This window comes from Pseudomonas sp. LAM2023 (assembly GCF_016620375.1).
Lineage (GTDB): Bacteria > Pseudomonadota > Gammaproteobacteria > Pseudomonadales > Pseudomonadaceae > Aquipseudomonas > Aquipseudomonas anuradhapurensis.
Window position 1 is genome coordinate 398,821 of record NZ_JAENHV010000026.1, and the last position, 57,671, is coordinate 456,491.

Consider the following 57,671-nt stretch of genomic DNA (forward strand, 5'->3'; position numbering starts at 1 on the left):
CAGTAGCCGCGCACGGCTTCCAGCAACTGGAAGGTACCCACCACGTTGGTTTCTACGAACGCCTGCGGCCCATGGATGGAGCGGTCGACGTGAGACTCGGCGGCAAAATTGAGCACGGCGCGCGGGCGGTGTTCTGCCAGCAGCTTTTGTACCAACGCCCCATCACCGATATCCCCCTGCACGAACACGTGCTGCGGATTGCCTTGCAGGCTTGCCAGGCTCTGCAGATTGCCGGCGTAGGTCAACTTGTCCAGGTTGACGAGGGTTTCGCCTGACTGGCTTACCCAATCCAGCACGAAATTCGCACCGATGAAGCCGGCGCCGCCGGTTACCAGGATTGTCATAGGGTTGAACGCTTCTCGAGTGAGTGTCGGTTAGAAAATAGCTGGCGCAATTCTAGACGGGAATGTTGCAGGAGTGTTGTGGTAAGACGTCGCTCACGCTTTGAGCGTGGTACCTTCATTAGCGGCAAGGAACCCATGAAGCATTCCTGCATAAGCGCGTCCAGGCGCGCAGGCACGGTCTACACGCCTACTCCTCCGGTCGCTCTGCGGCCTTGTTTGCCTCCACGCCTGCCTGAACAGGTAGTCCTGCAGCTTGGTGACTGGATGCGCCCTCCCTATACATGGCCCATCCCCGGCATCACCGGGTAGCCATGACGGGCTGGCGCAAACCACAGCCACATTTAAAAACGATTTAATTGATCGATAACGCACATTGACATCGATTTTATAGGCATCATCCGCGTTCAGCTCGACCAAGGGGAGCACGCGCCCTTGGAGGTGTCTTTCCGATCGCCAGATGATAGATTTGGAGGGCCCGGAAGACTCGCCGCTCAGGAAGGAATCGAGGCGAGTGGTTTATCAGATTCAGCGCCTGGCACTGCGGTATTCCGTCTGCTACCAGCCAACTGCCATAGGGGCTCCACTCTGCGTATCTCGTTTTTGGCCCCATTGCGCCTGCCCTATCCACCTCAATCCATCGCATAGAAGACGTTGCCGTGTTACTCAAGACTCTTACCGTGTTTGGCACCCGCCCAGAGGCCATCAAAATGGCCCCCCTGGCTCTCAAACTTGCCCAGGACGACCGCTTCGAGTCGCGTGTATGCGTGACCGGCCAGCATCGCCAGATGCTTGACCAAGTGCTTGAACTGTTCGAGATCACTCCAGACTACGATCTGAACATCATGAAGCAGGGGCAGGATCTGACCGATGTGACCACTGCCATCCTGCAGGGTCTCAAGCCTGTGCTGACCGAGTTCAAGCCAGACGTGGTGCTGGTGCATGGCGACACCGCAACAACCCTGGCCACCAGCCTGGCCGCCTACTATCAGCAGATTCCTATTGCTCACGTAGAGGCCGGCCTGCGCACAGGCAACCTGTATTCGCCCTGGCCTGAAGAAGGCAACCGCCGCCTGACCGGCGCATTGGCCGCCCTGCATTTCGCGCCGACCTCCACTTCAGAGGACAACCTGTTGAAGGAAGGGATCGACGCCACGACCATCCATACCACCGGCAACACCGTGATCGACGCACTGCTAGAGGTGGTGCGCAAGCTGGAAAGCCCTCAGCTGAAAGGCCAGTTCGAAACCCAGTTCAGCTTCCTGAACCCGCAACGCCGCATGGTGCTGGTCACCGGTCACCGCCGCGAAAACTTCGGTGGCGGCTTCGAGCGCATTTGCCAGGCCTTGGTACAAACCGCGCGCCAGTTCCCTGACGTGGACATCGTTTACCCGGTGCACCTCAACCCCAACGTGCGCGAACCGGTCAACCGCCTGCTGGCCGACGTCAGCAACATTCATCTGATCGAGCCACTGGACTACCTGCCGTTTGTCTACCTGATGAGCCGCTCGTACCTGATCCTCACCGACTCCGGCGGCATCCAGGAAGAAGCCCCTGCCCTGGGCAAGCCGGTGCTGGTAATGCGAGACACTACGGAGCGCCCGGAAGCAGTTGCGGCCGGCACCGTGAAGCTGGTCGGCACCGACGTGGCTTCGATCACCGAACATCTGGCGCAACTGCTTACCGATGAAGCGACCTACACTGCCATGAGCTTCGCCCACAACCCTTACGGCGACGGCGAGGCATGCGCGCGGATATTGGACGTTCTTTCCAATTTCGCCAGCAGGAAAGAGTCAGCATGAGTTTCAAATAGACCGTCTACCTGGATAACTAGGGCCTTCTGATTACCACAGTCAGAAGGCTGCTTGTAAAGATGCGCTTCATTAAACGCTCCCAATAATAGAGCCGTTTATATCGATGACCGTATTGCTGCCAGCAGTACGACCATCAAGGGGAGCCGAAAAGTTGAGGAGTACTGTACTTTCTGGCTCGCTCCGTCATGCCGCATCGAAGCACAGCATTCAAGATACTGGGATCATCAACAACCAGTGCGATTTGGCGATCTGCGTTGGCAAGTCGTATCATCAGGACAATGCCTGGTCATCATGATCATCATTCCAAGGAAGCGCTCGAGTGCAAAACATTGGCATGCATGAACATGTAACTTGTACATAATAACATCCAATTGCTCTTACTATAATACGCCTTTAGGTAAGTATTGGTGAGACAGCCGTTGATGCTCTCATTACGGCCGCCACGAGCTATGCGTCTCGCAAAAGTGAATCGCCAAGCCGGTATATGGGTGAATTCGTCATGGTGCGCCATCTCTTGCCTTGGTCGTAGTTCTGCGTTTTACGCGCACTGCCTGGCATCTGATTCAAGGTAACGCTGAAGCCTTCGGCTACCGAGGCAGCCGTCGCGTCGTTCATCTGCACCAGCATCGGAATCCACACTACGCTCGACCAGCGCCCCACCGCAGAGGCTTTGGCCTGGCCTTAAGTAGCTGCCCCAGTGGTCGAGCATCTAGCGATCCGCCATGGCAGCTGGTCGGACATGAATTCCGACCGGCTCAGATCCTGACCACCATCAGGTCGTGACGAACTCGTTCACAGACGGCACTTAACCGCGCTGGCTCCCCGTTTACGTCCCAGCCAGTAAGCGGCCCGACAGCATCGCATGTGCTGACAAATCTGGCGCCACCACCTCAAGGGTGTCGCAGCGAAGCTCACGACCGCTGGTTGGCAGCATGGGTCAAGCCCACGCTCATCCCCTAGGGCCGGCCACGCTGAATTTTGATGCGTTCTTCGATACTGAGTAGAAATGAACACACCGTATCGGATTGGTCGGGTGTTACACTCGGATTTTACCGCCGCCCTAGAAATTACCTTGCCCGCAGGCTATGATCCCGGCCCATTTGTTAATCTAATCGGGCGTGACATGGCTTTAGTGCAAGACCGACACAGTCGTTCGGCCAAAAACGTGCTGCGCGGCCTGCATTTCGCAGAAGTGGAGCACTTCGCATGACAAACTTGCAAAAAACGATTGACCCCCACGCAGTCCAACCCACATCTCTTATGGCTCTTACCCGGAGTCTCTGGCGCAACCGCCAGCTCATCGTGCAGATGACCAAGCGCGAGGTTGTGGGCCGCTACAAAGGATCTGCCATAGGTCTGGCTTGGTCCTTCTTCAATCCAGTATTCATGCTGACCGTGTATACCTTTGTGTTTTCCGAGATTTTCAAAATTCGCTGGGGCGGGATTGGTGCTGATGATAGCAAAACGCAATTCGCCGTAGTGCTGTTTGTCGGCATGATTGTGCTGGGCCTGTTTAGCGAGGTACTCAACCGTGCCCCGAGCTTGATTCTTTCCAACGTCAATTACGTTAAGAAAGTGGTATTCCCGATTGAGATTCTGCCGGTCATTGCCATAGGCGCAGCGCTATTTCATAGCCTCATCAGCCTTGGGGTACTGCTGGCCGCCTTTGCACTCTTCAACGGATACTTGCACTGGACGGCTATTTTTACCCCATTAGTATTGCTTCCTCTGATTATTCTCACGACCGGCCTTGCCTGGATACTAGCATCCTTAGGTGTATTTTTGCGCGACGTTGGGCAAACCATTGGCATCGTTACCACTGTATTGATGTTCCTTTCCCCTGTCTTCTACCCGGTGACCGCAGTACCAGAAAGTTTCCGTCCATTCATAATGGCTAACCCGCTTACTTTCATCATCGAGCAGGCGCGGGAGGTATTGATCTGGGGGCATTTGCCGGACTGGATGGGCTTGGGCGGTTATACCCTGGCAGCTACCGTAATTGCTTGGGCAGGCTACGCCTGGTTCCAAAAAACCAAAAAGGGTTTCGCTGATGTCCTCTAATGACTTTGTAATCCGAGTTCGGGATTTAAGTAAACGCTATGAGATGTATGCACATCCCCGCGATCGACTTAAACAATTCATGCTGCCACGCATTCAAAAACTTGTTGGGAAAGCGCCATCCCAATACTTTGAAGAATTCAAATCCCTGAGCGAAGTTTCATTTGACATCAAAAGAGGGGAAACCGTCGGCATCATTGGACGGAACGGATCCGGAAAGTCCACATTGCTACAACTTATCTGCGGAACCTTAACCCCAACGAGTGGTAGTGTGCAAACAAATGGTCGCATTGCTGCCCTACTCGAGCTCGGATCTGGCTTCAACCCTGAATTTACCGGGCGTGAAAACATTTATCTAAATGCCGCCGTACTTGGATTGAGCAACTCGGAAGTAGACAAACGTTTTGAAGCGATAGCTGCATTCGCAGATATTGGTTCATTTATGGATCACCCCATTAAAACATACTCCAGTGGTATGGCGGTGCGATTAGCCTTTGCCACAGCCATCCATGTTGAGCCAGACATACTGGTTGTAGACGAAGCGCTCGCGGTAGGAGATACAGCATTCCAGCAAAAGTGCCTGAATCGAATACGCCAAATGCAACAAGAGGGTGTCTCGATACTCCTAGTCACTCATTCTAGCAATACTTTGATTGAGTACTGTGACCGTGGCATATTCCTCAAACATGGAGAACTCGTTCTTGATGGTCCTTGCCGTGACGTTGTAAAGGCATATGCTGACGATTTGGTGCAGGACGAAGGCGGCACCGTATTTACCCCAAAAGATTCGGCGACAATCAATGATGTTACTTCCGAGAAATGGCCCGAAGGGGACAGTTCGATCCCGTTAAATGTCATGAAGGAGCCGTTGACTGATAGCAAAACCACTATACAGTCAGTGCGCATCTTGAATGAAGATGGGAAGGAGACGACCAACTTTACTCACGGCAATGTTTTACGAGTCGAAGTAACGATCAACGTACATCGAGACAATGCCCACCCTTGTTTCGGCATCCAATTATTAAGCACTGATGGAATAGGCTTGTGGAGTGCGACCACGCAGAATATGAACGTCTCCCTACCTGCTTTACCGCAAGGGGTACACAAATTCTGCTGGAGATTGACGGCCAATTTTTCAGGTAATCGCTACATCATTTCACTCGGCGTTGGAGATATAACAAGTGGCGAATACAAGCGCCACCACCGATTGGAATATGCAGGCCATTTTGATGTGCTTCCACAACCAGCATGGGGAGCGGGATGGTTGGCGCCTCAGCCATCAGTTGATGAACTGGTCATTAACTCAATGTCTTTAGCCTTAAAGAAGGAGGCATAGTGCAGGAACAAAATACATTGACCTCATTTGAGTCAAAAAAAACGCCACCCCTTCGTATTATGGCCGTTGGTTACTATGGCGCCGGCAACATCGGTGACGACTTGCTCTTGTCCCTGCTTCACAACTGGTGCACTGAAGAGCATTGCCAGTTAACGGCAGTTAGCATAGACCCAGCAAAGACAAAGAGCCTGCTCGGCATAGAGGCAATTGATTTTTACGACCTTCCCGCATTAATACAAGCCATGCAGAATACCGACCTGCTCGTACTGGGCGGCGGGGGCTTATTTCAAGACCACCATCAATTTTCGATAAATGCGCTTTACAACTACCTGCCGGGAGATATCTCGGCATATGCACGCCCGTTTTTCATGGCTCGTCAACTAGGGGTAAAGACCTTGGTTTGGGCGCAAGGTGTCGGGCCTTTAGATAGTATGCAAAGCCGACAAATTGTTAGCCAAGTTTTCACTTTAGCCGACTGGGTTTCCGTGCGCGATGAAGGGTCAGCTGAATTATTGCGAGAGATTGGCGTAACCAGGCCCGTCAAAGTTGCGCCCGATCCAGTGTGGGCATGGCCAATTCATGACAACAAAAACAAGAGTCCCCTGTCAGAAGCCCTCCATCATACTCAAAAAAAACTAGTCATAGTGCTACGCCCCTGGTCCTTCATTGATGGATGGGAAGATTACTTAGTCACCGCGATTAAGGCTGTTGTACCTAGCACCTTCACACTAATCTGGGTGCCATTCCAATCACATCAGATTGACGGGCGGTCTACATCTGATTTTGCTTTCGTTGAATCCCTTATGGCTCGCCTGGCCGATACGCATCAGTGCGCGCTGTACGGCAACTTGACTATTCCAGAAACGATTGAAATCTTGAGAGATTGCAATGCCGTTTTTGCCATGCGTCTTCATGCTCAGATACTGGCGCTTGCGATGGGAAAGCCCACCCTGTGCTACGAATACGACCCCAAAATGACGGCAGCTTCAGTATGGGCTGAAGTGCCTGACAGTCTTCGCGTTCCTGTTTCAGGAACTGTAGAGCAATTAAGTTTCGCATTGAAAGCGCTGATACAGGCGTCAACTGATTCAACGACACATGCTGTAGGAATTCTCGCCGAAAAAGCCAAAGAACATCATCAGTTATTGCAACATGCAATTACAGAAACGCTGCGTGATTCAAGCCCACGAAAACAATGGGAAGCCACCAATTTCGATTGGATTTCAGCATGGCGTGATGGACAGATCGCCGATCTCCGTCAGGTTGTGATCACGCGCGATAAAAAAATCGAAATTCTGGCTCGCACGATTGCCGAACGCGAAGGGCAGATCGCCAGTCTCGACAAAGCATTAGGCGAACGCGATGAACAGATCGCTGCCCTTATTAAAGTCATTGCCCAATGTGAAGGGCAGATCGCGAGCCTTACAGACGTCACTGCCGAAAGTGAAGGACAGATCGCCAGCCTTAAGCAAACCTTGGGCGAGCGCGATGGACATATCACATCGCTCCTTTCCTCTCGCTCCTGGAGGATGACCCAGCCACTTCGCCTAGTTAACAGACTAGGGCGGTCAATGTTTTCACAAGAAAAACGCTATGCATTGCTGAAGGCTATTTATTGGCATCTACCTGAACAACTAAGGAATAAACTGAACCGACAGCGTCACGCCTATGTTGCAAGGCGACTAAATTACAACCTCGCTATAAATCAAGGTGGCGGTAACTCTTCACTCCCGTATGCCATAGAACATAGCGAATGGCTCGTAAGCGCCAATCAGGCAAAGCGCATTGCCATCATTCCGTGCGGCTTTGAATTTGACGAACTAGTTAACCAAAGACCGATCAACGCAGCAAAATATTTTGCTGCGCAAGGATACTTGGTGCTATTCATCGCCTGGCAATGGTCGCCGAAGGATACCTTGTCAAAAGGTAGCAATGAAGTATGGCCGAACGTCTACCAAGTTCAACTTTTTGATTTTATCTCCAAGGCTGAGATGCTGCGCCCACCCCAAGATTTATCGCTCTTCTTGGTTACCATGCCTGCCCCCATATTGGTCAATCTTATTCCATCTTTACGGCAACGTGGCTTGGCAATTGTTTATGACATTATGGATGAATGGGAGGCTTTCTTCCATGTTGGCCAAGCACCTTGGTTTAGAAAATCCACAGAGGACTCGCTGGTACTTCAATCGGACTATGTCTGCGCTGTATCTCCCTCGTTGCGAGACAAGTTCGCCAGCCTTCGCTCAGACATCAGCGTCATCGGCAACGGCTATACCCCTGAGGTAATTGGCATCGAGCAGAAGGGGATCGCGGGAACTCAACGAACCGATGAGCATATCATCGGTTATTTCGGCCACCTCACTGATGCATGGTTTGACTGGCGGCAGGTCTTCCACCTTGCGAGAAGTCGAACAGATATTACGTTTGAAATTATTGGTTACGGTGAACCTGACTGGGTCAGGCAAGAGTCGGCAACAGTGCCCAATCTCCGCCTATTGGGAAAAGTCTTTCCAGACGACTTGCATCGCTATACCTCCCGCTGGTCTGCCGGAATGATTCCATTTGTTGAAGGTATTCTGGCTGAGGCCGTCGACCCAATTAAGATTTACGAATATCTTTATTTTGGACTTCCCGTAATCGTGACCGGTATTCGGCACCTAAAAGACTACCCGATGACATACTTTGCCGAACGTAAGGATGCTCTTGACGCGCTTGAGCAGGCACTTCAATCCAAGTGCAACCTTGAGGAACTTGATGCGTTTCTAGAGCAAACCACATGGCATGCTCGCTTCGATACACTGGTGAGCGGAGTCAACAACAGCCAAAACATGCGGTGCCTCTATGCAAACTAGAGTATGCTTTATCTATCCCTGGGCTACGTTTGGTGGTGTCGAGCGAGTTCTCCTCAATCGCGCGCTAGCGTTCAAACATTACCTCCCAGAAATAAGGGTAGATTTTTATTTCTTACACGACTCTGGAGGGCTAGCTCCCTTAGCGGCAGCAATGACTCAGTATGAGCTCAACGCAAATTCATCAGTCTCAATCATGTCCTCGTTTGATCAGGACTATGATCTCGCATTTATCATTGACTGCCCTCAAGCTATCGACTTGTGCGTTAGACGATCACAGCGATATGTGGTGGAGTGCCACACTTCTTATGCAGAAAACCGGGGCTACCTTGCCAATTTGCCCAGTACTTGTGAGCGATTGATCACTCCATCTTCTGTTTTCAGCGATCTTATCCGTAATGAGTTTCCTGCCTTACCCGCACCAGTCGGTGAGCTGCGGAACTTCGTACCGTGGGACCTGCCAAGTCAAGGATCCTCCCTCGACAACTGCTTACCTCGCTGGACCAAAAAGCCCATACTCTTCTTTGGGCGTCTTGATCACCTGAAAGACCCGTTGTCTCTGTTAGATGCTTTCCAGTTACTGGAGCATCGTCGCAAAGGCGAATTTATGCTTTTATTCTGTGGGCCAACGTCGCCAGAAATTGACCTTAACAAAGAAATTTCAAAACGTTCACTAGAGGGTCTTTCTGTAGTGTTACCTCCTGTTGCGTTCGCTTCAGCAGGGCGTTTATTAAATTCAGTCGCTCATGCTGGCGGAATTTTTGTATCTCCGTCCAAAGGGGAGTCATTTGGATTATCTGCAGCAGAGGCTATTTCGTCACTTGTCCCCGTAGTGCTTTCCGATATCAAGGCACACGTCAATTTGGTCAGTGGCTATGAACAAATCTTCACCTATCCACTGGGAGATACAAAAAAACTCTCAGCTCGCATAGAATCGGTTTTTGATGACTATGCTAATGCTTGCGATGCTGTTGCGCGTGCCAGACTTACATTCTCTGCAGCCTCGTTTATCGAAGACTGGAAGCACCTTTTCAATGAACTGGATATTGCCTGATGAACAGAGACTTGTATTTAATTGGAACCCACCCCAAAGCCATCAGACTGCCTCCGGTGACTCGGGCATTGAAAAATGAACCTTGGGCAAAGATTCGTGAATTGGCAACAATCCAGCACAGCGAAATATGCGCCTCTCCCTCCGTTACTGCAATGAAGCGCTCACACATGAAACCCCATGGCCCTGAGCGGATCGTTAAAGTGCTCAAAGGGCATTTCGTCTGATGCATTTAGTATATTTCTCGCCTGTACCCTGGGCAAGTTTTGCGCAGCGCCCTCACAAGTTTGTGGAGTGGTTCCATGCCCGGCGTGGCGGCAATGTACTCTGGGTTGATCCCTACGCCACGCGATTCCCAGAGCTGGCAGATCTTCGGCGCTTGTGTAAAAAGGCTGCAGCAGGGAACGCGACAATGCAAACGGCAGTGAATAGTGCGCCCGCATGGCTAACTGTTCTTCATCCAAAGTCATTTCCGATTGAACCACTGCCAGGTGCTGGTGCGCTCAATCGTTGGATCTGGAACGATACACTGGCCGCAATTCAAGCGTTTATTGAGAAGGGGCAGTGCCAAATCGGTATTGGTAAACCCTCCGAGCTTGCTCTACAGGTGCTTGCCCAGCACCCCACAGTTTCGTCGATTTACGATGCAATGGATGATTTCCCGGCATTTTATCGGGGGCTATCGCGGATAGCGATGAGCCATCGGGAACAGAAGATTGCTGCCCAGGTTACGCGGATATCAGTATCCTCTACAGCATTAGCGGATCGGTTCGCTACTTATTATTCAAAACTTAGTCTTGCGCTTAATGCCTGCGCGATTGAAACCCTGCCGCCCCCCAGCACCACAACTAAAAACTCAGAGAAACCTGTTCTTGGCTATGTTGGCACGATCGGTCACTGGTTTGACTGGCCTTTGGTATTTAATCTGGCAGAGGCTAATCCATCCATGTGCATACGTTTGATTGGTCCTGTCTATACTCCTCCTCCTAGGCCTCTGCCTCGCAATATCGAGCTTTTGCCAGCTTGTGATCATGCGACTGCAATGAAGCACATGCAGGAATTTACTGTTGGATTAATTCCCTTTAAGCTGAACGAACTTACGACATCGGTTGACCCAATTAAATATTACGAATATCGTGCGTTGGGTTTACCGGTTCTCTCCACTAGTTTCGGAGAGATGACCCTGCGAGATGGGCTAGCGGGAGTTTTTCTTATGGACAAACACGCCGACCTGAGCAGCTTGGTCAAAACAGCCATAGTACACAATAGTAAAACAGATGAGATGCAAGAATTTCGGGAAGCCAACTCGTGGGAGGTACGCTTTGACACAAGTGGCATACTCTCTTGATTCTGATGTGATCATTGACAGTTAGAAACTGCTGACTGAATGATATTTCACTTTTTACGGTGGTTGCCGCACAAGCCACGCTGGTGAATAACACGAACAACTGCAAGAAACTCCGGGCGAACATCAAAGAGGCGCCCGCAGATTAGGCTCTACGTGATAAGTATTGTCTACACCGCCGCCAACAGGCCAATTCGACCATGGCGGCATAACTTTTCGAGAGCTTGCATTAACGCTCGATCGTGTCCCGGGAAGTGGCGTGACTGTACCAACCGAAAGCACCCGGCGGACAAAAAATCGCGCCATGCAATGGTCGACTATGACACCGGTTAGAATGCCTCGGTGCTATAACCGGGTATGTAGCAATTAGCATGCATGGCCTATACCCGTCGTTTCATCAAGGCGAAGTAAGTGCAGCCCAAGGGCAAGACCGAGCGGACCGATGTTGTGCAACAAAACTGATTCAAGGCTCCAGACGCCGGCGCTGATACAGCCAATCCACGATATCCCCGTCTGGCGTATAACCACTTACCGTATCCCGAAGCAGTTGCCGTACCGTGACAAAGTCATCGGCCGCGATCGCAACCCGTAGCGCATCCAGGCGCTGCTTCAGCACATCCCATGGCAGGTACTCTTCGTTCGCGCTCATGATCATGGGGTGGCGCGTGGCAATCACGTTATCGCCAATCAGCAGCTCTTCATACAGCTTTTCACCAGGGCGCAACCCGGTGAAATTAATGGCGATGTCGCCTTGTGGGTTGCGCTCGGAGCGGATTCTGAAGCCGGACAGGTGAATCATCTTTTCCGCCAGCTCCACAATCTTCACCGGCTCGCCCATGTCCAGCACGAACACATCACCGCCCTGTCCCATGGATCCGGCCTGGATGACCAATTGCGCTGCCTCGGGGATAGTCATGAAGTAGCGGGTGATTTTCGGGTGGGTCACGGTCAGGGGTCCACCTGCCTTGATCTGCTCGTAGAACAGCGGAATAACCGAGCCCGAAGAGCCAAGCACATTGCCGAAGCGGACCATGGTGAAGCGGGTCTTGTTCACCTGCGATACATTGCCTTTTTCGCCCATCAGTACCGGCGCCAGTTCATGGCTAAGGGCCTGCAGCACCATTTCGGCCAGGCGCTTGGTACTGCCCATCACATTGGTCGGCCGCACGGCCTTGTCGGTGGAAATCAGCACGAAGTTGGCGACACCAGCCTGCAGGGCCGACTGGGCGGTGTATAGGGTGCCGAACACATTGTTCAACACACCCTCGGCAATGTTGTGCTCTACGATGGGCACGTGCTTGTAGGCGGCGGCGTGGTAGACGGTATCGACCTGCCAGGCACGCATTACGTCCAGCATCTTCGCCTGGTCGCGAACCGAACCCAGTATCGGGATCAAGCGTACAGTCAGGCCCTCACGGACGATGCGTTGCTCCAGTTCGGCGGCGATGGTGTAGAGGTTGAATTCGCTATGCTCCAGAAGCAACAGGGTGCACGGCGCCCGCCCCAGGATCTGGCGGCAAAGCTCGGAGCCTATCGAACCACCGGCGCCGGTCACCATCACCGTCTGCTGGACGATGCAGTGATCCAGCAGGTCGTGCTGGGCGGGCACCGCATCGCGGCCCAACAGGTCGGCGACATCCACTTCCTGGATATCATCCACCTTGACCCGGCCGCTGGCCAGGTCCATGAAACCGGGCACACTGCGCACATGCAGCGGGTAGCCTTCGAGCAGGTTGAGGATTTCACGGCGGCGGCTCCTGCTGACGGATGGCAACGCCAGCAGGACTTCCTTGGCATCGGTGTCGTCGATCATCCGTTGCAGTTGTTCTGGCCGGTACACCTGCAGCCCGGCAATAACCCGGTCGGTGATGCTGGCATCGTCATCGATGAAAGCTACCGGGCGCATGGCCTTGCCCATGCGCAAGGCTGCCACCAGCTGGTTACCCGCCGAGCCGGCACCGTAGATGGCAACCCGCGGCAGGCCATCGGCGCGGTTGGCGAAGGGTACGTGCTGCACAGCAGTGCTGAACCAGTCACCCAAGAAGTACTGGCGCATGGCCAGGCGCAACCCGCCCACCATGATCAGGCTCAACCACCAGTAGTTGAAGGTAATGGAGCGCGGCACTACGTTCTGGTGGTTGCTCGCCCAATAGATGATGAAGCCCAGAATCAGCGCCGATAGGGTGACGGCCTTGATGATCGCGATCAGCGCGTCATTGCCAAAATAGCGCATCACGGCCCGGTACATCCCGAAGCGGATGAACAGCGGAATTGAAATGATCGGCGCGGTGGCGAACAACCAGGTGTGGTCCCGGACAGGGTTGGCTAGGTTATCAATGCCCAGGCGCACAACAAACGCCAGCCACAGCGCAAACCAGACCAGGATGACGTCTGCCGCCACCTGAATCAGCCGTTTGTGGTGCCGAGGCAGCCCAAGCAGCCTTGAGCGCAACCTATTCATAGAACCTCTGAAATCATTCCAAAGTGACATGGCTACAACCTTTCCCTATCACTTTAGCGAGTGCTCAAGTTCGCCAGCGCGCCAGCGCGCGGCCAGGAACGCCAATGGCAGATAGCCGATGATCACGCCCAACACGCCGTCCAGGCCCAGTAACAGTACACACAGAGCCACCGGCAACAGCCAGAATAGATTGAGTGCCACCACTGCCAAGGTCACCGGCAAGTGTTTACCGTAGTGGCGCGAGGCGAACTGATAGGCATGACTGCGGTGAGCTTCGTAAACCTTGTCACCACGCTGCAGACGGCGGAACAGAGTGAAGGTGGCGTCAACCACGAACACGCCCAGCAAGATCAGCCAGCACCAGAACAGCTGTGGTGCAGCCCAGGCGGTCTGCAGCGACATGCCTGCCAATACAATACCGAGGAACCCACTACCCGCGTCACCCATAAAGATCTTGGCTGGCGGGAAGTTCCAGAACAGAAAGCCCACGGTAGCGGCTGCCAACAGTAGCGGCAGAACCATCAGTTGCGGCGCGCCGACCAACGCCGCAAGCAGGACCATGCCCAAGCATACAGTGACCGCTTCGGCACTAGCAATGCCGTCGATGCCATCCATAAAGTTGTAGAGGTTGAGCATCCACACAGCGTAGAAGGCAGCCAGGATGTAGCCGAACCACTGCAGGTCGACGGTGAAACCGAATACCTGCAACGGCGCCAGGCCACCCAGCCAGTAAAGCATCCAGCCAGCTGCGGCGAGGTGACCGAGCAGCCGCCACCGGGCGGCAATGTGTGCGTGGTCATCCATGAAGCCGATCACCGCGATCAGCCCCCCCGCTCCACCAATGGCGACCAATGTCGACAATGGCACCGCATCGGACAGCGCAAGCACAGGCAGGCAGGCCAGAAAACTCAGCACGATCGCCACACCACCGCCCCGCGGAGTCGGCACGGTGTGCGAACTGCGCGCGTTGGGCACATCTATAATCTGCTTGTTCAAGGCGTAACGCCGCAATACCGCAGTCAAAAGCAGGGATGCCCCTGCAACGAGGGGGATGAGCCACCATGCCTTCATTTGTCTTGCTCTTTCAAAAAGTTGATCGCAGTGGCCCGCAGTGCCTGGTCGACATCGAGCGGGGGCTTCCAGCCTAGCATTTCACGTGTTTTGTCGATGTCCACCTGCAACGAACCGCACAGGCGCCTGGACAACGCGCCCTTGCCGGCCAGCATTGCCGCACTTTTGAGCCAGATGGCAGGCACCGGCAGAAGCCTGGCGGGCTTGCCCAATGCCTGGCCTAAGCGCTGCAACAGTTCGGTGGTGGATAGATCGTGACCATCGCTGGCCAGAAAGGTCTGATTGGCAGCGGCCGGGTGATCGATACAGGTCACCAGCAGGTCCACCAGGTTGTCCAGGGCTACCAGGCTGCGCTTATTGTGAATGGCGCCGAACGGCAGCGGCAGGCCCCTGTTCAACCAGTTCATCATACTTCGAAAGTTGGCTTTTACGCCTGGACCATAGACCAGCACAGGGCGAACAATTACCACTTCCAGCCCGGTTTGCGTCGCCAACTGGCGTAGGCCTTCTTCGGCCTCGCGCTTGGAGATGCCGTAAGGATCCAGAGGCGCCGGCACTTCATCGGCAGTGAATGGCGCACGGTCGTCGGTGCTCTCGCCATTCACTTTCACCGAGCTTACAAAAATGAAACGCCGCACGCCTGCCTGGGCTGCTGAGCGGGCCAGGCTCAGAGTGCCATCTACGTTGACTCGACGGAATTCGGCTAGTGGATCTGTTGCGGTCTCCTGCATCACATGCACCCGCGAAGCCAGGTGGATCACGGTGTCTACCAGCTCGAAATGCCCGCTGACGGCATCCACTGCCGCCAATTCGCCGAACAGGCGGTAATCGACTCCGGCAAGTTGTTGGGCGGGCCACTGCCTTACCAGCGCCCTTGGCGCCCAGGCTGGATTGGCGACAAGCTGCTCAAGCAGCGCACGACCGACAAATCCACTGCCGCCAGTTACCAGCAGGCCGCGACATTGCGCATTGCCTTGGCCAGCCATCACGCGCTCCCCACCCGGCTCGGCAGGCGCAAGACGCGTGGCCTGTCCAGATGTCCAAAACCGGTTCCACCGGCCACCAAAATAATCATCGAGCAATCCGTCCTCTTGGGCTCTTTGCTGCTGCCAGCCTGGACTTTGGGTTGCGCACCAGCTTCCAGTCCATTTTTAATCATAATATTCAGCACAGTTGAACGATTCGCCCTTCTGGCCTGGGAATGCAGGCTTATGAAAGCCTCTGTCCTGCCAGCCTGGCGCACACAAGAATGAGACACAACCCGAAGAAATAAACCTTGTCGCGATTTCGCCGACGACACTGCCGGGCATTAACCGCAAGCCGCAGCAGACTCTTGACGTCCGGTTCCGCCCATCCCGCAACCAATTCAGACTTTTCCATCCCGACAAGTGATGCAATATGCATGGATTGGTGTAACCACCACCCCGAAAGTACCTTGCTTAGTCGAGCCCTCATGGCCACGATACCGGCGTTGACCCCTACCTGGTTGCTGGCGTGTTGCCGGTAGCGCATGGACGCCTGGGGGTCAATGAACCACTTCATGTGTTGTGACCGCGCATAGGCATAGATCAGCCAGTCATGTAGCGCGACCTCCTGAACTTCCTGCCAGTTCGCCAGCAGAAACGCCTTGAACTGACTAGCAAGCGCCGAGGATAGTAGGTAGGTACAGCCCGGCCCGGCCGCTTCGAAAAGGTAATCGAATTTCACTTGGGGCTGATGTTTCTCAACCAGCACTTCACGGCCGTCAGGCCAGAATGCCACGACATTGCTCGAATACGCAGCATTACCCGACGCAATGTGTTGATAGCCGCGCGCCAGTTTATCCGGATACCAGATATCATCTTGGTCCGCCAGGGAAACCGCATCGAATGGCGATAGATCCACATCGCGGAACAAACGGAAGAAATTCTTGCCTGCCCCACCAAAGCGCTGGCCAAACGGTAAGACCTGTACAGCAGGGGTATTTTCCTGAATTGTTTCGCACCAGGCCTCGGTACCATCATCCGAACGGTCCACACTGATGAACAAAGTCACATCGACATCATCTTGCTCTAGGATGGACGCTACCTGTTCAGGCAACCACTGCATACCATTATAGGCAGCTAGAAGTACGGCAATCCTAGGGATTTTCATTATAGGTCCATCCAGTCAAGAAATAACTTCATAACACTCCAACCCCGAAATAGTCCGCGCCAGCGAAGACAACACGTTCATTGTTTCATCTGTTGTTTCGGCGTTAGAGGTCACTTATTTTGCCAAATCCGAAGGTCTTTTTCAGAGCCTCCTTGGAAGAGAGGGGCGCGAGCCTGTGCCTTCAGGTGAACCGAGCAATCTCGCTTTGGAGAGGAGGCTGAATGTACAGCTTCACCTCGCGAGCATAACGCAAGCCAAACGCAAGCCAATCAACGCGGCCTACCCACCCGATGGCCATCACGCAATAGTGACATCCACTTCATTACCGACTTGGGCAAGCGCCTCCCGCAGTGCCCGAGCGAGCACTTGCTTAGCCCTCGCCTCCCCATGCACCAGCACCACCCGCAGCGGCTCGCACCCTACCACAAACCGCACCAACCCCGCCTGATCCGCATGCCCCGAATACCCACCCAAGGTCATTACTTTGGCCCGCACCTCGTACATTCGCCCATCCAGATCAATCTGCACAAACCCTTCCGCCCCTTCGCTAGCCTGGATAACCGCCCCCGGCGTGCCCTTGGCCTGGTAACCGACAAACATCACCTCATGCCGCGGATCCCCCAACATGGCCTTGAGGTAGTTGACGATGCGCCCACCCGAACACATGCCATTGCCGGCAATGACAATCGCCGGCCGCCCGGTGCTCTTGAGGTAATTGACCACCTGCTGGTGGCGTGCATGGCTGTCGATGCTGATCAACTGGCTGAAATCCAGCGGATCGCGCCCTTCGGCAAGGCGCGCCCTGGCCTCGGCATTCCAGTAATCGTGCAGCTCTCGATACACGCCGGTTATGCGCTGGGCCAAGGGTGAGTCGAGAATGATCGGTAGTTGCGACCAGTCGACTGGTTCGCCAGCCGGGGACGGGCCGGATTTGCCGAGCAAGGCCTTGCGATGAAGAATACCTTCGAGGTCGTATAGCAGCTCCTGGGTGCGACCCAGGCTGAAGGCCGGAATCAATAGCGTGCCCTGGTCGGCCAAGGCGCGGTCGATGGCAGCTTCGAGGCGTTGCTCGCGATCACCCAGCAGCGGGTGCAGGCGATCGCCGTAGGTGCTTTCCAGAACCAGCAGATCGGCTCGCTCCGGGGACTGCACGGGGCGCAGCAAGGGGTTGCCGCAGGCGCCGAGATCACCAGAAAACACATAGCGGGTATTGATCCGTTCGTGCTGCATGTCGCATTCGACATACGCCGAACCCAACAGATGACCGGCGCGCTGCAGGCGAATGCGGCAGCTGAGACCAGGGCGCTCGACCAGCGTATGCCACTGCTCGAAAGGTAGCGGCACGATTAGCTGGCGGAGGAATTCAAGGTACCTTGCCACCTGGGCAGGCTCGCTGCTGATGCTGAGCTTGTAGGCATCCTCCAGCACCAGCGGCAGCAGCCGGGCAGAGGGTTCACTGCACAGGATGGGACCCCGGTAGCCCGCAGCCAACAGGGCCGGGATGCGCCCTACGTGATCAAGGTGAACATGCGTGATGACCAGGGCCTGAATGCCCTGCACATCGAAATCGAGCGGCGCGGATGCAGCGCCTGACGCGGCGTCGCCGCCCTGCTCCAGGCCACAGTCGATGAGCAGGCTGGTCGACGGATCAAGATGCAGCTGGTGGCAGGATCCGGTGACGCCCTGGGTGCCACCGTGATGGGAAAGGACGGGATATTCCATGCTGCACACACTCGCCTGGGCCGAAAATGAAGTGCGCTATTACTCCATGACAGCCGGTACAGACAAAGGTGAGGATTCCTAAGAAGCCGTAGGAAATGTCGTTAATTGCTGCTTAGTGCCGCCTGCCGTGCGGAAGCCCGGATCTTGCGTTTGCTGCGCTGTACGCTGTATGCCCCCAGCAAAGGCCCGATTGCCAGGCCAATCACCAGCGCGGCAAGTACCAGCACCGCAACTGGCATGGCTGGAGCTGCCCAGCCGAACAGGACCAACGAGACGGTTTGCTGGTTTTCCAGAACGAAGAACAGCACCACAGCCGCCAACAGCAGCACGAACACCGCCGCCAGGGCGCGCTTGAGGTTACGCATCAGATTGCTCCTTGTGGAATCAGGTGTGAGCCTCGTGCTCTTCTTCATTGACCCGGTCGCGCAATTCTTTGCCGGGCTTGAAGTGCGGCACGAACTTGCCTTCGAGGCTGACCGACTGGCCGGTCTTCGGGTTACGGCCGACACGCGGTGCGCGATAGTGCAGCGAGAAGCTGCCAAAACCGCGGATCTCGATGCGATCGCCGGTGGCAAGGCATTGTGACATCTGTTCAAGCATGGTCTTGATGGCCAACTCCACGTCCTTGGACGAGAGCAGCCCCTGATGGGTGACAATACGTTCGATCAGCTCCGACTTCGTCATATTTTTCCCTTCGTTATCAAGCAGCTAGATCATTGCTTAACCAGTTTGTAGCACGCTGGGAAGGATTTGAACAGGGTGGTTCTTGACTTAATAAAAAAATTCAAGATTGAAGTTTTGTCGGAATGGTCTAGCTGGCGGGGCTTGGCGGGGGTGGGGGTTTGGCTGGTTAGCGCTCGGCGCACGGGAGGTGGCGCCTGGGAGATCGCCTGCTGCGCGGGCGGCGTTCGGCCTCACAGGCACACCCCCTTACGAGGAACACCTCCTGCCCCCCTCCAAACCAGCCAATAGAAGCGCAAAAAAAAAGGGTGGCCCGAAGGCCACCCTTTTTTACCGATCAAACAGAACTCAGTTCTGCTTGGCCATTGCTTCGCGCAGCAGCGCAGCCATGGTGGTGTCGGCAGCCGCTTCCGGAGCGTTTTTCAGGCTCTGGATGGCTTCGCGCTCTTCAGCATCGTCCTTCGACTTGATGGACAGGCTGATAACGCGGGACTTGCGGTCAACGCTGATGATCTTGGCTTCGATCTCTTCGCCTTCCTTCAGGACGTTACGCGCGTCTTCAACGCGGTCACGGCTGATTTCGGAAGCTTTCAGAGTAGCTTCGATGTCGTCGGCCAGAGTGACGATGGCGCCCTTGGCGTCAACTTCCTTCACGATGCCCTTGACGATAGCGCCCTTGTCGTTGACAGCAACGAAGTTGGAGAACGGATCGTCTTCCAGCTGCTTGATGCCCAGGGAGATGCGCTCGCGCTCTGGGTCAACCGACAGGATGACGGTTTCCAGCTCGTCGCCCTTCTTGAAACGACGTACGGCTTCTTCGCCGGTTTCGTTCCAGGAGATGTCGGACAGGTGAACCAGGCCGTCGATGCCGCCGTCCAGGCCAATGAAGATACCGAAGTCGGTGATCGACTTGATGGTACCGGTGATCTTGTCACCCTTGTTGAACTGGCCGGAGAAGTCTTCCCATGGGTTGGACTTGCACTGCTTGATGCCCAGGGAGATACGACGACGCTCTTCGTCGATGTCCAGAACCATGACTTCCACTTCGTCGCCAACCTGAACGACTTTCGACGGGTGGATGTTCTTGTTGGTCCAGTCCATTTCGGAAACGTGTACCAGACCTTCAACGCCTTCTTCCAGCTCAGCGAAGCAGCCGTAGTCGGTCAGGTTGGTAACGCGAGCCTGTACGCGAGTACCTTCTGGGTAACGGGCAGTGATAGCTACCCACGGATCTTCGCCCATCTGCTTCAGACCCAGCGAAACGCGGTTGCGCTCACGGTCGAACTTCAGAACGCGTACGTCGACTTCGTCGCCAACGTTAACGATTTCCGACGGGTGCTTGATGCGCTTCCAGGCCATGTCGGTGATGTGCAGCAGGCCGTCGATGCCGCCCAGGTCCACGAATGCGCCGTAGTCGGTGAGGTTCTTGACGATACCTTTGACTTGCTGGCCTTCCTGCAGGGTTTCCAGCAGGGCTTCGCGCTCGGCGCTGTTCTCGGCTTCCAGCACGCTGCGACGGGAAACGACAACGTTGTTGCGCTTCTGGTCCAGCTTGATGACCTTGAATTCCAGCTCTTTGCCTTCCAGGTGGGTGGTGTCGCGCACAGGGCGGACATCAACCAGGGAGCCCGGCAGGAACGCACGGATGCCGTTAACGTCGACAGTGAAGCCGCCCTTAACCTTACCGTTGATAACGCCCTTGACCACTTCTTCGGCGGCGAAAGCTGCTTCCAGAACAATCCAGCACTCGGCGCGCTTGGCTTTTTCACGGGACAGCTTGGTTTCGCCAAAGCCGTCTTCGACCGCGTCCAGCGCAACGTGAACTTCGTCACCGACCTTGATGGTCAGCTCGCCAGCTTCGTTGTAGAACTGCTCGAGCGGGATGACGCCCTCGGACTTCAGGCCAGCGTGTACGGTAACCCAGTCGCCGTCGATGTCGACAACGATACCGGTGATGATGGCACCCGGCTGAAGATTGAGGGTTTTCAGGCTTTCTTCAAAGAGTTCTGCAAAGCTTTCGCTCATTTTAATTCCTGTAGATTCGGGCGAAACATACGCCCCTCGCCACATTCCAGACAATGTGGGTCTGTTTTAAGTAAAGGAAAACGGGCAGGACGTTGACTGGTGCCCCTGCCTGCTTTCCTGGCTATCAGAGCAGGTCGCGCAGGGCGAGCTCACTCTTGATACGTTGCAACACCTGCTCGATGGACAACTCGGTAGAGTCCAACTGAATGGCATCGGCCGCTGGCTTCAGCGGGGCCACTGCACGTTGGGTGTCACGTTCATCACGCGCACGAATCTCATCCAGCAGACTCGACAGACTAACATCTTCACCCTTGCCCTTCAACTGCAGATAGCGGCGGCGTGCGCGCTCCTCCGCACTGGCAGTGAGGAACACCTTCAACGGCGCATCCGGGAACACCACGGTGCCCATGTCACGGCCGTCGGCGATCAGGCCGGGCAGTTCACGGAACGCGCGCTGGCGCTCCAGCAGTGCTTCACGCACCGCAGGCAACGAGGCAACCATCGAAGCACCGGCACCGACGGTTTCGGTACGGATGACCTGGCTGACATCCTCACCTTCGAGGATGGTTTGTTGCAGCTTACCGGGCTGGGCGGCAATGAACTGCACATCCAGATGGGCGGCAAGCTTGGTCAGCAGCTCTTCGTTGGTCAGGTCGACGCCATGGTTGGTGGCATTGAACGCCAGCAAGCGGTACAGCGCGCCGGAGTCCAGCAGCTTCCAGCCCAGTTCGCGGGCCAGCAGGCCGGCAACGGTGCCCTTGCCGGAGCCGCTGGGCCCGTCGATGGTGATGACCGGCGCCAGGGTACTCACGACTTGCCCTCTTCCGCCACGCGGATGCCGACCTCGGCGCACAGCGCCAGGAAGTTGGGGAAGGAAGTGGCGACGTTGGCGCAGTCATGGATGCGGATCGGCGCGCTGGCGCGCAGCGAAGCCACGCTGAAGGCCATGGCGATGCGGTGGTCACCGTGGCCATGCACCTCACCACCGCCCAGCTGGCCGCCGTCGATGATGATGCCGTCCGGGGTCGGCTCGCATTTGATGCCCAGGGTGATCAAGCCATCGGCCATCACCTGGATACGGTCGGACTCCTTCACCCGCAGCTCTTCGGCCCCACGCAGCACGGTGCGCCCTTCGGCGCAGGCAGCGGCGACGAACAGCACCGGGAACTCGTCGATGGCCAGCGGCACCAGTTCCTCCGGGATGTCGATGCCCTTCAGGCGGGCGCCACGCACGCGCAGGTCGGCCACTGGCTCGCCGCCGACTTCACGCTGGTTTTCCAGGGTGATGTCGCCGCCCATCAGGCGCAGGATATCGATCACGCCGGTACGGGTCGGGTTGATACCGACGTGCTCCAGCACCAGCTCGGAGCCTTCGGCGATGGACGCGGCCACCAGGAAGAAGGCTGCCGAGGAAATATCGGCCGGCACTTCGATACGGGTAGCGGTGAGCTTGCCGCCGGACTGCAGCGAGGCCACCGGGCCGTTGCTTTCGACGCTGTAACCGAAGCCGCGCAGCATGCGCTCGGTGTGGTCACGGGTAGGCGCGGGCTCGGTGACGGTGGTCTTGCCTTCGGCATACAGGCCGGCCAGCAGCAGGCAGGATTTGACCTGCGCACTGGCCATCGGCAGCGTGTAGGTCAGCGCCTTGAGCTTGTGGCCACCGCGGATGGTCAGTGGCGGACGGCCGTCCGGGCCGGTCTCGACCACTGCGCCCATTTCGCGCAGCGGGTTGGCCACACGGTTCATCGGGCGCTTGGACAGCGAGGCGTCGCCGGTCATGGTCACGTCGAACGGCTGGCCGGCCAGCAGGCCCGACAGCAGGCGCATCGAGGTACCCGAGTTGCCCACGTACAGCGGCCCGGGTGGCGGCTTGAGGCCGTGCAGGCCAACGCCGTGAATGGTCACGCGACCGTGGTTGGGGCCTTCGATGACCACACCCATGTCGCGGAATGCCTGCAGGGTCGCCAGCGCGTCCTCACCTTCGAGGAAGCCTTCGACCTCGGTGGTGCCTTCGGCCAGCGAGCCGAGCATGATCGAGCGGTGGGAAATCGACTTGTCGCCCGGTACGCGAATTCGCCCGGACAGGCGGCCACCCGGTTGGGCCAGGAAAATCAGATCGTTGGCGTTCATAGCGTCCACATAGGCCCGGCGGGCCAGGATTTTACTGAAATGCTCGCGGGCTACCCGAGCGCGGGTGAATACACCCAGCAGCTGGTGCCCGTCCCCTTCAGCGATCGCGTCGCGCAAGGCGTCGAGGTCGCTGCGATATGTATCAAGCGTGCGCAGGACAGCATCGCGGTTGGCGAGGAAGATGTCGTGCCACATGGTCGGGTCGCTGCCAGCGATTCTCGTGAAATCGCGGAAGCCTCCCGCAGCGTACCGGAAGATCTCGAGGTTTTCATTGCGTCTGGCCAGCGAATCGACCAGGCCGAAGGCCAGCAGGTGCGGCAGGTGACTGGTGGCGGCCAGCACTTCGTCGTGGCGCTCGACCGGCATGTGCTCCACGTCGGCTTCCAGCGCGCGCCACAGGCGGTCGACCAGGGCCAGGGCGGCCGGGTCGGTTTCGGCCAGCGGCGTGAGGATGACCTTGTGGCGGCGGAACAGGCTGGCGTTGGACGCCTCTACCCCGCTTTGCTCGGAACCGGCGATCGGGTGGCCGGGGACGAAGCGCGACAGGCGTGCGCCGCCGTCGCTCACAAACACGGCGCGCGCCTCACGCACCACATTGCCCTTGGCGCTGCCGACATCGGTGATGACGGCGTTGCCGAGGTCGAGCGTGGCCAGGCGGGCGAGCAGTTTTTCCATGGCCAGGATCGGCACCGCCAGCTGGATGACATCGGCACCCACGCAGGCCGCAGCGAGGTCTTCTTCGCAGCGGTCGACCACGCCCATGGCCACGGCCAGCTTGCGCGAGGGGGCGTCCAGGTCGACACCGACCACTTCGCGGCACAGGCCGCTTTCACGCAGGCCCTTGGCGAACGAGCCACCGATCAGGCCGAGGCCGACCACGACCAGGCGGTCGATGATTGGCGCGGGTTTGGTTTTTGCTGCATTTACCACTGGTGCGAACCCTGTTCAGAAATCTAGGCAGTCTTGAGGCCCATGGGGCTGCGTTGCAGCCCATCGCGACGCAAGGCCGCCCCTACAGGGGCCCGTAGCGTTTCGAGGCCTGCACAACACCTGTAGGAGCGGCCTTGTGTCGCGATGGGGCGCGAAGCGGCCCCAACCCTCTCAAATCAAAGCACCGCCTTCGGATACGACCCCAGCACCTTCAGCGCCACAGCCTCCTGGCTGATCTGCTCGAGCACCGCCTTGATCAGCGGGTCACGGTGGTGGCCGACGAAGTCGATGAAGAACACGTAGGTCCACTTGCCACTGCGCGACGGACGGGTCTCGATACGGGTCAGGTCGATACCGTTCTGGTGGAACGGTACCAGCAACTCGTGCAAGGCACCTGGCTTGTTGCTCATCGACACGATGATCGAGGTCTTGTCGTCGCCGGTCGGCGGCACTTCCTGGTTACCGATCATCAGGAAGCGCGTGGAGTTGTCCGGGCGGTCTTCGATCTTTTCGGCCAGACGAGTCAGGCCGTACAGGTTGGCCGCCATGTCGCCGGCGATCGCCGCCGAGTTCCACTCGCCCTTGACCCGCTTGGCCGCCTCGGCATTGCTCGACACCGCCACGCGCTCCACGTTCGGGTAGTGCGCGTCGAGCCACTTGCGGCACTGCGCCAGCGATTGGGCATGGGAGTAGATGCGGGTGATGCTGTCGGTCTTGGTGTTCTCGCCCACCAACAGGTGGTGGTGGATACGCAGCTCGACTTCGCCGCAGATCACCATGTCGTGCTCGAGGAAGCTGTCCAGGGTATGGCTGACTGCGCCCTCGGTGGAGTTTTCCACCGGCACCACGCCAAAGTTGACGGCACCGGCCGCCACTTCGCGGAACACTTCGTCGATGGCCGCCATCGGCCGGCTGATCACCGCGTGGCCGAAGTGCTTCATGGCCGCGGCCTGGGTGAAGGTGCCTTCTGGGCCCAGGTAGGCGATTTTCAGCGGCTCTTCCAGGGCCAGGCACGACGACATGATTTCGCGGAACAAGCGCGCCATCTCTTCGTTGTCCAGCGGCCCCTTGTTGCGCTCCATCACGCGCTTGAGCACGGCGGCTTCACGCTCGGGGCGATAGAACACCGGCTTTTCGCCTTCCGCCAGCGAGGCGGTCTTGACCTTGGCCACTTCCTGGGCGCAACGGGCACGTTCGCTGATCAGCTCGAGGATCTTCTCGTCGAGGCTGTCGATGCGCACGCGCAGCGCCTTCAGTTCGTGCTCGGACATCAGCCGTGCTCCTTCTCGAATTCGGCCATGTAGGCCACCAGGGCTTCCACCGCCTCGAGGCCCAGGGCGTTGTAGATGGAGGCGCGCATGCCGCCAACCGAACGGTGGCCCTTGAGGTTGAGCAGGCCACGGGCATCGGCGCCGGCGAGGAAGGCCTTGTCCAGGCGCTCGTCAGCCAGGCGGAACGGCACGTTCATCCACGACCGGGCGTTGTGGCTGATCGGGTTGGTGTAGAACTCGCTGCTGTCGATGAAGCCGTACAGGCGGTCTTTCTTGGCGCGGTTGCGCTGCTCCATGGCCTCGACGCCACCCTGCTCCTTCAGCCACTCGAAGACCAGGCCGGAGAGGTACCAGGAGTAGGTAGCCGGGGTGTTGTACATCGAGCCGTTGTCGGCCGCGACCTTGTAGTCGAGCATGGTCGGGCAGCTGCTGCGGGCGTGACCCAGCAGGTCTTCGCGCACGATCACCACGACCAGGCCGCTTGGGCCGATGTTTTTCTGCGCACCAGCGTAGATCAGGCCGTACTGCGAGACATCGATCGGGCGCGAGAGGATGTCGGAGGACATGTCGACCACCAGCGGTACGTCACCGGTTTCGGGCACCCAGTCGAACTGCAGGCCACCGATGGTCTCGTTGGACGCATAGTGCACGTAGGCCGCGTTCTTGGTCAGGTTCCACTCGTTCTGGCCCGGGATGGCCAGGTAGTCGTAGGGCTTGGCGCTGGCGGCGACGTTGACATTGCCGAAGCGGCGCGCTTCCTCGATGGCCTTTTTCGACCAGATGCCGGTCTCGATGTAGTCGGCGGTGCCGTTTTCCGGCAGCAGGTTCAGCGGGATTTCGGCGAACTGCTGGCTGGCGCCGCCCTGCAGGAACAGCACCTTGTAGTTGGAGGGGACGGACAGCAGGTCACGCAGGTCCTGCTCGGCCTTTTCGGCGACGGCCACGTAATCGTCGCTGCGATGGCTCATTTCCATCACCGACAAGCCCTTGCCATGCCAATCCAGCATCTCGGCCTGCGCACGCTGCAGAACAGCGTCAGGAAGCGCAGCAGGGCCTGCGCAGAAGTTAAAGGCTCGTTTGCTCACATCCACTCTCGCTCTGCCAAATAGAACAAATTCTTAACTTACAGGCCACGCGCTGCTCTTGTAGGAGCGGCCTTGCGTCGCGAACGGGTCGCAAAGCGGCCCCGGCGTCTTGCAGCGCCGCTGAACCCCCAGGGCTGCCTTGCAGCCCTTTCGCGACGCAAGGCCGCTCCTACAAAAAGCTCGCCCCGCCACAGGGCGGGTTCAGCATTGCCTGCTTTCATCAGGCAAACGGGGCGACCTTGGTCGCCCCGTTCGGGTTTTACGCTTACTCCTGCGGGGCCTCTTCGGCGCCAGCAGCTTCGTCATTGTCTGGCGCTTCGGCCGCGACACCCTCTTCGTCCGTCTCGAGCACATCATCGAGCTCTTCCTCGGACGGCTCCTGGATACGCTCCAGGCCTACGAGTGTCTCGTCATTGGCCAGCTTGATCAAGGTCACGCCCTGGGTATTGCGGCCCAGGCTGGACACTTCGCCAACACGGGTCCGCACCAGGGTGCCCTGGTCGGAGATCAGCATGATCTCTTCGCCTTCCTGCACCTGGATGGCACCGATCAGCAGGCCATTGCGCCCTTTGGTGCCCATGGCGATCACGCCCTGGCCACCACGGCCGCGACGCGGGAACTTGGACAGCGGGGTACGCTTGCCGAAGCCGCGCTCGGAGGCGGTGAGGATCTGCGCGCCGGATTCCGGGATCAGCATGGAGATGATCCGCTGGCCCTTGCCCAGCTTCATGCCGCGCACGCCACGGGCGTTACGGCCCATCTCGCGCACCACGCTCTCGGCGAAGCGGATCACCTTGCCGGCATCGGAGAACATCATCACTTCCTTGGCGCCGTCGGTGATGGCCGCCGCGATCAGGGTGTCGCCTTCCTTCAGCTTCAGGGCGATCAGGCCGTTGGAGCGTGGACGGGCGAACTGCACCAGCGGGGTCTTCTTCACGGTACCCGAAGCGGTGGCCATGAAGATGTAGGCGCCGGTCGGCTCGGCCACCCACTCAGGGGTATCGCCGTCTTCTTCGTCGACTTCCTCGGCCTCGACCACTTCGCCTTCGAGCACGGTGTCTTCCGCGTCCTCCAGCTCTTCGTCGGCGCCAGCGCTCTGCTGCAGGGCCTCGAGGTCGATCTGCAGCATGGCGGTGATACGCTCACCCTCCTCCAGCGGCAGCAGGTTGACCATCGGGCGGCCGCGGGCGGCGCGAGACGCCTCAGGAATGTCGTAGGTCTTCAGCCAGTACACCTTGCCGCGGCTGGAGAACAGCAGCAGGGTGGCGTGGCTGTTGGCCACCAGCAGGTGCTCGACGTAGTCCTCGTCCTTCACCCCGGTGGCCGACTTGCCTTTGCCGCCACGGCGCTGGGCCTGGTAGGCGGACAGCGGCTGGGTCTTGGCGTAGCCGCCATGGGAAATGGTCACCACGCGCTCTTCTTCCGGGATCATGTCGCCGTAGTTGAGGTCGTGGCGCGCATCGAGGATTTCGGTGCGACGGGCATCGCCGTATTCGGCGCGGATGGCTTCCAGCTCTTCGCGGATCACTTCCATCAGGCGCTCGGCGCTGCTGAGGATGCGGATCAGTTCGCCGATCTGCTCAAGGATCTCCTGGTACTCGGCCAGCAGCTTCTCGTGCTCCAGGCCGGTCAGGCGGTGCAGGCGCAGGTCAAGGATCGCCTGGGCCTGTTCCGGCGACAGGTAATACTTGCCTTCACGCAGGCCGTACTGCTCCGGCAGGTCCTCGGGGCGGCAGGAATCGGCGCCGGCGCGCTCGACCATGACCTGCACGGCGCTGGATTCCCAGGCGGTGGACACCAGGGCTTCCTTGGCTTCGGACGGGGTCGGCGAGGCCTTGATCAGGGCGATGACCGGGTCGATGTTGGACAGCGCGACGGCCTGGCCTTCAAGGATATGGCCGCGTTCGCGGGCCTTGCGCAGCTCGAACACGGTACGGCGGGTCACCACTTCGCGGCGGTGACGGACGAACGCTTCAAGCAGGTCCTTGAGGTTGAGCAGGCGCGGACGGCCATCGACCAGGGCGACGACGTTGATGCCGAATACGCTCTGCAGCTGGGTCTGCGAATACAGGTTGTTGAGCACCACCTCCGGCACCTCGCCGCGACGCAGCTCGATGACGATGCGCATGCCGTCCTTGTCGGACTCGTCGCGCAGCTCGGTGATGCCTTCGATCTTCTTCTCTTTGACCAGCTCGGCGATCTTCTCGATCAGGCGCGCCTTGTTCAGCTGGTACGGCAGCTCGGTAACCACGATCTGCTGGCGGCCGCCCACCTTGTCGATGTCTTCGATTTCGGAGCGGGCGCGCATGTAGATACGGCCACGGCCGGTGCGATAGGCCTCGATGATGCCCTGGCGGCCGTTGATCAGGCCGGCAGTCGGGAAGTCCGGGCCGGGGATGTGCTGCATCAGCTCATCGATGGTGACATCCGGGTTGTCGATCAGCGCCAGGCAGCCGTCGATGACTTCGCCGAGGTTGTGCGGCGGGATGTTGGTCGCCATACCCACGGCGATACCGCTGGAACCGTTGACCAGCAGGTTGGGGATACGGGTCGGCATGACCGCCGGGATCTGTTCGGTGCCGTCGTAGTTGGGTACCCAGTCGACGGTTTCCTTGTGCAGGTCGGCCAGCAGCTCGTGGGCCAGCTTGGCCATGCGCACTTCGGTGTATCGCATGGCCGCGGCGTTGTCGCCGTCCACCGAGCCGAAGTTGCCCTGGCCGTCGACCAGCAGGTAGCGCAGCGAGAATGGCTGGGCCATACGCACGATGGTGTCGTAGACCGCAGTGTCGCCGTGGGGGTGGTACTTACCGATCACGTCACCGACCACACGGGCGGATTTCTTGTACGGCTTGTTCCAGTCGTTGCCCAGTTCGCTCATCGCATAGAGGACGCGACGATGCACGGGCTTCAAGCCGTCACGCGCATCGGGCAGCGCTCGCCCGACAATCACGCTCATCGCGTAGTCGAGGTAGGACTGTCTCAGTTCGTCTTCGATATTGACCGGGAGGATTTCTTTGGCCAGTTCGCCCATGAGAAGCCTGATTCCTTTTTCTGGTGAAACTTCGCAGCTCCATCAAGGGCCGAACGAAGCTCGCCGCCGCAGCGCATGTGGTGCGACGACTTACGACAAATCAATGAGTTGTGCCATGGATCTGCGCAATGAAGGCCGCCGTGGAAGGCGGTCCTGGAAACTGCCGGATGTTATCACAAAGGCGGGGGCGGTGGGGAGATGTGGCAGGTGGCCTCACACGAGGGCAAATCTGGATTTTTTATAGCCTGTGCTGGCCTCTTCGCGGGTATACCCGCCCCCACAGGTACACCACCGCCCTCAGGCCTTGTGCCATCCCTGTGGGAGCGGGTTTACCCGCGAAGAGGCCGGAACAGGCACTACGAATATCAATGCAACCGCTTGCGGCACAGCAACTGCGCCAGCTTGGCGGTGTCCGGCCGCTCGACGATACCGCGCTCGGTCACGATCACGTCGATCAGGTCTGCCGGGGTCACGTCGAACACCGGGTTGAACACCTCGACATCCGGCGCCACCCGGGTGCCACCGATGTCCAGCAATTCGTCGGCAGCACGCTCTTCGAGGGGGATGTCCTCGCCAGTGGCCAGGTTGAAATCGATACTGCTGCTCGGCGCCACCACCATGAAGCGCACGCCGTGGTGCATGGCGCTGACCGCCAGCTGGTACGTGCCGATCTTGCTGGCCATGTCGCCGTTGGCGGCAATGCAGTCAGCGCCCACCACGACCCAGGTGATGCCCTTGGTCTTCATCAGGTGGGCCAGCGCCGAGTCGGCGCACAGGGTCACCGGGATGCCTTCGTTGGCCAGCTCCCAGGCGGTCAGGCGCGAGCCTTGCAGCCAAGGGCGGGTCTCGCCGGCGTACACCCGTTCGACCATGCCCTCCAGGTAGCTGGCACGGATCACCCCCAGCGCGGTACCGAAGCCACCGCTGGCCAGGGCGCCGGCATTGCCGTAGGTGAGCAGGGTCTGGGCGTTGCCCTGGTGGCGGCGAATCAGCTCGATGCCGTGTTGGGCCATGGTCAGGTTGGCTTCACGGTCGCTTTCATGAATGGCCACCGCTTCGGCCTCCAGCGCGGCCAGCACGTCCTCGTCGGCGCGCAGGCGCTGCAGGCGCTCACGCATGCGGTTCAACGCCCAGAACAGGTTGGCGGCCGTGGGGCGCGCCTCGGCCAGCAACAGGAAGTCTTCTTCCAGGTCCATCTCCCAGTCGCCGCCCTGGGCCAGGCGTTCTTCCAGCGCCAATACCAGGCCGTAGGCCACCACGATGCCGATCGCCGAGGCGCCGCGCACGGCCATGTCGCGGACCGCTGCGGCCACCTGCGCGACATTGTCGCAGGCCAGCCAACGCTCCTCCGACGGCAGCAGGCGCTGGTCGAGCAGGTGCAGGACGCCGCCCTGCCAGCGGATCGCGGTCACCTTCTCCGCCGCCAAAAGTCGCTCGCGCATCGCCTCTCCCCGTCGTTCGGATATCAAAAGCCGGCGATTATAGCGACCCTGGGGGCCGAGCGCTCGGGTATACTCCGGCGCAATTTTGCGAAGTTTCAGAGGACTGTTCAATGAGCAACGTCGACCGCGCCGAAATCGCCAAGTTCGAAGCGCTGGCCCACCGCTGGTGGGACCGCGAAAGCGAGTTCAAGCCGCTGCACGAAATCAACCCGCTGCGCGTCAACTGGATCGACGAGCGCGCCAGCCTGGCCGGCAAGAAAGTGCTGGACGTGGGTTGTGGTGGCGGCATCCTCAGCGAGGCCATGGCCCTGCGTGGCGCCACGGTCACTGGCATCGACATGGGCGAGGCACCGCTGGCGGTGGCCCAGCTGCACCAGCTGGAGTCGGGCGTGCAGGTGGAATACCGGCAGATCACCGCCGAAGCCCTGGCCGAGGAAATGCCCGAACAGTTCGACGTGGTCACCTGCCTGGAAATGCTCGAGCACGTGCCTGACCCGTCCTCGGTCATCCGCGCCTGCTACCGCATGGTCAAGCCTGGCGGCCAGGTGTTCTTCTCGACCATCAACCGCAACCCCAAGGCCTACCTGCTGGCGATCGTCGGCGCCGAGTACATCCTCAAGATGCTGCCGCGCGGCACCCACGACTTCAAGAAGTTCATCCGCCCGTCCGAACTGGGCGCCTGGAGCCGCGTGGCCGGCCTGCAGGTCAAGGACATCATCGGCCTGACCTACAACCCGCTGACCAAGCACTACAAGCTCAGCAGCGACGTGGACGTCAACTACATGATCCAGACCTTGCGCGAGGAATGAGAATGCGTTTGCAAGCAGTTCTCTTCGACATGGACGGCACCCTGCTCGACACGGCGCCGGACTTCATCGCCATCTGCCAGGCCATGCTCGCCGAGCGTGGCCTGCCGGCCATCGACGACCAGCGCATCCGCGACGTGATTTCCGGTGGTGCCCGCGCCATGGTTGCCGCCACATTCGCCATCAGCCCCGAAACGGAAGGCTTCGAGGCCCTGCGCCTGGAGTTTCTCGAGCGCTACCAGCGCGACTGCGCGGTGCACAGCAAGCTGTTCGACGGCATGGCCGAGCTGCTGGCCGACATCGAGAAAGGCAACCTGCTGTGGGGGGTGGTCACCAACAAGCCGGTGCGCTTCGCCGAGCCGATCATGCAGCAGCTGGGCCTGGCCGAGCGTTCGGCGCTGCTGATCTGCCCCGACCACGTGAAGAACAGCAAGCCCGACCCCGAGCCGCTGATCCTCGCCTGCAAGACCCTGAACCTGGACCCGGCCAGCGTATTGTTCGTCGGCGACGACCTGCGCGACATCGAGTCTGGCCGCGATGCCGGCACCCGTACGGCGGCGGTGCGCTACGGCTATATTCATCCAGAGGACAACCCCAACAACTGGGGCGCCGACGTGGTGGTGGACCACCCACTGGAACTGCGCAAAGTGATCGACAGCGCGCTGTGCGGCTGCTGAGTAGCAACGGCTGACGCCAGACTCTGTGGGAGCGGGCAAGCCCGCGAAGCAGGCACTGCAGTGGATGGCACCGGCTTTGCCGGTGTTCGCGGGCGCGCCCGCTCCCACACGGTCTGTCGCGCCATAAAAAGGGAATACGCAATGTTCGACTACACCGCCCGCCCCGACCTGCTGCAAGGCCGGGTCATCCTGGTTACCGGTGCCGGCCGCGGCATCGGCGCCGCCGCCGCCAAGGCCTATGCCGCCCTGGGCGCGACCGTGCTGCTGCTGGGCAAGACCGAGGCCAACCTCAACGAGGTCTACGACCAGATCGAAGCCGCCGGGCATCCGCAACCGGTGGTGATCCCGTTCAACCTGGAAACCGCCCTGCCCCACCAGTACGACGAACTGGCGGTGATGATCGAGGAGCAGTTCGGCCGCCTCGATGGCTTGCTGAACAACGCATCGATCATCGGCCCGCGCACGCCGCTGGAGCAGCTGTCGGGTGACAACTTCATGCGCGTGATGCACATCAACGTCAACGCCACGTTCATGCTCACCAGCACCCTGCTGCCACTGCTGAAGCTGTCGGAAGACGCTTCGGTGGTGTTCACCAGCAGCAGCGTCGGGCGCAAGGGCCGCGCCTACTGGGGGGCCTATGGCGTGTCGAAATTCGCCACCGAGGGCCTGATGCAGACCCTCGCCGACGAACTGGAAGGCGTGGCGCCGGTGCGCGCCAACAGCATCAACCCGGGCGCCACGCGCACGGCGATGCGCGCCCAGGCGTACCCCAGCGAAAACCCGCAGAACAACCCGCTGCCGGAACAGATCATGCCGCTGTACCTGTACCTGATGGGGCCGGACAGCAAAGGGGTGAATGGGCAGGCGTTCGACGCCCAGTGAGCCTGAGCTGGCCTCTTCGCGGGCTCGCCCGCTCCCACAGGATCAGCAAGGCCCTTGAAGGCTGCGCCATACCTGTGGGAGCGGGCAAGCCCGCGAAGAGGTGCAACACTCAGCCCGCCACCAACGCCGGGCGCATGCTCCGCTGCTGGCGACCTTCCAGTTGCATGCAGCGCTCCAGGAACATGTACATGCAGTCATAGCTCCTGCATATCGCCCTGCGCAGCTCGGTACGCAACCCCAGCGTCGGGTTCTCGCCGGCCAGCGTGCAGATGATCTCCAGCGCTTCCCACGGGTGCGCGTCGTCATACTGGGCGTGCATCTTCAGCCACTTCATCGCCCGCTTGCGCTCTTCCTCCGGGAAGCCCAGCGCATAGGTGTCGCTGGAACACACCACCGCCGACCATTCGCCGGTCGCGCCTTCGATGGCGTAATTGGTCGCCGCCATGGAGATGGCCAGGTTCTCGGTGAAACACACGCGCCAGCACCAGTCGTTCAGGCCGTTCAGCTCGGCCGGAACGTTCTGCGCCTGCAATTCATGCAGGTGCACGCCGTGCGCCTGGGCCCAGCTGACCCAATAGTCGGCATGGTTGAGCTCGACGCGGATATTGCGCATCAACCAGCGCCGCGCCATATCCTCGCCCTGGTGCCGACCATACCGGGTCTTGGTCAGGTTGTGCGCCATGTACAGCGAGAACTGCTCGACCACCGGCCAGCCACCGATCAGGTACTGGCGGATGGTCGACTGCTTCAACTGGCCATCGCGCAGCCGTGCGTAGAACTCGTGCTCCACGACCCGGCGCTTGCTTTCGCGGCAATCCTCAATCAGTTGCTGGGCCCAGTGGGGGTAGCTTGCAGGGTCCATCAGAGGGCCGATACGAACGAATGCATCAATCACTTTGAGCTCCTTGATCCTTGCGATCACTAGCTAACGAAACGTGCCAGGTGCCCGCTGCAACAGAGGCCGGGTGGCGATCCGTTGGCGCTGCAGACTGTCACAGGTGAACACCTGGGGGCGTTCAATCAGGTAGCCCTGGGCGTAATCAACGCCAATCTCCTGCAAGGCCTGCTCGATCAAGGGTGTTTCGACGAATTCGGCAATGGTGCGCTTGCCCATTACGTGTCCTATGTGGTTGATGACCTCGACCATGGCCCGGTTGACCGGATCGTCGAGCATGTCCTTGACGAAACTCCCGTCGATCTTCAGGTAATCCACGGGCAAATGCTTGAGATAGGCGAACGATGACATGCCAGCGCAGAAATCATCGAGCGAGAAGCGGCAACCCAGCCCCTTCAACTCGTTGATAAAGCGGATGGCGCTGCCAAGGTTGGCAATCGCGCTGGTTTCGGTGATTTCAAAACAGATCATCCGCGGCGGGATGGCGTATTCGACGAACAGGCGCTGCAAGTATTCGAGGAACTTGTCATCGCCAATGCTCGACCCCGAGAGGTTGATCGCACAGGTCGACAGCGGCCCTTCCCGGCCCTGGTCCAGGCACTGGCGGATGACCACGAATACATTGCGCACCACCCAGCGATCCAGCGCGGTCATCAGGCCATAGCGCTCGGCCGCCGGGATGAAGCTGTTGGGCAGGATGGTGCGGCCGCTTTCGTCGTGCAGGCGCAACAGGATCTCGATATGGCCCGGGCCTTCGAAGCTTTTCAGCGGGGCGATTTCCTGGGCGTACAGACAGAAACGGTTTTCTTCCAGGGCCACGTGCAGGCGCTGGATCCAGGCCATTTCGCCAAAGCGCATGGACAGTTCGCTGTCGTCGGCATGGTACACCTGGACACGGTTGCGGCCCTTTTCCTTGGCCATGTAGCAGGCCATGTCGGCGGCGCGCAGCGAGGCTTCCAGGGTGGTGGGGGCCTGGGCCAAGTGCACCAGGCCGATACTGACGGTGGTGACGAACGGCCGCCCCTTCCACACGAAGTGCAGGCTCTGCACCAGCTGGCGCAACTGCTCGCCGATACGCTCGGCCTGCTCGGGCGGGCAGCTTTCCAGCAGTACGCCGAATTCGTCACCGCCCAGGCGGGCCAGGGTGTCGCCTTCCCGCAGGCCGGATTGCAGCACGGCGCAGATGTGCCGCAGCAGTTCGTCGCCAGCGGCATGCCCGCAGGTGTCGTTGACCAGCTTGAACTGGTCGAGGTCGAGGAACATCAGTGAATGCCGCCCGGCCTGGCGCGCCAGGCCACTGAGTGCCTGCTCCAGGCGGTATTCGAATTCGCGGCGGTTGGCCAGCCCGGTGAGGGCGTCGTGGGTCGCCTGCCAGGACAGGTTGGCGATGTACTGGCGTTCCTGGGTCATGTCGTGCAGCACCAGCACGATGCCGCTGACCTCGCCGTCGTTGACGATCGGTGAGCCGACCAGGTTGATCGACACGGTACTGCCATCCAGGCGCTGGATCAGCCGGGGATGCTCGGCGCCGCCTTTGAGGCTGCCGCTGAGCACCTGCTCGACCAGGCTGCGGCCATCTTCCTCGGCCTGCTCGTCCACCAGGCTGAACAACGCCGACAATGGCAGGCCCTGGGCCTGGCCGGCCTGCCAGTGGGTCAGTTGTTCGGCGGCGGGGTTCATGTAGCCGATCATGCCTTCTACATCTGCGGTGATCACCGCGTCGCCGATGGCCTGCAGGGTGATCTGCGCCCGCTCCTTTTCAACCTGCAGAGCACTGGCAAAGGCCTCGCGCTGGGCCAGCAGCTTGCTGGAGCGGCGCCAGGCAATGGCAATCAGGAACATCGCCGTCATCAGGTTGGTGATCAGCAGCACCCGCAACAGCATGCGCGAGCCCTCGCCGAGGGCATCGCTGAACGCCTTGGAGGCCGGGGTGACCCCTTCATTGATAGCGACGATGCGCGCCTTCCAATCGCTGATCGTACGGGCATCTACCGGCCCGGCGGCGAAGCTGCTGCGCATTTCGTTGGCCAGCGTATCCAGCTTGGCCAGGTAATCGTCGCCAATATTCCAGTAATCGATCGCCGTCTGCATGTAGCTGAGGTTGCGAAAGTTGCGATAGAACCAGATGATCCGTTCGACATCGTCGGGGTGATTGCCGCCATCCAGTACGGCCTGGCGCGCAGCGTCAAGGTCGGGGACGGGCTGGTCGAGCACCTCGCGCAAGCGCTGGTCGCCGCGGGGCACGATGATCGCCTGGCGATAGTGCTGGTAGGTACTGTCGTCGCGGGTTTCGGCATACAGGTCAAGGTAATAGATCGCATCTTTCTGGGCCTTGGACCAAAGGCTTTCACCGGCGACATAGGCGCGCACCGCCGAGAGCGCATAGAAACTGAGGCTGCCCAGGGCCACCTGGAAGACCACAACGGCGATGAAGGGCCAGGTGATACCAAGCAGCTTGGGCGCTTCGAGTGTGCGATGTCCCTTCATGGAGTCCCTGTCACAGAGCAGATGAGGCGCAGATCAACCCAGACAAGCACAGCGTAGGCCAAATGCCATCGCCGCGGCTGGGTTTTTCATGACAGAAAATCGGTGACTTTGTATAAGTTCAACTTTGTTGCAGATGCCCATAAAGCTTGGCATACAACCCGCCTTCTGCAATCAGCTGCTGATGGTCACCATCCTCTGCCACATGCCCACCATCGAACACCAGCACCCGGTCGGCCTGTTTCACCGCGGACAGGCGGTGGGCAATGATCAGCGTGGTACGGCCGCTGAGAAAGCGCGCCAGGGCCTGGTGCAGGTTGTACTCGGTGGCGGCATCCAGGGCCGAGGTCGCTTCGTCGAGGATCACCACCTTGGGCTCGGCCAGCACCATGCGGGCAATCGCCAGGCGCTGGCGCTGGCCACCGGACAGGCGCACGCCGGAGCGCCCCACCACACTGTCCAGGCCCTGCGGCAAGGCAGCGATGGTGCCATCCAGCTGGGCAATGCGTAGCGCCTGCCAGCAAGCCTCGTCGCTGCAGTCACGGCCCATGGTCAGGTTGGCACGCACGCTGTCGTTGAACAGCGACGGGTGCTGCAACACCACCGCGACGTTTTCGCGCAGGGTTTCCAGGCCGATTTCCTGCAGGCTGGCACCGCCAAAGCGGATGGTCCCGGCCTGGGCGCTATAAAGGCCCAGCAACAGTTGCACCAGTGTGCTCTTGCCGCCGCCGCTGGCACCCACGATGGCCACCTTCTCACCCGGGGCAATGCACAGGTCGAGGTGCTCGAGGACCGGCTCGTCGGCATAGGCAAAGCGCAGGTCGCGCACTTCGATGCCGACCGTCTGGCGGCCGGCGAACGGATCACTGGCGGCCGCATACTGCGGCTCGTCGGCACGCGCCAGCAGCTCGTTGAGGCGGCTCAGCGCACCGCCAGCGGCATAGTAGGCGTATTGCAGGTTGAGCAGTTGCTCCACCGGGCCGATCATGAACCACAGGTAGCTGAACACCGCCAGCATCTGGCCGATCGAAAGGTCGGAAAACAGCACGGTAAGCATCGCCGCGGCGCGGAAGATATCGATACCGAACTGGAACAGCAGGCCACTGGCGCGGCCACTGGCATCGCTTTTCCATTGCGAGTCGACGGCGTAGTCGCGCACTTCGCGGGCGCGCAGGCCGAGGCGCCCGAGGAAGTAGCCCTGGCGGTTGCCGGCGCGGATTTCCTGGATGGCGTCGAGGGTTTCCGCCAGCGCCTGGGTAAACCGTGCGGTGCTGTCGTTTTCGAGCTTTTTCAGGTGTTTGACGCGCTTGCCCAACTGCACGGTGAAGTAGATGACCAGCGGGTTGAACAGCAGAATCAGCAAGGCCAGCTGCCAGTGCATCCAGATCAGGATGGCCGCGGTGCCGGTCAGGGTCAGCATGGCCACCAGGAAGCGGCTGAGGGTTTCGCCGACGAACTTGTCGAGGGTATCCAGGTCGGTGACCAGGTGGGTGGTTACCGTACCGCTGCCCAGGCTTTCGTATTCTTTCAGCGAAATGCGCTTCAGCCGCTCGATAAGGCGAATGCGCAGGCGATAGACGATGTCCTTGGCCAAGCCGGCAAACAACCTGGCCTGGATGACGTTGAACGCCAGGGCGGCCAGGCGCAGGCACAGGGTCAGCAGCAGCATCAGGCCGATGTAGCCGGCGGCCACCTGCCAGCTGGACGGCAGCAGGTGGTTCATCCACTGCAGCGCGGCATCGCCCTGGCCCAGCAGCACCTCGTCCACCAGCAGCGGCAGCAGCAACGGGATGGGCACGCTGCAGCAGGCGGCCAACACTGCAATGAGGTTGGCGGACCAGAGGTTTTTCTTGTGATGCAGGGCCAGGCGGCGGATTTCCGCCCAGCTCAGTCGGTCGGCCGCCGTGCAAGGCTTGCCCGGCACCGGGTCGGGTGACCCAGGCAGATCAAGCACAGGCGGCCTGCTGCAGCCAGCGGCCGAGCAAGGGTTGCAGGCGCTCCAGCGGCTGGTAGCCGTTGGTCAGCAGGGCCAGCTGGCCATTGCGCTCGGCCAGCAAGGTCGGGAAACCGGCGATGCCCAGGTCCTGCGCCCAGGCGAAATCGGCCGCAGTGGCGGCGCGCGTGTCGGCCCGGGCAAAGGCCTCGGCGAACACGGCACGGTCGAAGCCCGCCTGCTCGGCCAGTTCGACCAGATGCGGAGCAACGGTCACATCCACCCCCTGCTCGTAGAACGCTCGCTGGATCAGCGCCAGCAGCGGCCAGACGCGCTCGGCGTCCAGCTCGCGGGCGGTGACCAGGGCCCGGCAGGCCGGCTCGGTGTCATAGACGAAGCCGTCGGGCATGGCCCCCTCGAAGCGAAACGGCTGGCCAGTGGCTTCGGCCACCGCTTGCCAGTGTTCGAGGATGTACTTGCGGGTGGCGCTATCCAGCGCGCTGCCGCCGCTGCGCAAGCCGCCGGTGACCAAGCGGGTCGGCACGCCTGCTGCACGCGCCTGGGCGATCAGGGCCGCGGCCACGGGTGCGAAGCCCCAGCACCAGGAGCACATCGGGTCCATCACGTAGATCAGGCGTGCAGACATGCATCAAGCCTCGGCTTTGTAGTTGTAACCGATCGGATGCGGCAGGTTGCGGGCCTTGGCCAGTTCGATCTGCTTCTGCCGGTCGATGGCGCTGCGCCGGGTCTTCTCGCTCAGGGTGTCCCAGCAATGCGGGCAGCTCACCCCTGGCGAATAGTGCTCGGACGCACGCTCCTGTGCATTGATCGGGTGGCGGCAGGCGTGGCACTGGTCGTACTCGCCCTCGCTCAGGTCATGGCGCACCGTGACGCGGTTGTCGAAGACGAAGCAGTCGCCGTCCCACAGGCTTTCTTCCTGAGGCACTTCCTCGAAGTATTTCAGGATGCCGCCCTTAAGATGATAGACCGCTTCGAAGCCTTCACCGAGCATGTAGCTGGAGGCTTTTTCGCAACGGATACCGCCGGTGCAGAACATCGCAACCTTCTTGTGCTTGCTGGGGTCGAAGTTGGCCTTGATGTAGTCGGGGAACTCGCGGAAGGTTTCGGTCTTCGGGTCGATGGCGCCCTTGAAGGTGCCAATGGCCACTTCGTAATCGTTGCGGGTGTCGATCAGCAGCACTTCCGGGTCGCTGATCAGCGCGTTCCAGTCCTTGGGCTCGACATAGGTGCCGACCGCCTTGTTGGGGTCCACGCCGGGTACGCCGAGGGTGACGATCTCTTTCTTGAGCTTGACCTTGGTGCGGTAGAACGGCTGTTCGTCGCAGTACGATTCCTTGTGGTCGACGTCGGCCAGGCGCGGGTCGTTGCGCAGCCAGGCCAGCAGGCCGTCGATGCCTTCGCGGGTGGCCGAGACGGTGCCGTTGATGCCTTCGTGGGCCAGCAGCAGGGTGCCTTTGACGTTGTTGTCGAGCATGCTCTTGAGCAGCGGCTCACGCAGCTCGACGTAGTCTTCCAGGGTGACGAACTTGTACAGCGCCGCGACGACGATGGGTTGGGACATGAAGCAGAATCTCCAGGTGGTTGCCCTCGTAAGGGGCGGACCGGGTTTGACAGGTGTAAAAAAAGCATGGGGGCGCCTTGCGCCCCTTTCGCGACACTAGGCCGCTTCTACAGTGGAATCGCATAACCTGTAGGAGCGGCCTAGTGTCGCGAAAGGGCCGCAAAGCGGCCCCCGGATTTTGCAGGATTCTACCAGAACAACCGAATGGTTTCAGTGCCCGCCGCCCGCGCACACCGGCGAAGCGGGTGCCGCGCCAACCTTGGCCCACTCTTCGGCGGTGTAGGTGTGAATGGCCAGAGCGTGGATCTCGCCCATCAGTTCACCCATGGTGGCGTACACCTTCTGGTGGCGCTTGACGCTGTTCAACCCGGCAAACTGCTCGCTGACGATCACTGCCTTGTAGTGGGTCTCCTGACCACGACTGTGCATGTGGCTTTCGTCGAGCACTTGCAGGTGTTGCGGCGCCAGGGCGGCCAGCTGCTGTTCGATGCGCTGTTGCATGCTCATCGCGGCGTACTCACTTCTTCGCCGGGGCGACGGCCTTGCCGGCGTTCGGGTCTAGTTCCTTGGTCATGTCGTCCAGCAGCTTGTTCACCACCGGTACCGCAGGCTCCAGGCTCTGCTGGGTCAGCTGGGCCGACTGCTGGGTGACCTTGGGCATTTCACGCAGCACTTTCTTGCCCAGCGGCGATTCGTAGAACTTGACCAGGTCGTTCAGTTCCTGCTCGGTGAAGGTCTGGGTGTACAGGTCGACCATCTTCGGCTTCAGCTTTTTCCAGCCGATGGCGTTGTCCAGCGCGGCGTTGGCCTTGGCCTGGTAGCTTTCCAGCACCGACTGCTTGGTGGCCGGGGCCTTGGTCTGGGCAAAACGCTGGGCGAACATCTGCTGGACCTGCATGTATACCGGCGTCCCCAGCTTGTCGGCGTTGGCCAGGGTCAGGAATTTCTCGGCAGCAGCATTGTGGCTGGCGGTGGCAGCGAGTACCTGGCCGCTGGCGCAAGCCAGGGCAACGGCGGCACAAAGGACACGGAGACGGGTCATTGCATTTCCTTCAGAAGAGACGGAGGCGGGTACCTCAGAGTAGAGCATTCTGCGCCGTGGTGGCGATGTGCTCAAGTGGCACGACGAGCGACGGAACCGCTCGGTCGAATCAGGGCCTAAACTGCGATTTCGAACTACACAGGAGTGAGTACAGAATGAGCCGCATCGAGACAGACAGCCTGGGCCCGGTCGAAGTTCCTGAGGACGCCTACTGGGGTGCGCAGACCCAGCGTTCGCTGATCAACTTCGCCATCGGCAAGGAGCGCATGCCCATTGCGGTGTTGCACGCCCTGGCGCTGATCAAGAAGGCCGCAGCACGCGTCAACGACCGCAACGGCGACTTGCCAGCCGACATCGCCCGGCTGATCGAACAAGCTGCCGACGAAGTGCTGGACGGCCAGCACGACGACCAGTTTCCGCTGGTGGTCTGGCAGACCGGCAGCGGCACCCAGAGCAACATGAACGTCAACGAGGTGATCGCCGGGCGGGCCAACGAACTGGCCGGCAAAGGCCGTGGCGGCAAGGCGCCGGTGCACCCCAACGACCACGTCAACCGTTCGCAGAGCTCCAACGACTGCTTCCCCACCGCCATGCACATCGCTGCAGCCCAGGCGGTACACGACAAGCTGCTGCCGGCCATCGCCGAACTGTCCTCGGGGCTGGCCGAGCTGTCGGCACGCCACCATCAGCTGGTGAAGACCGGCCGCACGCACATGATGGATGCCACGCCGATCACCTTCGGCCAGGAGGTGTCCGCGTTCGTCGCCCAGCTCGACTACGCCCAGCGCGCCATCCGCGCCAGCTTGCCGGCGGTTTGTGAACTGGCCCAGGGCGGCACCGCCGTGGGCACCGGGCTGAACGCCCCGCATGGTTTTGCCGAAGCCATCGCGGCCGAGCTGGCGGCGCTGTCCGGCCTGCCGTTCGTCACCGCACCGAACAAATTCGCCGCCCTTGCCGGGCATGAGCCGCTGACCAGCCTGGCCGGAGCCCTCAAGACCCTGGCTGTGGCCCTGATGAAAATTGCCAACGACCTGCGCCTGCTGGGGTCCGGCCCGCGTGCCGGGCTGGCTGAAGTGCGCCTGCCGGCCAACGAGCCTGGTAGTTCGATCATGCCGGGCAAGGTCAACCCGACCCAGTGCGAAGCCTTGTCGATGCTCGCCTGCCAGGTGCTGGGCAACGACGCGGCGATCGGCTTTGCCGCCAGCCAGGGCCATTTGCAGCTGAACGTGTTCAAGCCGGTGATCATCCACAACCTGCTGCAGTCGATCGAACTGCTGGCCGATGGCTGCCGCAACTTCCAGCAGCATTGCGTGGCGGGTATCGAGCCGGATGCCGAGCAGATGGCGGCGCACCTGGAGCGCGGGTTGATGCTGGTAACGGCGCTGAACCCGCACATCGGCTATGACAAGGCTGCGGAAATTGCCAAGAAGGCCTACGGCGAGGGCAAGACCTTGCGCGAGTCGGCACTGGAATTGAAGTACCTGACCAATGAGCAGTTCGACCAGTGGGTGCGGCCGGAGAACATGCTGGCCCCAGGCGGAAAAGGCTGAGGTCCGGACACCGCGCCCTGTGTGGGCGCGGCCTTGCGTCGCGACGGGCTGCGCAGCAGCCGCAGAACGCTCGGCAGAGACATAGAATTTTGGGGCTGCTGCGCAGCCCGTCGCGACGCAAGGCCGCTCCTACACAGAGCGGGCCACTTTGCGGAATTTGCGGGCCCGCCAGCTAGCCACCAGCGATGGCCCCAGCGCCACCAGCGCCGAACCCAGCACCACCGTCACCGCCCCGACATAGCCCAGGGCATTGATGTCCTCGGCATGCACGTAGTCGGGCCACAGCAAGGCCGCCAATGCCACCGCGACGAAGGTCACCAGCGGCGTCAACGCCAGCGTGGCACTCACCCGCGACGCCTCCCAGTGCGCCAGCGCCTCGGCAAACGCGCCATAGGCCACCAGCGTGTTCAGGCAGCAGGCCAGCAGCAACCAGCCCTGCACCGGGGTCAGCTGCAACGCCTGCAACGGGTGTAACCATGGCGTGAGCAACGCGGCGCAACCGAGGTAGATCACCATCATCACTTGCTGCGAATTCCACACGGTCAGCAGCTGCTTCTGGCTCAGTGCGTAGAACACCCAGATCGTGGTGGCCAGCAGGATGGTCAGCACGCCAGTGGTATAGGTGCCGAGCGAGGTCAGCAGCTCTTCCAGACGCTGGTTGAAGAACAGGCCGAACCCCGCCAGCAAAATCAGCAGCCCGATGCCCTGCCCCAGGCTGAACCGTTCGCGGAACACGAACACGCTGGCCACCAGCAGCAACACCGGGCCAAGCTGCACCACCAGTTGCGCGGTACCCGGGCTCAGCAGGTTCAGGCCGATCAGGTACAGCACATAGTTGCCCATCAGGCCGAGCACGGCCACCAGCACCAGCCCCTTGCCCCTGGGCGTCAGTTGGCGGATGGACGGCAAACGGCGCTGGGCCGTCAGCCAGGCGAACAGCAGCCCACCGGAAACCAGCAGGCGGTACCAGGTGACGGTGACCGGGTCGACCACCTGCAGCACCTGCTTGAGCTTGATCGGCAGGATGCCCCAGAGCAACGCCGTCAGAAGTGCCAGGAACAGGCCATAGCCCCAGCGGCCGGAAGTGGTGTGCATAAAGTCCTCGATCAAGCCCGTGGTGGGGGTGGTTGAATTCTAAAGGCTTGGAGGGCCAGGCCGGGGGCGAGTGCAGAGAAAAGAATTCATCAGGTCATTCTTCTATGGCATGCCTGGGTGACGAGTTGTCTGTGCCGGCTTGTTCGCCGGCAAACCCGCTCGCACAAGGCCCCAGGCTTCAGCCATGGGGTACTGCTGTGGGAGCGGGCGTGCCCGCGGAAGGGCAAGCACAGGCAGCATCGATTCGGCTATTTCTTGTCCTTGGCAAACGCTGCCTCGAGCGCCTGGTTGATGGTGCGCAACACTTTCACCCGTGCCCAGCGCTTGTCGTTGGCCTCCACCAGCGTCCATGGCGCAATCTCAGTGCTGGTGCGGTCGACCATGTCACCCACCGCCTGGACATAGTCGTCCCACTTCTCGCGGTTGCGCCAGTCATCCTCGGTGATCTTGTAGCGCTTGAACGGGATCTGCTCGCGCTCCTCGAAACGCTCCAGTTGGGTCTGCTGGTCGATCGCCAGCCAGAACTTGACCAGCACCAGGCCGGCATTCACCAGCTGTTCCTCGAAATCGTTGATCTCGCTGTAGGCGCGCATCCAGTCGGCCGGGCTGCAGAAGCCTTCCACCCGCTCCACCAGCACCCGGCCATACCAGGAACGGTCGAAGATGGTGAACTTGCCGCGCGCCGGAATATGCCGCCAGAACCGCCACAGGTAGGGCTGCGCGCGCTCTTCTTCGGTGGGCGCGGCAATCGGCACGATGCGGTACTGGCGCGGGTCCAGCGCTGCCGCCACGCGGCGGATGGCGCCGCCCTTGCCGGCGGCGTCGTTGCCTTCGAACACCGCCACCAGGGCATGCCGGCGCATGCGCTTGTCGCGCAGCAGGCCGGCCAGGCGGGCCTGCTCGGTGACCAGCTGTTCCTGATAATCGGCCTTGTCCAGGCGCAGGGTCATGTCCAGCGCGCCGAGCAGGCTGCGCTGGTCGATGCTGCGGCCCAGCGGCGCGACGTTGCCCCGGTGCTTGGCTTTGGGGTCGCTGGCCAGTGCTGCTTGCAGGCTTTCCAGCAGAATGCGCCCGACCGCCAGGCTGCGGTAGTTGGGGTCGACGCCTTCGATGATGTGCCATGGCGCATAGTCGCGGCTGGTGCGGCGCAGCACGCGCTCACCGAAGCGCACGAAACGGTCGTAGGTTTCCGACTGCTGCCAGTCCAGCGGGCTGATGCGCCAGCTGTGCAGCGGGTCGTCCTTCAGCGCCTTGAGGCGCGCCTTCATCTGCTTCTTGGACAGGTGGAACCAGAACTTGATGATCAGCGCACCTTCGTCGCAGAGCATTTCCTCGAGCCGCTCGGCGCCGGTGATGGCCTGGTCGAGCACGGCATCCTTGAACAGGCCATGTACCCGCCCCTGAAGCATCTGGCTGTACCAGTTACCGAAGAACACGCCCATCCGCCCCTTCGGTGGCAAGGCTCGCCAGTAGCGCCAGGCCGGGGGCCGGGCCAGCTCTTCGTCGGTTTGCTGGTCGAAGGTGAGCACGTCGATCAACCGCGGGTCCATCCACTCGTTGAGCAACTTGACCGTCTCGCCCTTGCCGGCGCCTTCGATGCCGTTGATCAGCACGATCACCGGGAAGCGCGCCTGCTGCTTGAGTTCGTACTGGGCTTCGAGCAGGGCCTCGCGCAAGGCGGGCACCTCGGCGTCGTAAGCCTCCTTGTCGATGCTGTGGCCGATTTCTGCGGATTCGAACATGCACTGGCTCCTTCAATGGATAAGCAAGACTAGCGGATTTCATTTGTGCCCGCGAAGCACTCGACACAGCCTGTGCAAACCTCCCGGATAGCTTAAAATCCGCCTATCCGCTGCAACCGAGCCAACCATGTCCACCCTCCTCCAGCACGCCCAGATCGACTGGGACGACCAGGGCCGCCCACACTCGCGGCAATATGACGACGTGTATTTCGCGGTCAACGAAGGCATCGAAGAAACCCGTCATGTGTTTCTCGGACAAACCCGCCTGGCAGAACGTTTCGCCGCCCTCGCCCCGCATGCCTGCCTGGTGATCGGTGAAACCGGCTTTGGCACCGGCATGAACTTCTACTGCGCCTGGCAGCTGTTCGAGCAGCATGCCGGCGCCGAAGCCCGCCTGCATTTCGTCAGCGTCGAGAAGTACCCGCTCGGCCGCGACGACATGGCCCGTGCCGTGCGCCTGTGGCCGGAGCTGGCGGCCTACAGCGAGCCCCTGCTGGCGCAGTACGTGGCGCTGCACCCTGGCTTCCAGCAGTTCACCTTCGCCAATGGGCGGGTCACCCTCACCCTGCTGGTCGGTGACGTGCTGGAGCAACTGCCGCAACTCGATGCGCAGGTCGATGTGTGGTTCCTCGACGGCTTCGCCCCGGCCAAGAACCCCGACATGTGGACCCCGGCGCTGTTCGCGCAGCTGGCGCGGCTGTCGCACCCCGGCACCGTGCTGGGCACGTTCACCACCACCGGTTGGGTACGCCGCAGCCTGGTCGATGCCGGCTTCGCCATGAAGAAGGTGCCGGGCATCGGCAAGAAGTGGGAAGTGATGAGCGGCGCCTACGTCGGCACCCCGCCTACCCCCTGCCCCCCTTGGTATGCACGCCCGGCAGCCGCGGCAGGGCCACGCGAGGCCCTGGTCATCGGTGCCGGGCTGGCCGGCAGTTGCAGCGCCGCCAGCCTGGCCCGGCGCGGCTGGCAGGTGACCGTGCTGGAACGCCACGACGCGCCAGCACGGGAAGCATCAGGCAACCCGCAAGGGGTGCTGTACCTCAAGCTGTCGGCCCATGGCACAGCGCTGTCACAGATGATCCTGTCCGGTTTCGGCTACACCCGGCGCCAGCTGGAGCGCCTGCAGCGCGGCCGCGACTGGGATGCCTGTGGCGTGCTGCAGCTGGCCTTCGACAGCAAGGAAGCCGAGCGCCAGGGCAAGTTGGCAGCGGCCTTCGCCCCTGACCTTCTGCATCCGCTGCAGCGTGATGAAGCCGAAGCCATGGCCGGTGTGGCGTTGCCGGCCGGCGGGCTGTTCTATCCCGAGGGTGGCTGGGTGCACCCGCCGGCGCTGTGCCAGCAGCAGTTGCAGCACCCTCGCATTCGCCTGGTGACACATCAGCCAGTGCTCGACCTGCGCAAGGTCGGCGAGCAATGGCAAGCCTGGGCCGGTGAACGGCTGCTGGCCAGCGCACCTGTGGTGGTCCTGGCCGGGGCCGCCGAAGTGCGGCGCTTCGAGGCGTGCGCGCAGCTGCCGCTCAAGCGCATCCGCGGGCAGATCACCCGCTTGCCAGCCACTGCCGGCAGCCGCGCGTTGCGCACCGTGGTGTGTGCGGAGGGCTACGTGGCCCCACCCCGCGGCGATGAGCATACCCTGGGCGCAAGCTTCGACTTCCACAGCGAAGACCTGGCACCGACGCTGGCCGAACACCAAGGCAACCTGGCATTGCTGGATGAAATTTCCCCCGACCTGGCCGAGCGCCTGGGCGCCGCCGAGCTGGACCCGGCACAGTTGCAGGGGCGCGCGGCATTCCGCTGCACCAGCCCCGACTACTTGCCGATCGTCGGGCCGCTGGCCGATGCCGAGGCGTTCAACGAAGCCTATGCGGTGCTCAGCCGGGATGCGCGGCAAATGCCGCAGGTGGCCTGCCCGTGGCTCGGTGGCCTGTACGTGAACAGCGGGCATGGCTCGCGCGGGCTGATCACCGCCCCGCTGAGTGGCGAGCTGGTGGCCGCCTGGGTGTGCGGGGAACCACTGCCGGTGCCGCGGGCGGTGGCGGAGGCCTGTCATCCGAACCGGTTTGCCTTGCGCAGGTTGATTCGTGGGCGGTGACAGGGCCGGGGTATGCCGTTGGACCTGTAGCGCCCGGGAGATCGAGCGCCGCCCCAAATACCAAGACAAACCACCCACCGCCCCACCCCATATAACAGATCGATCTAAAACTCTCGCAAACCGCACGGGTCAGTTCCTTAAGGTGCCCTAATCCGGGGCACTCCCTCCCCAACGGAAAAACCGGTAAGGACCTATGTGCGGATTAGCAGGAGAGTTGCGTTTCACCCCGATCGACCAAGCCCCTCGCCCAGCCGACCTGGCTGCGGTAGAGCGCATCACCCATCACCTGGCGCCGCGCGGCCCGGATGCCTGGGGCTTCCATAGCCAGGGCCCGATCGCCCTGGGCCACCGGCGCCTGAAAATCATGGACTTGTCCGACGGCTCGGCGCAGCCGATGGTCGACAACACCCTGGGCCTGTCACTGGCGTTCAACGGCGCCATCTACAACTTCCCCGAACTGCGCCAGGAGCTGCAGGCGCTGGGCTACACCTTCTGGTCCGACGGCGACACCGAGGTGCTGCTCAAGGGCTACCACGCCTGGGGCGCCGCCTTGCTGCCCAAGCTCAACGGCATGTTCGCCCTGGCCATCTGGGAGCGTGACAACCAGCGCTTGTTCCTAGCCCGCGACCGCCTGGGCGTCAAGCCCTTGTACCTGTCGCGCAACGGCGAGCGCCTGCGGTTCGCCTCGACCCTGCCGGCGCTGCTCAAGGGCGGTGACATCGACCCGATGCTCGATCCGGTAGCGCTCAACCACTACCTGAACTTCCACGCGGTGGTACCAGCGCCACGCACCCTGCTGGCCAATGTGCAGAAGCTCGAACCCGGCACCTGGATGCGCATCGACCGCCATGGCGAAGTGGAACGCCAGACCTGGTGGCAGCTGCATTACGGCGCCACGCCCGACGAGCGCGAGCTGGACCTCGAAGGCTGGACCACCCGGGTGCTCGACGCCACCCGCGAGGCCGTGGCCATCCGCCAACGTGCCGCGGTGGACGTGGGCGTGCTGCTGTCCGGCGGGGTCGACTCCAGCCTGCTGGTCGGCCTGCTGCGCGAAGCGGGCGTGGACGACCTGTCGACCTTCTCCATCGGTTTCGAGGATGCCGGCGGCGAACGCGGCGACGAGTTCCAGTACTCCGACCTGATCGCCCGGCATTACCGCACCCGTCACCACCAGTTGCGTATTGCCGAGCATGAGGTCATCGAGCAACTGCCGGCGGCGTTCCGCGCCATGAGCGAACCGATGGTCAGCCACGACTGCATCGCCTTCTACCTGCTGTCGCGGGAAGTGGCGAAGCACTGCAAGGGCGTGCAAAGCGGCCAGGGCGCCGATGAACTGTTCGCCGGCTACCACTGGTACCCGCAGGTGGACGGCGCCGAGGACCCCTTCAGCGCCTACCGCGAGGCCTTCTTCGACCGTAGCCACGCCGAATACCGCGACACCGTGCAAACGCCCTGGCTGCTGGAAACCGATGCCGCGGGCGAGTTCGTGCGCGAACATTTCGCCCGCCCCGGTGCCCCCGATGCGGTCGACAAGGCGCTGCGCCTGGACAGCACGGTGATGCTGGTCGACGACCCGGTCAAACGGGTGGACAACATGACCATGGCCTGGGGCCTGGAGGCACGCACGCCGTTCCTCGATTACCGCCTGGTGGAACTGTCGGCGCGCATTCCCGCACGCTTCAAGCTGCCCGACGGCGGCAAGCAGGTACTCAAGCAAGCTGCACGACGGGTGATCCCGCACGAGGTGATCGACCGCAAGAAGGGCTACTTCCCGGTACCGGGCCTGAAGCACCTGGATGGCGCCACCCTTGGCTGGGTGCGGGAACTGCTGACCGACCCCAGCCAGGACCGCGGGTTGTTCAACCCGGCCATGCTCGACCGCCTGCTGAACAACCCGCACGGCCAGTTGACCCCGCTGCGCGGCTCCAAGCTGTGGCAGCTGGCGGCACTGAACCTGTGGCTGACCGAACAAGGACTCTGAGCGATGAAAGCCCACGAAACTGCCTACGGCCAGCGCCTGCTGCGCGGCCAGGCGCCCTCCTACGAACGCCTGCAGGCGCGCCTGGCCGGTGATGGCAGCCAGCCCCACGACCAGCCACGCGCCGTGCATTGCGGCTGGGGCCGGCTGCTGATCGGCCATACCTACGCCGACCCGGCCAGGCTGGCCGAGGACCTGCTGGGCGAGTGCCCGGGCGAACGTGACATCGCGTTGTACGTGGCCGCGCCCCAACAGGTGCTGGCCCATGCACCACAACAACTGTTCCTCGACCCGTCCGACACCCTGCGCCTGTGGTTCCCCGACTATCGCCCGGCACAGCGGGTGTTCCGTGGTTTCCGCGTGCGCCGGGCACAGAACCCCGGTGACTGGCAGGCGATCAACACCCTGTACCAGGCGCGCGGCATGTTGCCGGTCGTCCCCGAGCTGCTCACCCCGCTTGACCAGGGCGGCCCCGTCTACTGGCTGGCCGAAGACGAAGACAGCGGTGCGGTCATCGGCAGCGTCATGGGCCTGAACCATGCCAAGGCGTTCGACGACCCCGAGCACGGCAGCAGCCTCTGGTGCCTGGCGGTGGACCCGCAATGTACCCGCCCCGGCGTCGGCGAAGTGCTGGTGCGCCACCTGATCGAGCACTTCATGAGCCGCGGCCTGGCCTACCTGGATCTGTCGGTGCTGCACGACAACCGCCAGGCCAAGCGCCTGTACCAGAAGCTGGGGTTTCGCAACCTGCCGACCTTCGCGGTCAAGCGCAAGAACGGCATCAACGAGCAGCTGTTCCTCGGCCCCGGGCCGCAGGCCGACCTCAACCCGTATGCGCGCATCATCGTCGACGAGGCCCTGCGCCGGGGTATCGAGGTGCAGGTCGATGATGCCGCTGCCGGGCTGTTCACCCTCAGCCTGGGCGGGCGCCGCATCCGCTGCCGGGAATCGCTCAGCGACCTGACCAGCGCCGTGACCATGACCCTGTGCCAGGACAAGCGCCTGACCCGGCAAGCCCTGCACAACGCCGGGCTCAAGGTGCCGGCACAGCAGCTGGCCGGCAATGCCGACGACAACCTGGCGTTTCTCGAAGAGCACGCGGCGGTGGTGGTCAAACCGGTCGATGGCGAGCAGGGCCAAGGGGTTGCCGTCAACCTCACCAGCATCGAGGACATCACCCGCGCCGTCGAACAGGCACGCCAGTTCGACAGCCGCGTGTTGCTGGAAAGCTTCCATGCCGGGCATGACCTGCGCATCGTGGTCATCGGTTATGAAGTAGTGGCGGCCGCCATTCGCCACCCGGCGCAGGTGGTGGGCGATGGCAAGCACAGCATTCGCCAGCTGATCGACGCCCAGAGCCGACGGCGCCAGGCGGCCACCGGGGGCGAAAGCAGGATCCCCGTGGACGAAGAGACCGAACGCACCCTGGGCACCGCGGGCCATGGCTACGACGATGTCCTGCCTGCGGGCCAGCGCCTGGCCGTGCGGCGCACCGCCAACCTGCACACCGGCGGCACCCTCGAAGACGTGACCGAACGCTTGCACCCGGCACTGGCCGAGGCCGCCGTGCGGGCAGCGCGGGCACTGGAGATCCCGGTGGTGGGGTTGGACTTCATGGTGCGCGATGCCGAGCAGCCGGAGTACGTGATCATCGAGGCCAACGAGCGGGCCGGGTTGGCCAACCACGAACCGCAACCGACCGCCGAGCGTTTCATCGACCTGCTGTTCCCGCATAGCCGGCCTTTGGCGTAACGACTGATGGCCTCTTCGCGGGCACGCCCGCGAAGAATCAATGCAATTTCCAAGGAGTACTCATGTCCGAACGACTCCCCGAACCCGATCTCGACTACCTCAAACGCGTGCTGCTGGAGATGCTCGCCATCCCCAGCCCCACCGGTTTCACCGACACCATCGTGCGCTACGTGGCCGAACGCCTGGAGGAGCTGGGCATTCCCTTCGAGCTGACCCGCCGCGGCACCATCCGCGCCACGCTCAAGGGCCGGCAAAACTCGCCGGACCGCGCCGTGTCCGCCCACCTCGACACCATCGGCGCCAGCGTCCGCCAGTTGCTCGACAACGGTCGCCTGGCCCTGGCGCCGGTCGGCTGCTGGTCGAGCCGCTTCGCCGAGGGCAGCCGGGTCAGCGTGTTCACCGACACCGGCGTGTTCCGTGGCAGCGTGCTGCCACTGATGGCCAGCGGGCACGCCTTCAACACCGCCATCGACCAGATGCCGATCAGCTGGGAGCATGTGGAAGTGCGCCTGGACGCCTACTGTGCCACGCGCGCCGATTGCGAGGCGCTGGGTGTAAGCATCGGTGACTTCGTCGCCTTCGACCCGCTGCCCGAATTCACCGACAGCGGCCACATCAGCGCCCGCCACCTGGACGACAAGGCCGGTGTGGCCGCGCTGCTGGCGGCACTGAAGGCGGTGGTGGAAAGCGGCCGCCAGCCACTGATCGACTGCCACCCGCTGTTCACCATTACCGAAGAGACCGGCTCGGGGGCGGCCGGGGCGCTGCCCTGGGACGTCAGCGAATTCGTCGGTATCGACATCGCCCCGGTAGCGCCCGGCCAGGCTTCCAGCGAGCATGCCGTGAGCGTGGCCATGCAGGACTCGTCGGGGCCTTACGACTACCACCTGTCGCGGCACTTGCTGAAACTGGCCGGCGACCACGACCTGCCGGTGCGCCGCGACCTGTTCCGCTATTACTTCAGCGATGCCCATTCGGCGGTGACCGCCGGGCACGATATTCGTACCGCGCTGGTGGCATTTGGCTGCGATGCCACCCATGGCTACGAACGCACGCACATCGACAGCCTGGCGGCGCTGAGCCGGTTGCTGTCGGCGTACCTGCTCAGCCCGCCAGTGTTTGCCAGCGACTCGCAACCGGCCAATACCTCGTTGGAGCGCTTCAGCCACCAGTTGGAGCATGATGCGCAGATGGAAAGTGATACACGGGTGCCGGCGGTGGATAGCCTGGTCGGTCACAAGGCTTGAGGCCAAGGGCTGCGTTGCAGCCCGATCGCCGGCAAGCCAGCGCCCACGGAACAGCGCGATGCCCGAGGCCTGTGGGCGCCGCCCAGCCGGCGATCGGGCCGCAACGCGGCCCCAAAAGGCCAGGTGTTTCGCGTAGCATGCGCCCATCAATTCCCTAGGCTCCGCCCACCATGCTGATCCCTTACGACCAACTGCAAGCCGAAACCCTGACCCGCCTGATCGAAGACTTCGTCACCCGCGACGGCACCGACAACGGCGACGATACCCCGCTGGAAACCCGTGTGCTGCGGGTGCGCCAGGCCTTGGCCAAGGGCCAGGCGTTCATCCTGTTCGACCCGGAAAGCCAGCAGTGCCAGCTGCTGGCCAGGCATGATGTGCCGCGCGAGTTGCTCGACTAGCAGGCCTGGGCCGGCGCCATCAGGCTTTGCCTGGCTTGGCCTCCTTGATGCGCTTGTACACTTCGGCCCGATGCACCGGCACTTCGCGCGGTGCATCCACGCCAAAGCGGACCATTCCGTCCCGCGTTTCCACCACCATGAGCCGAATGTCATCGCCGATCACGATGACCTGCCCCACTTCGCGTCCAATTACCAACATGCTCCAGTCCTCCAGCGAAAGGGAAAACCGGAGCCTGCCTTGCTGGCATTTGGCTACTCAATAGTTCCGCTGATAATCAGAAGCGCCCTACATTTCTAGGTAATTTTCCTTACAGATCAATCAGCGGGAATGGGCTTTGGCGCGCATTTTCACCGCCATGTCGGCCATCTCGTCATACAGCCGCTCGGGCGCCTGGCGCTTCAGTTGCCAAGCCTGGCGCCCGGCCTCGTGGGGCAGGATGAGGAACTCGCCGGCGCTGACCTGCTGATGGATGTAGTCGGCAATGTCCGCCGCATTGATCGGCGAGCCTTCCAGCAGTTTGCCCACCTGCGCTTTCATCGCCGGGTTCGGCCCGCGGAACGAATCCAGCAGGTTGGTCTGGAAGAACGACGGGCACACCACATGCACCGCAACCTCGAGCTGGCGCAATTCCACCAGCAGGCTCTCCGACAAGGCCAGCACGCCGGCCTTGGCCACGTTGTAGTTGCTCATGCCCGGGCCCTGCATCAGCGCGGCCATCGAGGCGATGTTGATGATGCGCCCCTTGCTGCGCTCCAGCAGCGGCAGGAAAGCCTTGCAGCCCTTGACCACGCCCATCAGGTTGACCGCGATCTGCCAGTCCCAGTCTTCCAGCGACAGTTCGGCGAAGAACCCGCCCGAAGCGACACCGGCATTGTTGACGATCACATCGATGCCGCCGAACTGCTCGCTGCAGGCTTGGGCCAGGGCGGTGAGCTGGCTGTAGTCACGCACGTCGCAGCGCTGGACGAAGCCGTCGCCGCCGGCCTTGCGCACGCCTTCCAGGGTATCGCGCAGGCCGCCTTCGTTGACGTCGGCCAACGCCAGGCGCCAGCCCTCGCGCGCCCAGCGCAGGGCGATCTCGCGACCGAGGCCGGACCCGGCGCCGGTGATCATGATGCGGTTTTGCATGGTGGCTGGCCTTGTTTGCATGAAGAGTGACTGGAGTCTAAACAAGGGCCTGGGTAACGGCAGGGTTCATCAAGTTAGTGAATGGGGCAGCATGCGTCCGTGGCCAGCACTGTCCGTACACCAATGGAATCTTTCCCAAGCGGCGTCGGTCCCAATTTACAAGAGGCCAGCAGTCCGAGGCCCTTGACCCCCAACCACGCAAGGACTCCGTCATGACCACGATTCTGATCATCATCCTGATTCTGCTGTTGATTGGTGGCTTACCGGTCTTCCCACATTCACGCAGCTGGGGCTACGGCCCGTCCGGCATCATCGGCGTGGTGCTGGTGATCCTGCTGGTGTTGTTGCTGCTAGGCATGATCTAGCGCCGCAGACATGAAAAAACCGCGCCGAAGCGCGGTTTTTTCATTGCCGTGAGGATCAGTGCGAAACAGCGCCCGATGCCCCCAGGCCAGTCTGCGAACGCACGAACTGCGGGAAGAACAGCGCACGTTCGTCTTCGGCAGCCTTGGACTTGTCGGTGATCGAGAAGAACCAGATACCGATGAAGGCGATCAGCATCGAGAACAGTGCCGGATACTCGTACGGGTAGATCGGCTTTTCGTGGCCGAGGATCTGTACCCAGATGGTCGGGCCGAGGACCATCAGCGTCACTGCACTCACCAGGCCCAGCCAGCCGCCGATCATGGCACCGCGGGTGGTCAGTTTCTTCCAGTACATCGAGAGCAGCAGTACCGGGAAGTTGCAGCTGGCGGCGATGGAGAACGCCAGCCCGACCATGAAGGCGATATTCTGCTTCTCGAACAGGATGCCCAGGCCGATCGCCAGTACGCCCAGGGCGACGGTGGTGATCTTCGACACACGGATCTCGTCCTTGTCGTTGGCCTTGCCCTTGCGCCATACGCTGGCGTACAGGTCGTGGGACACCGCCGAGGCACCGGCCAGGGTCAGGCCAGCGACCACCGCCAGGATGGTGGCGAAGGCCACCGCCGAGATGAAGCCGAGGAACACGCTGCCGCCTACGGCATTGGCCAGGTGCACCGCGGCCATGTTGTTGCCACCGAGCAGGGCGCCGGCGGCGTCCTTGAAGGCCGGGTTGGTGCTGACCAGCAGGATGGCGCCAAAGCCGATGATGAAGGTCAGGATGTAGAAGTAGCCGATGAAACCGGTGGCATACAGCACGCTCTTGCGCGCTTCCTTGGCGTCACTGACGGTGAAGAAGCGCATCAGGATATGCGGCAGGCCGGCGGTACCGAACATCAGCGCCAGGCCCAGCGAGAAGGCCGAGATCGGGTCCTTGACCAGGCCGCCCGGGCTCATGATCGCTTCGCCCTTGGCATGCACCTTGATCGCTTCGGAGAACAGCGTGTTGAAGTCGAAGCCCACGTGCTTCATCACCATCAGCGCCATGAAGCTGGCCCCGGACAGCAGCAGCACCGCCTTGATGATCTGTACCCAGGTGGTGGCCAGCATGCCGCCGAACAGCACGTACAGGCACATCAGGATACCCACCAGGATCACCGCCACGTGGTAGTCCAGGCCGAACAGCAGCTCGATCAGCTTGCCGGCACCGACCATCTGCGCAATCAGGTAGAACGCTACCACCACCAGCGAACCGGACGCCGACAGGGTGCGGATTTCCTTCTGCCCGAGGCGGTACGAGGCCACGTCGGCAAAGGTGTACTTGCCCAGGTTGCGCAGGCGTTCGGCGATCAGGAAGAGGATGATCGGCCAGCCGACCAGGAAGCCGATCGAGTAGATCAGGCCATCGTAGCCCGAGGTGAACACCAGCGCGGAAATACCCAGGAACGAGGCCGCCGACATGTAGTCACCGGCAATCGCCAGGCCGTTCTGGAAGCCCGTGATCTTGCCACCGGCGGCGTAGTAGTCAGAGGCCGACTTGTTGCGCTTGGAGGCCCAGTAGGTAATGCCCAGGGTGAAGGCGACGAAGGCCACGAACATGGCGATGGCGGAAACGTTCAGCGGTTGTTTCTGCACCTCGCCGGTCAGGGCATCGGCAGCCCACACGGCGGGTGCGAAGACGCCGCAGGCCAGTACGGCCAGGGTTTTGGCATGACGAATCATTGTTGCGCCTCCTTCAGGATGGCCTTGTTCAGCTCATCGAACTCGCCATTGGCGCGGCGCACGTAGATGGCGGTCAGCACGAATGCCGAGACGATCAGGCCGACGCCCAGGGGAATGCCCCAGGTAATCGAGGAGTCCGGGCTGAGCTTGGTGCCGAGGATCTGCGGACCGTAGGCAATCAGGAGGATGAAGGCGCAATACAGGCCGAGCATGATCGCCGAGAGAATCCAGGCGAACCGTTCGCGCTTGGTGACCAGCTCCTTGAAACGGGGGCTGTTTTGTATCGAGAGGTAAATGCTGTCGTTCATTGTTTTTGTCCTAGCAGCACAGATAGGGGTGGTACCCACGACCCCTACTTTATGCGGCTGTCGGACGCCAACCAGACGACCTTAGTCTTAGATGCAACGGTGTTTTACCAGTTGCGTAACAAAGTGAAGGGCCATTCGCGGGCACGCCCGCTCCCACAGGATTTTCGCTGCCCTTGAAGTCGGTGCAGTTCCTGTGGGAGCGGGCGTGCCCGCGAAGCAGCAAAACTGGCCCTGACGGGTTGTTACTTGCCGGTCCACTCCTTCACCCGATCAGGGTGCTTGGCCACCCAGTCCTTGGCCGCCGCTTCAGGCTTGGCCCCTTCCTGGATCGCCAGCATCACCTCGCCAATCTCGTCCTTCGACTGCCAGCTGAACTTCTTCAGGAACTCCGCCACTTCCGGCGCCTTGCTCGCCAGTTCCTTGCTGCCGATGCTGTTCACGGTTTCCGCAGCGCCGTACACGCCTTTCGGGTCTTCGAGGAACTTCAGCTTCCACTTGGCGAACATCCAGTGCGGTACCCAGCCGGTCACCGCGATCGACTGCTGCTTGTTGTAGGCACGGCCCAGTTCTGCCGTCATCGCCGCGCCGGAGCTGGCCTGCAGCTTGTAGCCGGTCAGGTCGTAATCCTTGATGGCCTGCTCGGTCTTGAGCATGACGCCAGAGCCGGCGTCGATGCCGACGATCTTCTGCTTGAAGCTGTCGTCGGTCTTGAGGTCGGCGATGCTCACCGCCTTGACGTACTCGGGGACGATCAGGCCGATCTTGGCGTCCTTGAAGTTCGGGCCGTAGTCGACCACGTTGTCCTTGTTCTTGGCCCAGTATTCGCCATGGGTCACCGGCAACCAGGCCGACAACATGGCATCGAGCTTGCCGGTGGCCACGCCCTGCCACATGATCCCGGTGGCCACAGCCTGCAGCTTGACGTCGTAGCCGAGCTTCTGCTTGATCACTTCGGCGGCCACGTTGGTGGTTGCCACGCTGTCGGCCCAACCATCCACGTAACCAATGCTTACTTCTTTAGCCATTGCCTGTGCAGCGCCCATGGCCATTACCAGGGCGGTGCCCACACCCAGGAAACGTCGCATTTTTCTCAAAGCAGCCATCAAAGCATCCCCTCGTCAGGTCTAGGAGATTGCATCATCTTCCTGCCACACCGGGCGACCTGCTCCACGTGCGACCTGTACCCGCCCATATGCGACAGCACTATGCCATTAGCGC

General features: G+C 61.1%; 46 protein-coding genes (1 of these 46 running past the window's edge). 17 read left to right on the top strand and 29 right to left on the bottom strand.

From position 1 onward, the window contains the following. Nucleotides 1–344: the 5' end (the start) of a dTDP-glucose 4,6-dehydratase gene (gene rfbB / locus JKP78_RS16805; protein WP_200627021.1), read on the bottom strand. The gene continues 727 nt to the left of window position 1, outside the view; only the first 344 of its 1,071 coding nucleotides appear in the window; it begins with the start codon at nucleotides 342–344; its stop codon lies off the left edge, out of view. Nucleotides 345–1,000: 656 nt separating this feature from the next. Here rfbB and wecB point away from each other — a divergent pair. The 7 genes from wecB (at nucleotide 1,001) to JKP78_RS16845 (ending at nucleotide 10,797) form a co-directional block, all read left to right on the top strand. Then, nucleotides 1,001–2,143, top strand: a complete 1,143-nt coding sequence (wecB, locus tag JKP78_RS16810) for a non-hydrolyzing UDP-N-acetylglucosamine 2-epimerase (protein ID WP_200627022.1) — start codon at nucleotides 1,001–1,003, stop codon at nucleotides 2,141–2,143. 1,239 nt (nucleotides 2,144–3,382) lie between these two features. Beyond that, the gene (locus JKP78_RS16820) at nucleotides 3,383–4,216 is read left to right on the top strand and encodes an ABC transporter permease (RefSeq protein ID WP_442794007.1); all 834 of its coding nucleotides are present in this window, start codon (nucleotides 3,383–3,385) and stop codon (nucleotides 4,214–4,216) included. Then, entirely contained in the window at nucleotides 4,206–5,549 is a 1,344-nt protein-coding gene (locus tag JKP78_RS16825) for an ABC transporter ATP-binding protein (protein WP_200627025.1), read from the top strand. Before JKP78_RS16820 ends, JKP78_RS16825 begins: the two co-directional genes overlap by 11 nt. Beyond that, nucleotides 5,549–8,401, top strand: coding sequence for a polysaccharide pyruvyl transferase family protein (locus tag JKP78_RS16830; RefSeq protein WP_200627026.1), 2,853 nt, complete (start codon nucleotides 5,549–5,551; stop codon nucleotides 8,399–8,401). Before JKP78_RS16825 ends, JKP78_RS16830 begins: the two co-directional genes overlap by 1 nt. Next, nucleotides 8,391–9,452: a glycosyltransferase family 4 protein gene (locus JKP78_RS16835; protein ID WP_200627027.1), complete on the top strand. Its 1,062-nt coding sequence runs from the start codon at nucleotides 8,391–8,393 to the stop codon at nucleotides 9,450–9,452. Before JKP78_RS16830 ends, JKP78_RS16835 begins: the two co-directional genes overlap by 11 nt. Then, on the top strand, nucleotides 9,452–9,676 hold the full coding sequence (locus tag JKP78_RS16840; RefSeq protein WP_200627028.1) for a hypothetical protein: 225 nt from the start codon (nucleotides 9,452–9,454) through the stop codon (nucleotides 9,674–9,676). The genes JKP78_RS16835 and JKP78_RS16840 overlap by 1 nt, the downstream gene beginning before the upstream one ends. 185 nt (nucleotides 9,677–9,861) lie before the next feature. Next, on the top strand, nucleotides 9,862–10,797 hold the full coding sequence (locus JKP78_RS16845) for a glycosyl transferase (protein ID WP_234454637.1): 936 nt from the start codon (nucleotides 9,862–9,864) through the stop codon (nucleotides 10,795–10,797). Between the two features lie 460 nt (nucleotides 10,798–11,257). Here the strand turns inward: JKP78_RS16845 and JKP78_RS16850 are convergent, their stop codons facing one another. The 14 genes from JKP78_RS16850 to mtnA form a co-directional block, all read right to left on the bottom strand. Beyond that, a complete protein-coding gene (locus JKP78_RS16850) occupies nucleotides 11,258–13,255 on the bottom strand; it encodes a polysaccharide biosynthesis protein (RefSeq protein ID WP_200627030.1) in 1,998 nt (665 codons plus the stop codon). 48 nt (nucleotides 13,256–13,303) lie between these two features. Next, on the bottom strand, nucleotides 13,304–14,326 hold the full coding sequence (locus JKP78_RS16855) for an MraY family glycosyltransferase (protein WP_200627031.1): 1,023 nt from the start codon (nucleotides 14,324–14,326) through the stop codon (nucleotides 13,304–13,306). Beyond that, nucleotides 14,323–15,312: a UDP-glucose 4-epimerase family protein gene (locus tag JKP78_RS16860; protein ID WP_200627112.1), complete on the bottom strand. Its 990-nt coding sequence runs from the start codon at nucleotides 15,310–15,312 to the stop codon at nucleotides 14,323–14,325. The genes JKP78_RS16855 and JKP78_RS16860 overlap by 4 nt, the downstream gene beginning before the upstream one ends. A 223-nt stretch (nucleotides 15,313–15,535) precedes the next feature. After that, nucleotides 15,536–16,459 (bottom strand): glycosyltransferase, encoded by a 924-nt coding sequence (locus tag JKP78_RS16865; RefSeq protein WP_200627032.1) that lies wholly within the window; start codon nucleotides 16,457–16,459, stop codon nucleotides 15,536–15,538. 297 nt (nucleotides 16,460–16,756) lie between these two features. After that, nucleotides 16,757–18,181 (bottom strand): MBL fold metallo-hydrolase RNA specificity domain-containing protein, encoded by a 1,425-nt coding sequence (locus JKP78_RS16870; protein WP_200627033.1) that lies wholly within the window; start codon nucleotides 18,179–18,181, stop codon nucleotides 16,757–16,759. Between the two features lie 101 nt (nucleotides 18,182–18,282). Then, entirely contained in the window at nucleotides 18,283–18,546 is a 264-nt protein-coding gene (locus tag JKP78_RS16875) for a lipopolysaccharide assembly protein LapA domain-containing protein (protein WP_170028807.1), read from the bottom strand. Nucleotides 18,547–18,565: 19 nt separating this feature from the next. Further along, a complete protein-coding gene (ihfB, locus tag JKP78_RS16880; RefSeq protein ID WP_013971456.1) occupies nucleotides 18,566–18,865 on the bottom strand; it encodes an integration host factor subunit beta in 300 nt (99 codons plus the stop codon). A gap of 345 nt (nucleotides 18,866–19,210) precedes the next feature. Then, the gene (rpsA, locus tag JKP78_RS16885) at nucleotides 19,211–20,887 is read right to left on the bottom strand and encodes a 30S ribosomal protein S1 (protein WP_003252673.1); all 1,677 of its coding nucleotides are present in this window, start codon (nucleotides 20,885–20,887) and stop codon (nucleotides 19,211–19,213) included. A gap of 124 nt (nucleotides 20,888–21,011) precedes the next feature. Beyond that, nucleotides 21,012–21,698 (bottom strand): (d)CMP kinase, encoded by a 687-nt coding sequence (cmk, locus tag JKP78_RS16890; protein ID WP_170028806.1) that lies wholly within the window; start codon nucleotides 21,696–21,698, stop codon nucleotides 21,012–21,014. Further along, entirely contained in the window at nucleotides 21,695–23,914 is a 2,220-nt protein-coding gene (locus JKP78_RS16895; protein WP_325166812.1) for a bifunctional prephenate dehydrogenase/3-phosphoshikimate 1-carboxyvinyltransferase, read from the bottom strand. Before JKP78_RS16895 ends, cmk begins: the two co-directional genes overlap by 4 nt. Before the next feature lie 209 nt (nucleotides 23,915–24,123). Then, on the bottom strand, nucleotides 24,124–25,218 hold the full coding sequence (gene pheA / locus JKP78_RS16900) for a prephenate dehydratase (protein WP_013971453.1): 1,095 nt from the start codon (nucleotides 25,216–25,218) through the stop codon (nucleotides 24,124–24,126). Then, nucleotides 25,218–26,303, bottom strand: coding sequence for a 3-phosphoserine/phosphohydroxythreonine transaminase (serC, locus tag JKP78_RS16905; RefSeq protein ID WP_200627035.1), 1,086 nt, complete (start codon nucleotides 26,301–26,303; stop codon nucleotides 25,218–25,220). Before serC ends, pheA begins: the two co-directional genes overlap by 1 nt. Nucleotides 26,304–26,568: 265 nt before the next feature. Then, nucleotides 26,569–29,334 carry a DNA gyrase subunit A gene (gyrA, locus tag JKP78_RS16910; protein WP_170028803.1) on the bottom strand — a complete coding sequence of 922 codons (2,766 nt, stop codon included), beginning with the start codon at nucleotides 29,332–29,334 and terminating at the stop codon, nucleotides 26,569–26,571. 365 nt (nucleotides 29,335–29,699) lie between these two features. Continuing rightward, on the bottom strand, nucleotides 29,700–30,776 hold the full coding sequence (mtnA, locus tag JKP78_RS16915) for an S-methyl-5-thioribose-1-phosphate isomerase (protein WP_170028802.1): 1,077 nt from the start codon (nucleotides 30,774–30,776) through the stop codon (nucleotides 29,700–29,702). A 110-nt stretch (nucleotides 30,777–30,886) separates the two neighbouring features. On the opposite strand from mtnA, the gene ubiG reads away from it, so the two are divergent. From ubiG to JKP78_RS16930, 3 genes are all read left to right on the top strand, one after another. After that, nucleotides 30,887–31,585: a bifunctional 2-polyprenyl-6-hydroxyphenol methylase/3-demethylubiquinol 3-O-methyltransferase UbiG gene (gene ubiG / locus JKP78_RS16920; RefSeq protein WP_025338098.1), complete on the top strand. Its 699-nt coding sequence runs from the start codon at nucleotides 30,887–30,889 to the stop codon at nucleotides 31,583–31,585. Nucleotides 31,586–31,587: 2 nt separating this feature from the next. Next, nucleotides 31,588–32,259, top strand: a complete 672-nt coding sequence (gene mupP, locus JKP78_RS16925; RefSeq protein WP_200627036.1) for an N-acetylmuramic acid 6-phosphate phosphatase MupP — start codon at nucleotides 31,588–31,590, stop codon at nucleotides 32,257–32,259. A 141-nt stretch (nucleotides 32,260–32,400) separates the two neighbouring features. Further along, nucleotides 32,401–33,141 (top strand): YciK family oxidoreductase, encoded by a 741-nt coding sequence (locus tag JKP78_RS16930; RefSeq protein ID WP_170028800.1) that lies wholly within the window; start codon nucleotides 32,401–32,403, stop codon nucleotides 33,139–33,141. A 109-nt stretch (nucleotides 33,142–33,250) separates the two neighbouring features. On the opposite strand, the gene JKP78_RS16935 is transcribed toward JKP78_RS16930, so the two are convergent. The 7 genes from JKP78_RS16935 to JKP78_RS16965 all read right to left on the bottom strand — a co-directional run bounded on the left by JKP78_RS16935 (nucleotide 33,251) and on the right by JKP78_RS16965 (nucleotide 41,077). Continuing rightward, nucleotides 33,251–34,036: a TenA family transcriptional regulator gene (locus JKP78_RS16935; protein WP_170028799.1), complete on the bottom strand. Its 786-nt coding sequence runs from the start codon at nucleotides 34,034–34,036 to the stop codon at nucleotides 33,251–33,253. 30 nt (nucleotides 34,037–34,066) lie between these two features. Then, on the bottom strand, nucleotides 34,067–36,523 hold the full coding sequence (locus JKP78_RS16940; RefSeq protein WP_200627037.1) for an EAL domain-containing protein: 2,457 nt from the start codon (nucleotides 36,521–36,523) through the stop codon (nucleotides 34,067–34,069). Nucleotides 36,524–36,641: 118 nt separating this feature from the next. Beyond that, nucleotides 36,642–38,474, bottom strand: coding sequence for an ABC transporter ATP-binding protein (locus JKP78_RS16945; RefSeq protein ID WP_200627038.1), 1,833 nt, complete (start codon nucleotides 38,472–38,474; stop codon nucleotides 36,642–36,644). Then, nucleotides 38,467–39,099, bottom strand: a complete 633-nt coding sequence (locus JKP78_RS16950) for a DsbA family protein (RefSeq protein WP_200627039.1) — start codon at nucleotides 39,097–39,099, stop codon at nucleotides 38,467–38,469. Before JKP78_RS16950 ends, JKP78_RS16945 begins: the two co-directional genes overlap by 8 nt. Before the next feature lie 3 nt (nucleotides 39,100–39,102). Continuing rightward, nucleotides 39,103–40,035 carry an oxygen-dependent tRNA uridine(34) hydroxylase TrhO gene (trhO, locus tag JKP78_RS16955; RefSeq protein ID WP_170028795.1) on the bottom strand — a complete coding sequence of 311 codons (933 nt, stop codon included), beginning with the start codon at nucleotides 40,033–40,035 and terminating at the stop codon, nucleotides 39,103–39,105. A gap of 210 nt (nucleotides 40,036–40,245) precedes the next feature. Beyond that, nucleotides 40,246–40,542, bottom strand: coding sequence for a BolA family protein (locus tag JKP78_RS16960; protein WP_200627040.1), 297 nt, complete (start codon nucleotides 40,540–40,542; stop codon nucleotides 40,246–40,248). Between the two features lie 10 nt (nucleotides 40,543–40,552). Continuing rightward, nucleotides 40,553–41,077, bottom strand: a complete 525-nt coding sequence (locus tag JKP78_RS16965; protein WP_170028793.1) for a DUF2059 domain-containing protein — start codon at nucleotides 41,075–41,077, stop codon at nucleotides 40,553–40,555. Between the two features lie 155 nt (nucleotides 41,078–41,232). On the opposite strand from JKP78_RS16965, the gene JKP78_RS16970 reads away from it, so the two are divergent. Further along, nucleotides 41,233–42,627 (top strand): class II fumarate hydratase, encoded by a 1,395-nt coding sequence (locus JKP78_RS16970; protein WP_200627041.1) that lies wholly within the window; start codon nucleotides 41,233–41,235, stop codon nucleotides 42,625–42,627. A gap of 129 nt (nucleotides 42,628–42,756) precedes the next feature. Here the strand turns inward: JKP78_RS16970 and JKP78_RS16975 are convergent, their stop codons facing one another. Both JKP78_RS16975 and pap read right to left on the bottom strand, forming a co-directional pair. Next, nucleotides 42,757–43,722: a DMT family transporter gene (locus JKP78_RS16975; protein ID WP_200627042.1), complete on the bottom strand. Its 966-nt coding sequence runs from the start codon at nucleotides 43,720–43,722 to the stop codon at nucleotides 42,757–42,759. Between the two features lie 248 nt (nucleotides 43,723–43,970). After that, on the bottom strand, nucleotides 43,971–45,464 hold the full coding sequence (pap, locus tag JKP78_RS16980) for a polyphosphate:AMP phosphotransferase (RefSeq protein ID WP_186689440.1): 1,494 nt from the start codon (nucleotides 45,462–45,464) through the stop codon (nucleotides 43,971–43,973). 127 nt (nucleotides 45,465–45,591) lie between these two features. On the opposite strand from pap, the gene mnmC reads away from it, so the two are divergent. From mnmC to JKP78_RS17005, 5 genes are all read left to right on the top strand, one after another. Then, nucleotides 45,592–47,556 carry a bifunctional tRNA (5-methylaminomethyl-2-thiouridine)(34)-methyltransferase MnmD/FAD-dependent 5-carboxymethylaminomethyl-2-thiouridine(34) oxidoreductase MnmC gene (gene mnmC / locus JKP78_RS16985; RefSeq protein WP_200627043.1) on the top strand — a complete coding sequence of 655 codons (1,965 nt, stop codon included), beginning with the start codon at nucleotides 45,592–45,594 and terminating at the stop codon, nucleotides 47,554–47,556. 193 nt (nucleotides 47,557–47,749) lie between these two features. Then, the gene (locus tag JKP78_RS16990) at nucleotides 47,750–49,537 is read left to right on the top strand and encodes an N-acetylglutaminylglutamine amidotransferase (RefSeq protein ID WP_200627044.1); all 1,788 of its coding nucleotides are present in this window, start codon (nucleotides 47,750–47,752) and stop codon (nucleotides 49,535–49,537) included. A 3-nt stretch (nucleotides 49,538–49,540) separates the two neighbouring features. Next, nucleotides 49,541–51,286, top strand: coding sequence for an N-acetylglutaminylglutamine synthetase (ngg, locus tag JKP78_RS16995; protein ID WP_186689534.1), 1,746 nt, complete (start codon nucleotides 49,541–49,543; stop codon nucleotides 51,284–51,286). A gap of 62 nt (nucleotides 51,287–51,348) precedes the next feature. Beyond that, nucleotides 51,349–52,533, top strand: coding sequence for an osmoprotectant NAGGN system M42 family peptidase (locus JKP78_RS17000; RefSeq protein ID WP_200627045.1), 1,185 nt, complete (start codon nucleotides 51,349–51,351; stop codon nucleotides 52,531–52,533). A 170-nt stretch (nucleotides 52,534–52,703) separates the two neighbouring features. Beyond that, nucleotides 52,704–52,931 carry a YheU family protein gene (locus JKP78_RS17005; RefSeq protein WP_051099660.1) on the top strand — a complete coding sequence of 76 codons (228 nt, stop codon included), beginning with the start codon at nucleotides 52,704–52,706 and terminating at the stop codon, nucleotides 52,929–52,931. A gap of 19 nt (nucleotides 52,932–52,950) precedes the next feature. Here the strand turns inward: JKP78_RS17005 and JKP78_RS17010 are convergent, their stop codons facing one another. Both JKP78_RS17010 and JKP78_RS17015 read right to left on the bottom strand, forming a co-directional pair. Next, nucleotides 52,951–53,130, bottom strand: a complete 180-nt coding sequence (locus tag JKP78_RS17010) for a carbon storage regulator (RefSeq protein ID WP_200627046.1) — start codon at nucleotides 53,128–53,130, stop codon at nucleotides 52,951–52,953. A gap of 120 nt (nucleotides 53,131–53,250) precedes the next feature. Continuing rightward, complete coding sequence (locus tag JKP78_RS17015) at nucleotides 53,251–54,060, bottom strand: SDR family oxidoreductase (RefSeq protein ID WP_186689536.1); 810 nt, start codon at nucleotides 54,058–54,060, stop codon at nucleotides 53,251–53,253. A gap of 212 nt (nucleotides 54,061–54,272) precedes the next feature. Between JKP78_RS17015 and JKP78_RS17020 the strand changes: the two genes are divergently transcribed. Further along, nucleotides 54,273–54,425, top strand: coding sequence for a DUF3309 family protein (locus JKP78_RS17020; protein WP_003252624.1), 153 nt, complete (start codon nucleotides 54,273–54,275; stop codon nucleotides 54,423–54,425). A gap of 55 nt (nucleotides 54,426–54,480) precedes the next feature. Here JKP78_RS17020 and JKP78_RS17025 read toward each other — a convergent pair whose 3' ends face one another. The 3 genes from JKP78_RS17025 to JKP78_RS17035 form a co-directional block, all read right to left on the bottom strand. Then, nucleotides 54,481–56,145 carry a cation acetate symporter gene (locus tag JKP78_RS17025; RefSeq protein ID WP_186689537.1) on the bottom strand — a complete coding sequence of 555 codons (1,665 nt, stop codon included), beginning with the start codon at nucleotides 56,143–56,145 and terminating at the stop codon, nucleotides 54,481–54,483. Next, nucleotides 56,142–56,453, bottom strand: coding sequence for a DUF485 domain-containing protein (locus JKP78_RS17030; RefSeq protein ID WP_170028782.1), 312 nt, complete (start codon nucleotides 56,451–56,453; stop codon nucleotides 56,142–56,144). The genes JKP78_RS17025 and JKP78_RS17030 overlap by 4 nt, the downstream gene beginning before the upstream one ends. 242 nt (nucleotides 56,454–56,695) lie before the next feature. Continuing rightward, nucleotides 56,696–57,556: a glycine betaine ABC transporter substrate-binding protein gene (locus JKP78_RS17035; protein ID WP_186689538.1), complete on the bottom strand. Its 861-nt coding sequence runs from the start codon at nucleotides 57,554–57,556 to the stop codon at nucleotides 56,696–56,698. Between the last annotated feature and the right edge of the window lie 115 nt (nucleotides 57,557–57,671).

Coding starts and splice junctions, on each gene's coding strand:
- JKP78_RS16825 (WP_200627025.1), top strand. CDS start 4,206: ATGTCCTCTAATGACTTTGTAATCCGAGTTCGGGATTTAAGTAAACGC.
- JKP78_RS16835 (WP_200627027.1), top strand. CDS start 8,391: ATGCAAACTAGAGTATGCTTTATCTATCCCTGGGCTACGTTTGGTGGT.
- JKP78_RS16840 (WP_200627028.1), top strand. CDS start 9,452: ATGAACAGAGACTTGTATTTAATTGGAACCCACCCCAAAGCCATCAGA.
- JKP78_RS16845 (WP_234454637.1), top strand. CDS start 9,862: ATGCAAACGGCAGTGAATAGTGCGCCCGCATGGCTAACTGTTCTTCAT.
- JKP78_RS16850 (WP_200627030.1), bottom strand. CDS start 13,255: ATGAATAGGTTGCGCTCAAGGCTGCTTGGGCTGCCTCGGCACCACAAA.
- JKP78_RS16855 (WP_200627031.1), bottom strand. CDS start 14,326: ATGAAGGCATGGTGGCTCATCCCCCTCGTTGCAGGGGCATCCCTGCTT.
- JKP78_RS16860 (WP_200627112.1), bottom strand. CDS start 15,312: ATGGCTGGCCAAGGCAATGCGCAATGTCGCGGCCTGCTGGTAACTGGC.
- JKP78_RS16865 (WP_200627032.1), bottom strand. CDS start 16,459: ATGAAAATCCCTAGGATTGCCGTACTTCTAGCTGCCTATAATGGTATG.
- JKP78_RS16870 (WP_200627033.1), bottom strand. CDS start 18,181: ATGGAATATCCCGTCCTTTCCCATCACGGTGGCACCCAGGGCGTCACC.
- JKP78_RS16875 (WP_170028807.1), bottom strand. CDS start 18,546: ATGCGTAACCTCAAGCGCGCCCTGGCGGCGGTGTTCGTGCTGCTGTTG.
- ihfB (WP_013971456.1), bottom strand. CDS start 18,865: ATGACGAAGTCGGAGCTGATCGAACGTATTGTCACCCATCAGGGGCTG.
- rpsA (WP_003252673.1), bottom strand. CDS start 20,887: ATGAGCGAAAGCTTTGCAGAACTCTTTGAAGAAAGCCTGAAAACCCTC.
- pheA (WP_013971453.1), bottom strand. CDS start 25,218: ATGTCCGAGCACGAACTGAAGGCGCTGCGCGTGCGCATCGACAGCCTC.
- gyrA (WP_170028803.1), bottom strand. CDS start 29,334: ATGGGCGAACTGGCCAAAGAAATCCTCCCGGTCAATATCGAAGACGAA.
- mtnA (WP_170028802.1), bottom strand. CDS start 30,776: ATGCGCGAGCGACTTTTGGCGGCGGAGAAGGTGACCGCGATCCGCTGG.
- ubiG (WP_025338098.1), top strand. CDS start 30,887: ATGAGCAACGTCGACCGCGCCGAAATCGCCAAGTTCGAAGCGCTGGCC.
- mupP (WP_200627036.1), top strand. CDS start 31,588: ATGCGTTTGCAAGCAGTTCTCTTCGACATGGACGGCACCCTGCTCGAC.
- JKP78_RS16930 (WP_170028800.1), top strand. CDS start 32,401: ATGTTCGACTACACCGCCCGCCCCGACCTGCTGCAAGGCCGGGTCATC.
- JKP78_RS16940 (WP_200627037.1), bottom strand. CDS start 36,523: ATGAAGGGACATCGCACACTCGAAGCGCCCAAGCTGCTTGGTATCACC.
- JKP78_RS16950 (WP_200627039.1), bottom strand. CDS start 39,099: ATGTCTGCACGCCTGATCTACGTGATGGACCCGATGTGCTCCTGGTGC.
- trhO (WP_170028795.1), bottom strand. CDS start 40,035: ATGTCCCAACCCATCGTCGTCGCGGCGCTGTACAAGTTCGTCACCCTG.
- JKP78_RS16960 (WP_200627040.1), bottom strand. CDS start 40,542: ATGAGCATGCAACAGCGCATCGAACAGCAGCTGGCCGCCCTGGCGCCG.
- JKP78_RS16965 (WP_170028793.1), bottom strand. CDS start 41,077: ATGACCCGTCTCCGTGTCCTTTGTGCCGCCGTTGCCCTGGCTTGCGCC.
- JKP78_RS16970 (WP_200627041.1), top strand. CDS start 41,233: ATGAGCCGCATCGAGACAGACAGCCTGGGCCCGGTCGAAGTTCCTGAG.
- JKP78_RS16975 (WP_200627042.1), bottom strand. CDS start 43,722: ATGCACACCACTTCCGGCCGCTGGGGCTATGGCCTGTTCCTGGCACTT.
- pap (WP_186689440.1), bottom strand. CDS start 45,464: ATGTTCGAATCCGCAGAAATCGGCCACAGCATCGACAAGGAGGCTTAC.
- mnmC (WP_200627043.1), top strand. CDS start 45,592: ATGTCCACCCTCCTCCAGCACGCCCAGATCGACTGGGACGACCAGGGC.
- JKP78_RS16990 (WP_200627044.1), top strand. CDS start 47,750: ATGTGCGGATTAGCAGGAGAGTTGCGTTTCACCCCGATCGACCAAGCC.
- ngg (WP_186689534.1), top strand. CDS start 49,541: ATGAAAGCCCACGAAACTGCCTACGGCCAGCGCCTGCTGCGCGGCCAG.
- JKP78_RS17000 (WP_200627045.1), top strand. CDS start 51,349: ATGTCCGAACGACTCCCCGAACCCGATCTCGACTACCTCAAACGCGTG.
- JKP78_RS17005 (WP_051099660.1), top strand. CDS start 52,704: ATGCTGATCCCTTACGACCAACTGCAAGCCGAAACCCTGACCCGCCTG.
- JKP78_RS17010 (WP_200627046.1), bottom strand. CDS start 53,130: ATGTTGGTAATTGGACGCGAAGTGGGGCAGGTCATCGTGATCGGCGAT.
- JKP78_RS17015 (WP_186689536.1), bottom strand. CDS start 54,060: ATGCAAAACCGCATCATGATCACCGGCGCCGGGTCCGGCCTCGGTCGC.
- JKP78_RS17020 (WP_003252624.1), top strand. CDS start 54,273: ATGACCACGATTCTGATCATCATCCTGATTCTGCTGTTGATTGGTGGC.
- JKP78_RS17025 (WP_186689537.1), bottom strand. CDS start 56,145: ATGATTCGTCATGCCAAAACCCTGGCCGTACTGGCCTGCGGCGTCTTC.
- JKP78_RS17030 (WP_170028782.1), bottom strand. CDS start 56,453: ATGAACGACAGCATTTACCTCTCGATACAAAACAGCCCCCGTTTCAAG.
- JKP78_RS17035 (WP_186689538.1), bottom strand. CDS start 57,556: ATGGCTGCTTTGAGAAAAATGCGACGTTTCCTGGGTGTGGGCACCGCC.